The following is a 57,671-nucleotide window of genomic DNA, read 5'->3' as shown; positions in this document are numbered from 1 at the left end:
GAAAAATTGTATAAAAAGTCTCGCACGTATCTTTAAGTATAGACCTCCGCAATGTTCAAAGCTGTCAGTTAGTAAAACGAAGGGATAAATGTTCTACAATTAGTAAAAATACCTGTTCTAGTCTACGGGTGTAACATTTTCATTTTATGTAATGACTAAAGCTCCATTTCTCACTTTAAACACCGAGGAATTGGGCTTTTTAATATGGGTTTTTAATTCAATTGTTATTGTAACCGCAATAGTGTATTATACATAGTATAAACCATATAGTGTATATCATATAGTATATAAATTGAGGTGGGTGAATGAGTAATTTATTGAATTCATTAACGACAGAGCTTAGGAGAGGAACGCTGACATTAGCCGTTTTAAGTCAATTACGAACACCCCAGTATGGATATTCACTTGTTCAGTTAATGGAGGAATCTGGCATTAACATTGATCAAAGCACCTTATATCCATTGCTTCGCCGACTAGAAAAACAGGAGTTAGTAACGAGCAGTTGGGATACATCTGAAAGCAGACCCCGTAAGTATTATGTTTTAAGTGAATACGGTTTGGAAATCTTTTTACAGTTAAAAAAAGAATGGATTAAAAATTCGGAAGAACTTTATGGTTTATTAAAAGGGGAGAAGGAAGATGAATTTAATTGAGGTTTATATACAGGAAGTCACTGGCAGGCTGCCTGAAAAAAATCGTGATGATATTGCACTCGAGTTACGGTCGATCATTGAGGATATGCTGCCCGATGATTACAATGAGGAAGATGTAAATGTAATTCTTGAAAAATTAGGGAATCCAGCAGCGTTAGCTAGTGGATATCGAGATCAACCAATGCATCTAATTGGACCGCGCTATTTTGATGTATATGCCTCTTTATTAAAAATGATTTTGCCGATTGCTGCTACTATTTCTCTGATCTCGGTCATTGCAGAATATTTTATAGGGTATCCTGCAGAAGAAACAGTAATTAATGTGTTTTTAGATATTATTGGTTTTGGTATATGGAAAATTATTGAGGTAGGCATCCACACCTTTTTCTGGCTAACGCTTGTTTTCGCCATCATAGAAAGAACTGATAAAGGAAAAGACCAGCAGCCATTATCCACAAGCCTTAAAAAATGGACACCTGAAGATTTGAAAAACATTCCTTATATTCCTAAGAAAAAAGCGATAACGAAGCTCGAAGTATTTGGCTATTTAATGTGGACGGCGATTTGGGCAACCCTTTATTTTTATGCAAATCATCTTGTAGGTATATATGAAGGCGGCGGAGATGGACTCGAATTCGTGATCCCAGCTTTAAATCAAGATGTTTTACTTCATTATTGGCCAATTGTTCTCATTATCATTGCAATCGAAATTGGGTTATCTCTCTACAAATTAATAAAGAGGCAATGGACGAAGAAAATGGCAATCTTTACTACTGCTCTTGAGCTTATCGCAACAGTTGTATTCATTGTCATATTTAGCAATCCGAATTTAATGAATCAAGAATTTATTACGTATATGAGTGGTTTATTCAACACAACAGCTACGCAATTTGAAACATGGCTAGTGGGAAGCGTAATAATCATATTTATTTTATCTGCGGCATTCAATGTATTCGATGGATTTCGTAAGGCTAGAATCCGTTAATTCGTATTTGTTTATAAAAGAGTAGTGCTTGCTCAATACGTGTACACCGATTTTAGCAGTCTTTGATCTTCCATAATATCATCTAACTTAAATCGTATTAGTTATTCAAGAAAATGGCCCTTAGAAAAGCTCAACTTCTCAATTTAACGTGGGAAAATGGGCTTTTTTATATTAACTTAGAGTGCAAAAAAATTTCTAAAGTGAAAAGCATGTAGCCTATCCAAAGCCATTTTGTTTAACCCGAATTTTTTAAGGGTAAGCTCCTAGTAATCGGTCAGTTAATCTGGATGGGATAATACTATCAAAAAGGATGTACTTTTAAGTTGAAAGGTTTCATTAATGTATAACTAACCAGATTAGGGACAAAACAATAATAAATGATTGAATTGGAGGTCTTACGGTGGCAGATGATTTCGAATTGAAGCCAAATGAGTTAGAGGTAGAACCGATATTTGAAGGGCGTACGTATGAGCGTCATCAATTTAAGTTTTCTATAAACGAGAATGAATATACCGGACATTTTCATAAAGGAGAAATTCAGTGGTTAAATCCACATCCAAAACAGGATCTTGGAGAGGAACAATTAAAATCACTTGAAACTCAGATTTACCAACTTATGCAGGAGCATGGGATTGCGGACGAAACAGAAGATCTTGAAATTAAACCAATGTTTGATGATAAACCCCAAGAGGCACATATATTTAAACTAACTATTCAAGGTAATGAATATAAAGGGGTCTTCCATGAGGGGAAAATACAATGGCTTCATCCAACGCCAAAACGCAACTTTAAGGAAGAGCATGTAGAAAAGATAGAAGAAAAAATTCACGAGAAAATGCAGTCGGAAAAATTGAAATAACATATGGAAATACTCTAGAAAGGGTACTCTTTATGTCGGTTAGTCCGCAAATCATTCCTGTATTATCTTTGCCAACAAAATTAAAGGTAATCGACACTCTCGCTTAATAAATGTTTATGGTTGAGTATTAACCTTGATTAATATATACGTTTATTCATAAGAGATGTTGATATGAATGAATTATTATAGCGTAGCATATTTTTGATTGCTCGTTTTTATGAACTTAGATTTTTTTGTGGCTTTGAAATCAGACTTTACCACATTTAAAGAATGTAAAGGATCCTTACCGTTTGTTATGATGTTAGGTTTGCCAATAACGGCAATAATGCTTATTACAGGATGAGATGGAAAGTTAAAGAGTTTTTACCTAAAAAATGAATTATACGTCTGCTTCATAGGAAAGATCTAGGAATAGTGGTAACCCTTAAGGTTAGGGTTATTCCTGTTCACCTTTCATCGGCCCATGAGTATTTGAGTAAGAGGTTGGGCTCCTTTTTTTAGCTAGATAAAAATCGATGTAATACTCTATGTAAAGGTGGATCACCTTCCCAGGCTAATATTGATATTTATATCGTCAATCGCGCTGCATCACAGATACAGCGCTTGAAGTCGTGCGTAGACTTTCCCAAGCCAAGAGTTCGTAAAGTGCAGTGATGTGAGCTTTTGAACACTTAAAAGAATGCTCTGGTGGAACCCTTTCCTTAATTTCTATGAATATGAATTATTATTTAAAGAATGGAATTTTATTCTTCTATCTTCGCAATGTCCATCTATTTAGATGGACATATCATTCCAATTATGTACTGCTATTGTTTCATACTTCAATATTTGAGAGTGGGATTCTTGGTAAACTGCAAGGTTCATTTTCAGCAACCTGTCCACTGTTCCTTAAGACATACACATAATAAGCCGCTGTTCAAAATTAATTAATTGACTTGATCATGATAAAGTCTATTTGTTTTTCATCACCCATATAAAAAGAATGGGCTCCAGTATGAATAAACCCCATTTTTTTATAAAAAGTGATAGCATTTTCATTTTTCTCCCATACACCCAGCCAAATTTTCTTTTTATTACGCTCCATAGCAATTTCTATCGCTTTATTTAGTAGATACTTACCAAGCCCTTGTTTTTGAAATTTGTTCCTAATATAAATCCTCTCAATTTCAAGTGATTCATCACCCATTTCTTCAGTCTGAGCATCATCGGTATTGACCTTTAAATAACCGGATACTTCATTATTAAAATAAATAAAAAAGAATTGCGTAGAAATATTGGATAATTCACTTTCTAATTGTTTTAAGTTTAAAGCTCTTTCCAAATAGGCATTCATATTCTCAGGTGAATTCTGATCTTTAAACGTATCGTTGAATGTTTCTATACTTATTTCTTGAAGCCTTTCTAAATCTTCACAATTGCATTTTTTTATTTTTATAGTCATTTACATATGCCGCTCCTTTATATAATCAATAAATTCTTTTGTTTCCTTTTTTTACAAATTCCCAGTCCTTTTCTACATTCCATCTCACTCTTTGAAGAAGTTGGAAAAGGGTATCTATATCTCTTTCAGAAAAACCATTTAATGCAACAGTATTGGAATAGTCATTTTCTTTTTTTATAAAAGTATAAACGTTATTTCCTTTTTCTGTTGGATAGATTTTTTTTACCTTTTTGTTATTTACATCATTTTTCTTTTCGATAAATCCATTCATTTCAAGCTTTTTTATAGCACGGGCCGTGGTTGTACGATCTACTTTTATCATTTCAGCTAACTTTTCTTGAATGATCCCATGGTTTTCACATATTCGCACGAGATATAAATACTGCCCTTTTGTTAAATCATATTCCTTAAATTCTGTATTACTTATAGAATCTAATGCCCTTGCGATCATTCCAATTTCACGAAGGATTTCCTTCATATTGGCCTCCTTAGTTTTTTAAAAATGTTGCAAATACAACAAAATGCAATATATATAATTTAAACTTATTTCGTTGCATTTGCAACAAAAATATAATGGAGATGGAGTTAGGTATGAAGTAATTTCAACATTAGCATGATTAATATCAACCTTTGGGCATTTCTTTCGCTTGGTAGGACTGTTTATATGAGGACTTGATAGTGGAGAAAATATTTGAATGGAAGATGTGTGAATACAATAAGGTACAGCTCGATATTCATGCTACCGAAACATACATCATTAAAGTACCACAAACAAAATAGTATGAGATAATTCGGTATTAGCTTTTTAATAACTAAACGGTTATTGAAAATTGAATATATAGTTAAAAACCTGACATAAGTATACGTCAGGTTTTGAGTTTAAGATATTTTTCTTGTTTTTCCGCATCTTACACACTTATCAGTGAAGTAATTATATTTATGTTTCTTGTAAAACTTACAAAGTAAAGCTTTAATGCTCATATGATGTATAACTCCTTTAGGTGTATCTTGAATCTAAATTTAAGATTATCACAAGGAGTTTATCAGTTAATTACAATGAGATTACGAATCGTTTATATTAAGATGTTTGTTATATTACATGTCGGGGCGGAGATGGTCTTTATTAGTCTTTTCTCTTTATATGGAAAATCATTATCTTAATGATTGACCTCGAACAAATCAAGAAAATAATCCATTGTTTCTTGGATTTGTTCCTTTGACTCGGTATATGGGATATCCACGACAGGTAAACCAATATTCCAACACGTTTTACGCTTAATCCAGTCCCGTTTTTTTCTTTCTGCAAAACCTTTAGGACCACCAAAAAATTCGTTTCTAAGGGGGGAATAGTGTTGTTTACCATTGAACTCAATCGCAAACAGTGGATAATGATTTTTACATACAAGAAAATCTAAATAAAGACGTTTTTCACTTCCTAAACGATCTAGGCACATTTCTTTTACAAACTGAATTTTCTTTTCTTCGAGCAAGTCCGTAATAAGATTAGCTCCGTGTGATTCTTTACTCTTTCTTTTACATTTAGGACACGTTTCTCCATTTTTAACTTTGATAGGTTGTATGAACCATTCGTGTCCTCTCGTACATAAGTGCATACCTTTCGTTCGCATAGCCTTATATCGTCCAATAAATGCTATATCTTTTCTGTTTTTCTCAAGAAAATCTAAATATTTTTGGTGATTGGGTGATGTTTTTTCACTTTGCTCCGTTATATGGTTTCCAGTACTCCATACATAAGGCTTAAGGATTTTGTCACAGTCGATAATATAGGCTTTTATAAATTTATTCTTCCATCTTTTTTTTAGAGATTGAATAAAATTTATATAATTCTCAAATGGAGCTGCTGAAACAGTTTTTCTTTTGATTAAATGCACACAGCTATAGCGATCTTTTAAGAAATAGATTATCTCGCCATTAAATACAACAAGCTTGTCATTATTTTGTAAAGTGATCTTGTATCAACTCCACATAGATATTTTTACAAACAGAAGCTATAAATTGGTAAACTGTCTAACAAGTGATGTTTTTTTCATTCAGTGGTAGAACACAAAAGTATAATTCATTGGTTACAATCACCTAAGTTGATCAAGAATACTAGTTTTGCTAAGCAAAAATATAATTATATACATATAATTTTACTAATTAATTTGTCTATAATCAATGTAACATAGAGAATGGTAATACAATGGGGTGTGAATGCATGAAGATAGATTTTACGGTACCGAATTTTTGACAGGGTAATATACTAAAATAAAAGGAAGTTTACATAAGTGAATCGGATGATAACTTGGCAATGATATTAATGTAAACATTCTGATTATGAAATGGTGTACTAGCGAAACATTACTTAAATAAGAATAAAATCAAATTAAATATAAATCTAATTTTGCGATAACTTTCTTTTGTTGTTAGAATAAACATAGTGGAGATATATGGAAAGGGGATAAAGATTCAAATGTGGATGAACTTGTAATGATTAGAAATAGGATAAGATAAAATTTCACTCTCATTTATGAGGGTTATTTAACTGTCTGTAATCATTCAAGGACTGCGTTGTTTGGTATCAAAACCCTCTTAAAAGAATGGACATCGTTTGTTGTCTGGCTTTTTAGTGGGATAAATATATCTTCTATTGACCTTATTTATGCGTCCTTCATTTGGAGGAATATGATAATGAACCAATTAAAAGATAAAATTGCAATTATTACGGGTGTAAGCCGTTTAAAAGGGATCGGAGCAGCTATTTGTAAGGAGTTGGCTGAAACGGGTTATCACATCTTTTTTACTTATTGGACGGAATATGATAAAGAAATGCCTTGGAGTATTAAATTAGACGAGCCATCAAAATTAAAAGAAGAATTAATGCAAAGAGGGGTTAAGGTATCAAGTATGGAGTTAGATTTAACGGAAGAAGATGCACCAGAACGACTACTTATAAATGTCGTAGAAAAACTTGGCTATCCGGATATTTTAATTAATAATGCAGCATACTCAACGAACAATGATTTTTCTAATTTGACTGCCGAGGAATTAGATAAACATTACAAGGTAAATGTTCGTGCGACAACGCTATTAAGTAGTCTATTCGCTCAACGCTTCGATAAGAAATCTGGTGGAAGAATAGTCAATATTACTTCAGGTCAATTTCAAGGACCAATGCCTGGTGAGTTAGCATACGCAACAACAAAGGGAGCTGTTGATGCACTAACTATAACATTGGCAGCTGAACTCGCCCCATTAGGTATAACAGTTAATGCGATAAACCCAGGTCCTACAGACACTGGATGGATGACAAAGGAAATAAAAACCCAATTAAAACCGATGTTTCCATTTGGTAGAATAGGTGAACCGAAAGATGCTGCAAAAATCATTAAATTTCTTGTGAGTGATGAAGCAGATTGGATTACAGGTCAGGTTATTCATTCAGAAGGTGGGTTTAAAAGATAAACTATACAAAAAGGCTCTTTACCTAGGGCCTTTTTTTTATTAAATAGTAATCTAGATATAAATTTGCGAGCTATTGTACTTATATTTAAGTAACAGATCTATTACTACATTAAAGTATAAGATGAAACACATAATTGAAGGCGATTTCACATACTAGGTTCTTAGAGGATTTGAAGATAAATAAGGTGTAGATGAATGAAATTAAAAAAGAGTTGGGTTCCAGTACTCATACGATTATCTATCAATATTAGGGAAGATAATAAGAATCCTTACAAAGGAAAAGGGAGAGATATGTGAACAATGTATTTACGATAGACTGCGGGGAAGTCTTACTGAGAGAATTTAGAATAGAGGATGTGGATGCTATTTATGAACTTACTTCGCAACCTGAAGTGTATACATTTTTACCAGATTGGCGTTCAACAAGGGAGCAAAGATTAGATTGGGTTACAAATTATGAGATACCTAGTAATAAAGAGTTTCTAGCTGTTGTTCCTCATATAAATGAGGAATTTTTAAAGCTGGGAATTATATTAAAGGCAACTGGTCAATTTATTGGTTTTTGTAATACGGGAATTAAAGAGGAACTAAGTGAACCGAACAGAGAAATTGCTTATGCTATTTCAACACAATACAAAAATCGAGGCTTTACTACACAAGCGGTAAAGGGATTGATAAAATATCTGTTTGAAAATACGGATGTTAAACAATTAAATGCCGTAGTTCTTCCACACAATACAGCTTCAAATAAAGTGATTAAAAAATGTGGATTTAGCGTTATAGGAATAGTAGAAATGGATGGAAAGCAGTATTATCATTACAATCTACACAAAGATGAATGCTAAAGCATTAAATAATTAAATTATTAAACAAACGGAACCTGTTAAGGACGACCTCCTCGAAATAAATAAATTTTTTATTCAAACTAACGAATATAGGCTTGAAATAAAGTGAAGCTATTTATAAAAGATAGATGACCTATATTTCATTCTTATTGAACTACAGGGGTAGGTATGTTCAAGAAGGGAATGTTTTTAATAATTTACGAAAAGAGGAATTGCTATGCAAAATAAACTAAGAAAATCATCAGCAGATAAGGCTTTATTTGGAGTCTGTGGAGGCATTGCTGAGTATTTTGGTATATCTTCGTTAGGAGTAAGGCTAATATTTATCTTTTTACCGGCTAATTTACTCATATACATCATTCTTGCTAATACAATGCCTAATAGTCCTCGATCTTTGTAAAGAATATATTGTGTTGATCTATGCTTACTCAACTATTGGGTTTTGAGACATAGCCGTAAAATAGGAGGTCAAATTATAGTTTATAAGGTGAAAGCGATTGTTAGATTAAATGCATTAACAGACCCTCTTTTAACTAAAGAGTTAAACAATACAAAATAACGGTAAGGGGTGATGAAGTGGGATTTTATTATTTGTTATTACTCCTTATAGGTGTTGTACTTCTTATTACAGGTGCATTATGGAAAAATGTATCTTGGTCAGTTAAAATCGTAATATTTTTATTTGTTGCTGGTATTCAATGTATTATATTGGCGCTTCTTTTGCTAATGCCAGGTAGTTCAGATGTTATCGCTCAACTGTTGAAATTGAAAGAATAGAAGTTATGAAACTAACTGTGTGACTCTGTAAGTAACCATCGATATGAATATTAGTTTTCGGTTTGGCGAAAACGCGTACTAGCCATTTAGGGAGAATTCTGCCACTCTTTCAAAAAATATATTTACTAAGATAGTTGCGGAATTCAAAATCTAAATACAAAGCCAAGGTGCTAGATTGCGTTCCGTTATATATTGAAAGGCGGAAAATAACATGAATGAATTAGATTATAAAAGTTTTTATGAGAAGGTTGGCAAAACAAACGGGTGGGATTTCAGCAAATTACAAGTTATGTTAGAAGGGGTTTTGTGGGATTTTAATGAAGAAATAAGGAAAAAATCTAAATCCTCTGATGTACTACTTGATATTGGAACTGGTGGAGGAGAAAATTTATTAAGTATCGCACACTCATTCCTATTCTTGATTGGTATTGATTTATCTTCTGCAATGATAGAAATGGCTCAAACTAACCTAAAGGAGTCTAATAGTTCAAATGTTCGCTTTTTCCAAATGTCATCTGACGAATTACAATTTCCACTAGAGCTTTTTGATGTAGTTACTTGTCGGCATGCACCTTTTAGTTCAACAGAAGTTGCTAAAGTATTGAAAAAAGATGGATACTTTTTTACTCAACAAGTAGGGGAAGGGGATAAAATAAATTTAAAAGAGGCATTTAAACGAGGACAATTAAATGAAGAAAATGGAGCATTACTTTCAAAATATGTCCGAGAATTAAAACAGGCAGGCTTTTCTGAAGTTACTACTTTTGAATATGATGCTACTGACTATTATCAAAGACCGGAAGATCTTATCTTTCTACTTAAACATACCCCTACCATACCTAACTTTGGTAAAGAAACAGATGATATAGAAGTGTTGAATGATTTTATAAAAAATAATAACACACCAAAAGGCATTCGAACAAATTCTAAAAGGTTTCTTATAATAGCAAGGAAGTAAGGATATATTTGATAGTTTTATTTAACAGCGTTCGTAGGTATCTTTGAAGTATATTAATTCTTTATCAAATAAAGCAACATGGTTTAATCTATTCTTCTTAGCTGTGCTCGGGATTGTCACAGTTGCTATATTTGCGGGTTCAATATCCCTAATCAGAACCATTAATGTATATCACTTAGAGCTTTGTTTTTCTTTATATTATTGGTTCGTAAAACGAGGTAGAATAGCTCAATAACGAAAAAACTTAACAAACAAAAGAAGCTCTTCTAAATGGAAATGTCAAAATTATTAAGCAATTTTTCGATGGAAGCCTTAAAGGAGAAAAAATAGGTGTTATTTTCGTCATCAAATAAGAGTAAATAAGGTTCTTCCCCTTTAGGAATGATAACGATCACTTCATTAATGAGAGTGTTTACCCATTCATTTTCTAAATGAACAGATGGCTCTAAAGGGATTTTAATCATATAACCATTGTCTGGAATAGGTTTGAATTTCTTAACAACATTATTTATTGTTTGAATGAATTTTTCAGATTCTAATTGTGCAACCCGATTTATTGGGATTTTTTCTGTTATCTTATTATTATCAATATCAAGGATTTCAATATATTTACTACTAGTAGCATTCACCAACAAAAAGCTAAAAAAGGAAAATACAAAAATGAATAGTAGCACAGTTTTGCGTAGCAAAAGGTATCACCTCAGGTAATAGTATTACCTGAGATTATTTTATTATGAAAACATAGATAGATTTTGTTGCGCTCTATGGTTATGATTAAACCTGACTGACAATATAGAATTATTGAATATTTGATCAGTAGGATAAAAATAGAACTGAGTAGTTTGGCATTCTAATTAATGTAAATAACCGGTCAGAGCAGGTTTCTCCATTAAGGCATGATAAAGGCTAATAGGGGGGAGATTTATGGGATTTTGGGTGGTTGCTGCTCTTCTTATTTTAATAATTGTATCAGAAAATGGTATTAATAAAATCCTTGGTGTAAAAAAAGAAAAAATTTCTGAAACTCCCGGCAAACGTATTGATCGATGGGGAAGAGGGATAATCCTCATTGTTTGTATTAGTACTCTACCGTTTGTTATTACAAGAGAAACAAACGTTATGAAGTGGTATTGGATATTCTATTTTGTTCTATTATTTGGATTCCAAGCTATTCTGGAATGGAAGTTTTTGAAGGATTCAAAGCGATTTTTACTACACTTATTTATCTCCTATTATGCATATTGATTTTATACAATATTGGATATTTAACCCAACTACTTGACTGAAAAAGATTATTAAAATATTGGTTATTACGGAAAGTTTTAAATCTAAGCAGAGATAGAATTAACATATATAAAGTAAAAATCGAAATTAGCGCAAATTGTAGTTTATATCAATTCGTTGAGTGTCATCGCATTGTCATCGATATGTTCAGTAAAACATTACATTTCTACTGGCTGGATTAGGGTAGTGATTTAACAAGGAGTGATTTCGTGAACATTCTTTATTACATGGTATAAATTTATTCTTCCTAGTTGTATTGGGTTTTGTTACAATTGCTTTTCTTTCCAACCCATCAGCAGATTCATTGTCACCTTTAAATGTTGTTAATTCTACGGGGCGATTATTGTTAGAACTGGAAAAGTAGTTCGAGGATTTTTTGATAGGAGTAATAATATAAGACATCACATCCAATCGAGTTTGGATAAATTCCCCTTCAAAGGGGAATCAGGAAATACAACATTGACAATAGTCATTACCAATGAAAAGTTAACTGCTGGTACTCTTCGGCAATTATCAAAACAAATTCATACTTCAATGGCTAGAGCCAATTACCCATTTCACATTATAGATGATGGGGATATTTCATTTATGGTGTCAACAAATGAAGTTGAGAATCCACAGTTAAACGCAAATACAGTAGGACTTATTGCCTCAGAAGTTGCTTAGGATGCTGTTTTAAGCAGTGTTTAGAATTAAAGTTTGAAGGAAAGTAACAATTCCTTCCATAATGCATAAATACACATGCAAATAACGACAACTAAAAAACATCAAAGGTACTACAAATAGAGAGCCGATTTTAATTTTGCACCTTAAAAGGGAACGTATTTATCTCTAGTTACTCGATTTGCTTAAGGGGATTTTTAAAAAAAGGAAAGCCGAATCTATTTAGTGAACAGAAATGTTACTTGAAGATAGCTGAGCTAATTGACGGCTCTTTTTCTAATCGAACTATGACGCAGTTTAGTTTAATAAGGAAGATGCTGAATTTAATAGTAATAAGAAGGATTATTAATAATCAGAGTGATAAATTAAAAATGTTTCGGTAAGTGACAGATGACTAAGGATAACAAACCATACGTAGTTGTACTTGCTGTACTAAATTGATTGGATTTTCAATATAATCAATCTTCCGCAAATAAGCTATATAATTGAATAATTTGCTTAGTGCAAACTAGGATTTATTTATACAACGCGAGAAGGAGAGACAGTCAGATAACTACATTTATCTAATGCTACCCCAGAAAAGGAGTGAAAATATTTGAGAGGTTGTAAAGCAATGCTATTCGATTTAGATGATACCTTACTAGATAGGGATCAAGCAGTAGATAAACTATTTTCATTGATTTTGGCAAATTGTTATAAAGAAGTTGAATATCCTTCAAAAGGTAAAATGCTGAAGAGATTCAAAGAATATGATAAAAGTTGCTACGGTGATAATAATAAAACGAAGGTTTTGGAACCATTTTTTGATGAATTTCCCCCCAATGATAGGATACCAACCCATTCCATACAAGATTTTTGGAATACTAATTTTCCTTATTGCTTTTCTGTGAGTCAACAAACAGTAAATATTATCGATTCAATAAAGAGACATGTTAAAGTTGCAATTATAACAAACGGCACAACCCAGAGACAAAAAGCTAAAATAATTAATACGAATCTAAATCGTTATTTTGATACAATCATTATTTCCGAAGAAGTGGGATTTAGTAAACCCGACAAACGCATATTTGAATTGGCATTAAATAGGCTTGAAGTGCCAGCGGAATCTGCATTATTCATTGGTGATGATATGGAAAAGGATATTGGAGGTTGTCAAAATATAAATATAAATGGCATATGGTTCAATCCTCACATGATTAAAAATGATACAGTAATAAAACCATATGACGAGATTAATTCATTTGATAGACTACTAAATTATCTTACGTAATAAGCAACCCTATAGGTTTCGTATTACAACGAGTTAATCGAAATGGTGGACGTGAACAGAACTTAAAAGGCGTTGTGTAATTAAGCAAAGGATTTAATTAAAAAAAGTGGGATTTAAGTCTGAAAGGTGATGACTGGAAATGAGTTGGTATGCAAATAATCATATATGTGTTTATTCAATGCGCCTTTTTTACGTGGACAATAGGTAGATGGAACTTTAATTGTTTTAATGTAGAGGTTGTTCATATATCTGATCAAGCAGAATCCCTGGTTCATTCTAATGCAGTTGTAGATACATAAATATTTATATAAGGTTGTGAAGCAGTACAGATCGTTGGGAGTGAAATTTTGAAAAAACTAATGTTTTTTTCTATTATACAAATTGTATTTTTAATTGTAAGCGGATGTGATAATAACCCTTTAAAGCAAATTAAAGCAGATTATTTTGATATTGGTTTTGGGCAGAGTATGTACGAAGGGAAAAATAAAGTGAAAAAAGAAACCGCTCAATCACTTGTGAATGCTTACAATCAAATAGAATATGTTGGACAAACAAACAAAGAAATTAATTACGATAAGGCGATAACGATAACATTTATTTATAATGACCAAATTTCAGGGGTATTAGTGGTAGATGATCAGGGGGTTTTTCAACTAAGAGATGGAGATGCAAATTATCAAATTGAGTCCAATAATGATATCTATGAACAGGCAATAGAAATATATAACAATGTGAAGAAACAATATTAAATATACGGGCTAAGGAAGCTGTTTTAGAATATATAAATGATTGACAAACTTATAGGATAAGAGGGAAAGATACGATGATAATTGAAAGAGTTACATCGCTCGATCAATATGAATTGAATATACTCATAGATGACAGCTTATCTGAAGGATATAAATTTATAAAAAGATTAGTGGACGAATATGCGGCGGAGTATAACAAATTTGATAGACATGGTGAAGCACTTTATGTTGCGAAAATAGAAGATAAAGTTATTGGAATTGGAGGGCTCAATATTGATCCATATCTTAGTTTTCCTTATGTAGGCCGAGTGAGACATCTATATGTATTACGTCAGAAAAGAGGTACTGGTGTTGGAAAGAGACTTTTAAACACAATAATTGATGAAGCAAGGAAGCATTTTCGAACACTTAGGCTATCATCTACTAATAACCTTGCTGCCGAAAATTTGTATATAAAATGTGGCTTCTCTAAAGTGGAAGGAATTCATAAAGCAAGTCACATATTGGAAATATCAAAATCTCATTAGTAGGAATTAGTGGTGAATAAAAGGGTGCGATATAAGAATTTTACTTATTTATTTAAATAGCGATGCAGAGTACCCCAAATTAGTGCTAAATTAAACAAAAGGACCATTATGGAGGAGTATTTTGTGATGAGGTTGCACTAGTATCAAAAATTTAGGAGGTTAATGATGGCAATTGGCATCGGTTACTAAATTGTATTGATAGGTCTTGTTATGTTGTTAGTTGGGATCTTTAAGAAAGAAGAAATAACTTAAGTGGATTAAACGATAGAACATGAAGTAAGTAGGTATATAAGGATAGTATAAAACGTTGTATTAGTCCTTCTTAGCTTTTGCCAGAATGGTATCTTAAAGAAAAATGTCCTTACCTATATTGATGGGAGAGTAGCTATATGGAACGAAAGATACAAGACTTGTTAAATGAGATATACCCATTAGATTTTATTAAAGTTGAATCAGTTACAAATGAAATGTATCGATGTATTGCAAAGCAAGGTAATTTCTTCGCTAGAATAACTAACTATAAAACCTATGATGAACAATTAGAAGAAGTTTCTTATACAAACTATTTATATAATAAAGGATTTGGTGTATCGCCAACAATATTATCTTTAAATGGTAAATTAGTAGAAAAGATAATAATCGATACGGAACTTTTGACTGTTTTATATAAAGCGGCTCCTGGTATACACTTGCCTAAAACCAAATGGAATGCCAGTGTACTAAAAGAATTAGGCCGTCAAATTGGTAAATTACATCGTCTGTCAAAGGAATATGAAGACAATAAGGCAATTAAGTTTATCAATGATTGGCATGATAACGAAGAATATAATTTTCTTAAATATATTCCTAAAGAAGAAAGTACGATAAGAGAAATTGCACATGATGTTTTATCTACAATAACAAACCTACCAAAAAGTTATTCAACCTATGGTTTGTTACATGGTGATTTATGGTTAGAAAACATATTGGTTGATAGTGATTTGAAATTGACTATGATTGATTTTCAAGATTGTGAGAAACATTTTTTTATATTCGATTTAGCAGTTCCGATCTATAGTGCTTTAGAGTATACGTTTGCCGGGAACGGTAATATTGTTGATTATGGTCGTGCTATAACAAACGCAATAATCGAGGGGTATCGAAAGGAAAATGAATTATCTCCAGAGATGTTAGAGAAGCTTCCTTTATTTATTAAATTGAAGGAGTTATTTGAGTACAGCTTAATGCATATGTATTGGGACAAAGAGAAGTTAACGGAGGAACAATTTCGAATAATGAACCATTTCAGAATGAGGATCGAACATAAACACTCTATCCTTATTTAACAAATTTTTGTTGGAAACAATCGAAGAAGGGAAAATATGTGTGAGCTAGTTTTAATTGTTCTTGGTTTCCACATAATGCTTTTTTTAGAATGTTGTTTGTTAGTAAGGCGTTTTCTGAAATAACTTATAAGTTATTGTAAGGAGGACCTTAAGGATGTGAGCAAAGAAAGCTGTTAGCATCAGCTAACATTGCATTCAAGTTTCTACTGATCATCTCTTTAATTGAATTGATGTGAGCGTATTACTTAGAGTTCTTATTGAAATAAATTGAAATATTGTGTAATAAGTCGAACTCCTGGCTAAGAAAAGAGATAAGAATGTGATAAGAAGCTATGAGATCTTAACAAATACACGACCCACATTAGATGAATATATATATTTATGTTCAAGCGTTGGGTGGAAAGATTTTATGAATTTTGATGTTGCAGAAACTTCAATACGGAATTCTGCATATTCTGTTATTGTTAAAAATAATCATCGTATCATAGGAATGGGAAGAATTGTTGGGGATGGTGCTATTTATTTTTATATTCAAGACATAGTGGTTCATCCCGAATATCAAGGAAAAGGTATTGGCAAAGAAATTATGAAAGCTCTTACGAAATATTTGGAGGACAATACTCCAGATAAGGCATTTATAGGTTTGTTTGCCTCAAAAGGAAAAGCTGAGTTTTACGAAAAATATGATTTCAAAAATTACTCACCTAATATGACAGGAATGTTTAAAGTAAATTCTGAACATACAAGGGAATTTATTTGATTTGGCAATGAACTAAATTGGTGGTGTTCATAGATGAATGAACAGTAAAAACATTTAATTACCATTTTAGCACTTGTAAAGAATGAGAATGGCCATTGTTTAATGATCGTATTGTTATTAGGTCAATTTTTCTAAATAGTCAATCATAAATAAAAAAACCTAATTATTAAAGAAGGTAATGGTAATAGATTTAAATGAACAAACTTTTGGGTAATGTGTATAAATTCACAAGGAAATTCAGAGCATGGGAGGTGGTTATTCATTTGTTTAATAAATTTAATAATGACAAATGTAATTTGCTGAATGTCTACTTTTGGGCAATATCTTATTTAAAACCGTATAAGTTAAAATTATCCCTCGTCATAGTATGTGGTTTAGTCATTACAGGCTCTCAACTTATTATGCCGAAAATCATTCAATATTTTATTGATGAGTTTCTTACACAACCATACACGCATGAATTTATTTGGTTGATGCTTTTCATCGTTATTCTTGTTGTCTTGATCATTACTTTTTCAGCAATACGTAATATTGTCCAACGTTCACTTCAAGAAAAAGCTTCACGAGATATGCAATTTTCTATTTATTCACATTTAAGAAAATTAGGATTTGCTTATTTTGAAAAACATCCTGTGGGAGAAAATCTTGCTTTAATGAATACAGAGGTAGCCTCTTTGCAAAATTTATACAGGCAACTACTACCGTGGATGATTAATAACTTTATATTTTCCATTATTTCTATCACTCTTATGGTTTCTATTAGTTGGAAATTAAGCTTAATTATCGTACCAAGCTTACTTCTATATTACATATTTGGTCCTTATCTTGAGAGAAAAGCCTCCCAGTATGGCAAAAAAATGGGCGATGAACGTGTCCGTTTTAACCAAAAAGTATATGAAAGTATTACTTCGATTCATGATATACGTGCAAATGCGGCCGAGTCTTGGGATCTGGCAAATATAAAAAACAGACATAAACAGTTAAATAAAATGATGATCAAAACGTATTGGTTTGCTTTCTGGAGAGGTACCAATCGCCGCTTGTCCTATTATATAGGCGGGATCGCCATTATTTTTATTGGTTCGCATCTTACGTTAAATAGTGATATGTCGACAGGCGCTTTTGTAGCGTTTCTCCTATATTATTTTCAAACGATGCATATTCTTACTTCTGTTGTAACATCAATAACAGAGCAAAGAGTGTTGATGGATCAAGCAGAGAAATTATATCAGTTTATAAAAATCTCTCCTGAAGTCCAAGAAGAAGAACATACTATAGCCAGAAATAAGGTACAGGGAAATATCATCTTTGAAGATGTCTCTTTTCATTATGTAGACGGACCCAATGTCCTGAACAAATTTAATTTATCGATACAAGCTGGACAAAAGGTTGCCCTAGTTGGAGCGAGCGGGAATGGGAAATCCACGATATTAAAGTTATTGGGGCGCTTCTATGATCCCACAAATGGAAGAATTTTATTGGATCATCAACCTATTCAGCAATTAAGCTTTAAAGATCTAAGAGAAAGCCTTGGCTTTGTTTTTCAAGAGACCTATCTTTTCGGAGCCAGTGTTCAAGATAATATTTTGTTTGGGAAACCAGGTGCATCTAAAGATGAGGTAATAACTGCCGCAAAAGCAGCTTTTGCACATGATTTTATTACCAATTTACCACAAGGATACGATACACTACTTGGGGAACGGGGAGTAAAATTATCTGGTGGTCAAAAACAGCGAATTTCCATCGCTAGAATGTTTATAAAAAATCCACCGATTATATTACTTGATGAAGCAACGGCTTCTCTTGACACAATTAGTGAAAAAGAAGTACAAGCTGCTCTTCAACGACTGATGCAAGATCGGACGACGATAACAGTAGCACATCGTTTATCGACAATTCAAGACTATGACAACATCGCATTGATTGAAAATGGGAAAGTATTGCAAAGTGGGAGCTATGATGAATTAATGGAACAAAAAGGGGCCTTTTACCACTTATCACTTGGACAAAAGCAAGAGGGTGCTTAAATGAAAAGGAATTTGCAATGGTTAACAACCTATATACGTCCAAACAAGTGGTTACTTGTATTGGCAACAATATTGATGATTGCTGAATCCTATTCAAATCTATTAATTATAGGTTTGCAGCAACGTTTAATTGACGATGTACTGATCGCTAATAATTATGACCAATTGTACTTTGTCCTGCTTTACATGATTCTTGCTTTTATTTTGTACTCCCTCTTGTTTACGTTCGGGCCTCATACAATACATATAACGAAAGCAACCATTACGGAGCATATTGTACAGGATTTTATGCGCCATATGTATAAAATTCCTGCTCTGTCTCTGCAAAAGCAACGCACAGGTTCTTATGTTCACTATATTGTGAGTGATATTGATAGAGTGGGAGCTATGATTGCCGATGATATTCCAAGGGGCTTGCAACAATTAGCAGCTGCTCTTGTGTTATTCTGTATTGTCGGTTTTAGCAGCCCTACTATTCTATTTGTTAGTCTTCTTTGCTGTATTGTTTATGTGTGGTTAGGTCGCTATTTTTCCGTTAGATTAAAAAATCAAGCTAAGCAGGTGCAAAAAACTCGATCGGACTTAATCGTTCATATCGAAGAAGGCATATCATCAACGAGAGAAGTAATTGCTTACCATCGAATTGAATGGGAGACAAATATATATAATAGATTTTTCAAAAAGTATTTTGAGACAGTCATGAAGGAAGGAAGATTAGTTAACCTGCAACTAATAAGCAGTGAACCGATTCGATGGGGAATCACGGTATTTATCTTAGGATATGGCGGATATTTGGTACTACAAGGGCAAATGTCTATTGGTATATTTGTCATCTTATATCAATTTAGTAACCAACTAGTGACTACCTTTCAAAACTTATTTAATATGACCATGGACTTTTCAAGTAAAATGGCAAGCTTTGAGCGTGTTCGTGGTGTAATGGATGGACCAACATGGGAAAATGGATCAATGAAAATCGATGAAAAAATAGAAACACTCCAATTAAATCACATATGTTTTAAATATGATAAGGAGACTGATGATATTCTCCAAAGATTGAGCATGGATATACCTATAGGAAAAAAAGTAGCGATAGTTGGGACAAGTGGCAGTGGAAAGTCTACTATTGCACAGCTTCTTATTCGTTTTTTTGATCCATTAACAGGAGCGATCAATGTAAATGGACACACACTCTGTGACATTGATCGTTCAGATTGGGCCCGCCGAGTAGCCATTGTTTTTCAAGAGCCTTATCTATACCCTGATACAATACACAACAACATTTTAATGGGACTAGACAATTTTAGTAAGGATGAATTGGTTCATGTTTGTCAAATAGCTGCTATTCACGATTATATCCTTTCTTTGCCCGATGGATATGACACGGTCATTGGTGAAAGGGGAATTACTTTGTCAGGTGGACAAAGACAAAGAATTGCCATAGCAAGAGCCTTAATAAGAAAACCGGAAATATTAATCCTCGATGAGTCAACATCGGCTCTTGATTTGATAACGGAGAGAGAAATACAAGACAATATTGACCAATTTCGAAAAGGACAAACAACGATTATTATTGCGCATAGATTATCAACGATCAAGAATGCTGATTGTATTTTTGTATTAAATCAAGGTTTAGTCGTGGAAAAAGGAAAGCACGATGAGCTTATGCAAAAAGAAGAATTCTATTATAAATTGATTAATTCAGAAGAAGATATCTCGGTTAAAGTAAGCTCATAAAGTCCTGAGTATTGCGACAACTGAGAAAGTTATGATGGATTAGAAGAGAGTGGCAACATTAAAGGCATTTGAGACCCACCTCTTTCTATCTCCTGACCGTCCCATTAAAATGATGTTGTCTTAATTTTTGATGGAATTTTGTTCCAGAAAATCTTCTCATTGGCAATAATATTAAATGCAATTACTCTGTATATGTATCGTAACAGAGCAGAAAATTAAGATGTTAATTCTAGTTTGTAGTAAAGAATGTGAAACAATGTGCTTAAAGTAAGGGTGCCAAAGTACAATAACAAAGGTTGCTGCGACAGCCTTTTATTATCTTACTTTAACTAAAGGGGCAGGTTAGTAGGAAAGAGATTACCTTTTTATGTTAAACTGAATATATAATAGTGGTTTTAAAGAGGTGGAAATGATGAAACGTGCAGTAGGAATATTTCTTAGTTTTTCGGCAATATTAACATATCTAAAAATAGAAGCCCATTATTATCCTCTTGAAGAAAAAATAACATTAAATGGAGTTACAACAGTAATATATAACTATCCCTCGATGTATTGGGTAATTTGTGTCATTTTATTAATTACTTTTATTCTTGGAATATACCTTATTTTAGCAAAGAATAAGCAACCAAAAGAATATCCACTCTATGATATTTCAAAATAACAAATGAATATATACTACACAGGAATTGTGAATAATTACCCTTTAACTGAAGGCTGCTTAGAAGCTCTTTTTTCTTGTTTTAATTAAGGAGGGGGGTTAGTTGTACAAGAATAACGAATTAATTAAGGGGATTTATAAAATAATAAGGGGATAAATATAATGCGATCAAGTGTAAAAATAATGAAATCTGTTGTGGAATCAACGCCTACTTTTAGCACTTTCAAACAACTACGTCCACATTTAAGATAAGATGAATTCATAGGGAAAATTAGACGATTGCAAGATAATTCTTGTTTTAAATTAGCTGCAGTTATTGAAAATGATAAAGCAGTTATAAAGTGATGAAAATATAACGGCCTAAGGAAGGTGAAAAGGATTCTAATTTTTTCTGTAATTGCAATTTTTTCCTTAATTGTAGCAATGGTAGCAACAATTTTTGCTGGCAAAGGGAGATATCAACTTTATTGGGTTTCAGTGATTGGTATTTTTATTTTTAGTTATTTATATGGTTTTTCAATAGTTCAAATGACAGTTATTTTAACCTTAGTACCACTAACTATGGTTATTAGATATTCCTTTGGATGGATAATAAGCAGGAAACACTGAATTTTTTGTTTATGCACGCTAATGTTAATATATATGGGTAATTATTTATTTATTGTATCTGTTACTCCCGCTATTCAATAAATGGGCGCAATTGCTTAATAACCATCTCTTTTTTCTCCTCAACGAATGAGCGCTTTAGTAAAAATGTAGAGCTGATATTCAGCTCTCTTTTCTTATTCAATAAAAGGACAGTTTACTTGAATACGTAGCAAAGTTTTTTTGTAATATAAGGCAGAAGGAGTGAAAAGTTTGAAGAGAATATTTGTGTTAGTATTTTTGGTAATTTCGATTTTATCGGCTTGTAATTCATCAACATTGAGTTTTAGCAAAATTGAAAATGTACCTAATAATGTGCAAGACAAAGTTGATTCCGATTTAAAACTTCAATCCATCACTGATGGTGAAAAAGGTTATTATATTATTTTTCATTCAAGTGAAGATGTAGAAACTGATTTAGAAACACAAAGGGATACTGTAACAATAAAGCTTAATGAAATCGATCTACAAGAGGATGTTGTAAAGCAAAATACTTTTTATTTAACGACAGATCCAGAACACGATGTAATAGATGTACTAGTAAATGGTGAATCAGTGCCTTTTGATAACGTGACAGTTCAATGATCAACGGGGCGTTTCTGTATTAAGTTGAAGCGAAAGACCTAAATTCTACCTACCTAATTCTTGGTGGAGTTGCGATTGTTTTTCAAGGCTTAGTTTTAAGATATTTATTTGTTATACTTGAAGATTGTTGAGCTGCTTAGAAGCTCTTTTTTCAACTCTGAATTTATATTACTGCGAATTTCAATTTGAAATTAAAAAGTTTAAATGACCCTGAGTTTGCTATGCACAGTAAAAAAAGATCTAAGATACTGGTATCTAGTTAATTTGTTTGATAAGGAAGAAATGGAACAATTTTGGTGTTTGCTTCCATTTGGAATACCAATCACTGGTAAAACAAAGGTGTTTATTAAAATTACCTTTATGCTCTATAAAGACCTGAAAAAGTAATAAATATATCTTTCTTTATCAGTTATCTCTCAATCATATACGTGAATAGATATTTCAAATATCGGGTGCGTTTTTGAAGTAATTTGAGACGCTTTTTTACTAAAGGTGCAGGTTTGTTTAATAAACAATAGTAACTTTTTTAATAAATTTTGGCAGAACAATGTCTTCAAGAGGGGGAAGAATTTATGTCTGATAACGTAAGACCAAGACGGATAATCTTAGATTTAGCGGTTACTTTAGATGGCTTTATCGAAGGGGAAAACGGAGAAGTCGATTGGTGCATAATGGATGCTGAGATGAATTTTAACCAATTTTTAAATGATATTGATACTATTTTATATGGAAGAAAAAGTTACGATTTATGGGGGGATTTTACTCCACAAAACGACGCTAACGAGGCTGAAAAAGAAATGTGGGAAACAGTTCATAGTAAAGAAAAATATGTGTTTTCAAGAACACAAAAACGAACTGAGAATAAAGTAACTTTCATTAATGACAATATTATTGAAGAAGTAAATAAATTAAAAAATCAAAATGGCAAAGACATTTGGCTTTATGGTGGAGGAAGTCTTATTACAACTTTTATCGAACTAGGACTTGTTGATGAATTTAGATTATCTGTTCACCCTGTTATTTTGGGAGAAGGAAAACGTTTATTTATGGACATAAACAAGAGGATAAATCTACAAATGGTTGACACAAAAAAATACTCTACTGGCGTTGTTCAACTAATATATCGATTGAATTAAACATGGAGTACATTCCACATTTCTCATGCTGTTGAAAAAAACACCAGGTTTTAGTCATCACCATTTAATTGAGCAATAAATATATGAAGACTACATTAACTCCATCTAGCAAAAAAGCTGGAATATATTCTAAAGAAATCATGGTAATAATACCATCTGTATTAGAAGGTAAAGAAAATATATATTGCAATTACACTGTATATGTATCGTAACAGAGCAGAAAATTAAGATGTTAATTTTAGTTTGTAGTAAATATTGTGAAACAGTGTACTTAAAGTAAGGGTACAAGATTTTAATAACAAAGGTTGCTACGGTAGCCTTTTTTATCGTTCATTAACTACAGGGACAGATTTGTTGAAGAAAAGCTGTGAATGTAATTGTTAAGATAGTCCACTAATTAACGGGGATTAGAATAAAAGGAGGGGAAGTTAATGTTAAATCGTATCATTCAACAATTTGGATTGCAGGTACAATCAATAAACGAGGTTGAAGATTCACATAGTTCAACAGTATATAAATGTACTTTGTCTAGTGGTGAGAATGTTTTTCTGAAAATCCCTTATACAAAATTAAAGTACCAGCGAGAGTTAGAAGCCTATGAAATATTAAAAGGAAGAGTTTCTATTCCCGATATGTTGGAGTATTGGACTGGTGATGAGGACTGTCCTGGTGCTTTTTTATTATCTGAATTAAAAGGGAAACCGTTAACATCTAAGGGTTCACCAACCGTAGCTTTTCAAGTTGGGGTTCTTCAAGCGAAGATGCATACAATTCATCCGCCTGCCGAAAAAGTGTTAAACGGCATACGAAATGAATACACGAACTGGTCTCATTTTATTGAAAACCAATTTTATAGTTTTGCTAAGGATGTGGAGGACGTTTTGCCTCCACAATTATATAAACGAGCAATTGAAAAATTTGAGGAAATGAAACACCAATTACCCCCTCCTGATGGCCCAAGTTTTGTACATATGGATTTTCGTCCTGCGAATATAATTGTTGATAATAATAAAGTTTCTGGAATTATAGATTTTGAAAGTGTTCGGTTTGGTTCAACAGAAATGGATTTTACGAAACTGTATCGTGATTTTTTATGTTTGGATACTACTTTGTATGAGTCGTATCGTGAAGGATATAACAGTATCAGAACATTAATTGATTTAGAAGAGGTGTTACCTTTTTATCAATTTACAGATGCCTTCAATAGTATAGGTTGGTGCAAACGGCGTGGAATGGAGAAAAATGCTTTATTTCTTGAAGAAAATGTATCAATAATAAAAAATTTCATACTATAAATTTAAATTATAAAACATCGATTTTGCAAGGTTAAAACTTTACTTGATATCACTATTTTAAGGGGATAAATATGAATTTAAAAAATATCAACATTGAAGAGCGAATGAACTATTATAATGTGCCGGGTTTAAGTATTGCATTGATTGAGAACGGTCAAATTAGCGGAACAGTAAATTACGGTTCACTAGAGGTAGAAAGCGATAGAAAGGTAAATGAAAATTCTATTTTTAGTGCGTGTTCCATTAGCAAGTTCCTAACAGGAATGATTGCTATGAAGCTAATAGATGAAGGACTTCTTGATTTAGATGAGGATATAAATAAAAGACTTGTGTCGTGGAAAGTACCAGAAAATGAGTTAACTAAAAGTGAAAGCGTTACATTAAGAAGCTTGCTTAGTCATCAATCTGGAATTATAGATCCGGAAGGTAGTTTTTCCGAGCTAAATTCAAAAACAGGAATTCCTACGATGTTTGAATTATTAGAGGGGGAAACTCCTTACTGTAAGGTTTCTATTAAACTACAGTGTGAACCGGGGAGTGCATTTAACTATTCAGATGCAGGTTTTTGTGTTGTTCAGCAATTAATCGAAGATATTACTGAAAAACCGTTTTATCAAGTGGTGAATGAGTTAATATTTAAGCCATTAAGAATGGAAAATAGCCATTTAAGTACAACAATGTTAGAGGTGGATAAAAAAGAGTTCTCTTGTGGTCATAACAAAAACGGTGAATTGGTAGACGGAAAGTATCCGATATATCCTTACCCAGCTGCTTCGGGATTATGGACAACTTCTTTAGATTTAGCTAGATTAGTTCTTGAGTTACTGAATGCTCTAAAAGGAGAAAGTAAAATTGGCATATCAGAAAGTTTAGCAAAAGAAATGATAACACCGCAAATAGGTAAAAGTTGGACTGGACTAGGTGTGTTTCTTGAAAGCTCTGAAAGAGAATTAGAAATAACATCACTCGGTTGGGGAGTAGGCTTTCAATGTATGGTGGTAGCATTTCCATACTTAGAAAAAGGTGCAGTTATCATGACAAATGCAGAATTAGGTGTTCATCAGATGGAAGGAATGATAGGAGAGATATATAAATCTATTATGTCTTAAAAAGCGTTATTTTAACTATATAATTTTAATGGTATTCAATTGGTCAAAACAGTGGAATTTTTATGAATTTAAACATTATCATATGCTGTATCTAGATATAAACACCAATCATTTACTACTTTACTTTCTATTCTGAGTATCATTCAGACATTATAGAAAGGAAATAGAAGTTAAAAGAAATACAAGAAAAGCTATTAAAAGTTAGAAGTAGAAGATAACTGCTAGTTATTAAACTAACAGCTACGTTTAGCATTAAGGGAAGATATTTTTTCAAATAAGGCAGTTTATTTCAATTAGAAATACTAAATATAGTAAAAATACATAAAAGTATGGAGGTGAAGAATTATGAGTAAGCCATAAATTGAAAAATATGGACTGCATGCATTATCCAAAACCAAAGACAAGGTTTTACCTCTTGATAGACAACACGATAATTTCAAAGGATTTATTCCACTAGATGGTAACGTTGAGCTAGGCGAAAGTTTAGTAGTAAGTACCTTCAGAGAAGTTAGAGAGAAACTAGGTTTGAAGTTAGCTAACAGAGTTGTAGAGGTTCCCTGAAGCATGAGATGGTGAAAGAGTAAAAAAGGGAGTATTTATTACTGCGTCTTATTTACTCTACCAGCAGGAGAGAGGATTGCAGAGCTAATAATTGAATAAGGTTTTGGAGTAACCAAAAAGAATATATTATTATAATGAATACATTAGTTACAACTCTATTTCATTGAACTAACGAAGCAGAATACTTCAATAAAATATTTTGGTTACTTATAGTAAAATTTAATCTACGGAGAGATCGAAATGATGAATTTATTATTACTCTTTGGCTTAACTGTATTCCTATTAGTTAGCTTATTAAGCCCCAAAAACAAAATGGCCTCCACTAAAAAGATGTTATATCTTTTTAGTCTCATTTCAACTGTTGTTTCTGCTTTTATACCTAATATTGGTTATCAAATCGATAATAATGGGTATCATTACTTTGGTTTTCCCGCTGAGGGTTTTGTATATCGTGGGGGTTGGGTTTTTACCATTAGTTCTTTGGGATTATTATTTAATTTTTTTCTGTTCTATTAGCTCTTTAAACTTTTGTTATATCTATGTAGAGCATTTACGGTATCAGTAAAGAAGTAATGTTAGTTTATGTAGCGAATGGGGCGGATTAATGAAATCGCAAAAGGAATACAAGTAATATACTTGTTTCTTTTTGCGGAAATTTTACGTGTCCTTTCGTATGTCAAACTTATTCAGGTTTCTATTTAAGGTAATTGCACAATACTAAGAGGTAATGAAAAAGTTCTCAACCATTGAATTGGCAATGAGTATAATTATACAGACGGCATTTGACTTCTTGACAATCAGTTTATTGATTATGAGTTTGCTGAATAGTATTCACTTACTTCTATGGACGGACACGATGATCGAATAAATATGTACACTAATTGGAGCAGATTGCTTCATCGTGAATGAGACTGTAAAAAAGATAAAGCATAAGAGAGAGTATGTATATAAGCTCAGTGTGATATATTGAAGGCAATTTTGAAATCTATCTTATTGTAGAAAAGTTATAAAGAGTGCAACAAATAGAAAGGAAAATAAAATGGATTGGAATGACAATGGCAATGTAGACGTAGAAAAAGCTAAGTTCTTAACTAAAATTGGCTGTTTTATTTGGATTGTTTTAGGGATTTTATTTTTTTCGTACCAGCTTGGTTATATTTTTCATATTCTGAAGAAACCCGGTTAAAAGTCAGCTATTCACCTAATAATATAAACGCTATAGAGATTATAAGAAAAGATAATTTTCCCGATCCTACCATTAGAATTAATTACGATAATAAAAGTATTATGAAAACAAAAATACCAGCTGACATATCTGTGGAATGGAAAAATGATTATGAAGCTTTCGTCATCCTTACAATGCAAGGAAGGGAACCACAAGTTGTGAATATAGAGTTTGAGGAATTACCGCAATACAGTCCACCCCTTGACTAAAGGGTGCAGTTACAGAAGCTTTGTGCAAGGGCGCTTTAGTTTATGCCCCAGCCTCTTTGTATTTAAATGGCTTAACTTTTTTTTTCGTAAGGTACCGCAAGTTTGGATTTTTTTGATTTATATGTATCTAAACCATTAACAAATTGATTACCATGCACCTAATTTTATATAAAGGATGTTTCAAACCTTAATCATAAAGCCTATCTGAACTTTTTTCAATAAACTGGCCCGCGTTACTTTAAGAAATAGACATTTGGATCCCCGTGGAATAGGCAAAGTACAATACTATAAGCCTTCTAACCGTCATGCAAAGTAGCGGTAAGTGTAGCTGGTTTTTTGCCTTTATATTTTATACAAACCCATCAAGAAAATGGACGAAGTTTTTATTCTATTATAGGACGTTTTAATTAAACAAGCAGCTAAATGGATCTTCCCAGCCGAAGGTCCTTTTTCAGTGCCTATAACTGCTGTATGTAAACCAAACTTTAAAAAATTAATATTAAGATAATAAAAGTAGGAACGATTTTAATGGTTTGATCGTCATTAACTAAAGAGCCTTGTAAAAAATTTAACTTATTACGATGGAATGACTTTGAAAGGAGAAGTTATATGAAAAAACCACTGATAATCTTATTAAGTTTATTTCTTGTTGCTTGTGGCCTTATTATTGCAGAAACACCTGAAGAGGCTTTAGAAAAATTTGACTCTAAAGAAAATACTTTTAAAATCACTAAAGTTTTGAATACTGCATCTTATAATGAAAAACAGGGTTTTTACGTTTTCGAAGCTGAAGTAGAAAATAAAACAAAGTGGTTTGTAGCGAATATAGTGAATAATGACTTATATTGGTATGTAAAAGATTCAATAGACATCGGCGCACCAAATAGTGAAAATGAGGCATATTCAGCGGAAACCGATACTTTCACTGCAGGAATTAGTAATAAAGCAGAAGAGAAAAAAGATAATAGAATAATTGTTGATATTCCCCAAAATGATCACTATGTTTGGATAGAACGATTCAAGAATAAAAAATGAAGTATATAAAGAAGACATCATTCAGCAAGATATATCAGAGGTAATGTAGGAATCTATCTTAGCGATGAAAGGTTAGAAAGTTTAATCATTATTAGAGACGTTAATCTGCTACTTTTTACAATGCAGATAGAACTTCCTAAAGCATATACAAGGATAGTTTTTAAGTAGTTGATAAACTAAAGGGCGTTTTATTGGAACAATAGTAATGCATTTTCTCTTATGCCAAAGAGTAGGTTAAATTTTAAAAAAGATTATTAATATAATGAGGTGATAAAGATATGCCGGTAAAAGGTATTAATCATTTTTTATTTTCAGTTTCTAATTTAGAAAACTCTATTGATTTTTACAAAAATATATTTGAAGCCAATTTGTTAGTAAAAGGTAGAAGCACTGCCTATTTTGATTTAAATGGTATGTGGCTTGCTCTTAATGAAGAGAAAGATATACCTCGTAACGAAATAAGCCAATCTTACACACACATAGCATTTTCAATAGATGCAGCTGAATTTGATAACATGTGCGAGAAACTAAAAGATTTGAATGTAAACATCATATCAGGTCGTTCAAGAGATGATAGAGATAAGAAATCTATTTATTTTATCGACCCAGATGGTCATAAATTTGAGTTTCATACAGGTACATTACAAAATAGAATAGATTATTATAAGCGAGAAAAATCACATATGAATTTTTTCGATTAATGGATTTATTTTAAATTTATAAGAGTTACCAGAGGAGGATCAAGTACTAAGCAGAATAGTATGAGAATGATATCTGAACCTTTCAGAGAATATTATACATAATTAGGGTTGTTAGCAATTATATTGAGTTAAAGTGGATGAAATAATATGTATCCCTTCAATCCATAGAATACAAAGATCACCTTATGAAGGTGGTCTTTTTGGATATTCAGTAACTGAGCAATACCTATTTCCAATAAGGTAAAAGCAACTAGGGGTAATTTTAGCTGCTAAATATCACACCAAGTAAAGTGATGAGGGCAATTCAGAATTCTATTACAATTGTTGTTACTTACTTTATATAATACAGGGATAAAAAAATAACTAGATTTTCAGTTAAAATTGCCTCTAAGAGAGATATATTTTGGTAAGGTTTCATATATTTGTGTAAACGTTATCATTGACTGTTAAGGAGGGTACCAATTTCCAGTTTCACTAAAATGAGATTATAGGGGGGAGAAGTATATGAAATTATTAAATCAGAAATTCTTAACCATTTCAATAATACTCCTGATACTAGCTGGGTTGATGGTAGGTTGTAGCACTAATAAAGCCAATGAAAGTTCTGTAAAGGAGACAAAGAACGGGAAAACCAATTTGAGGATTGCCTGGTGGGGTTCTCAAGATCGACATGATAAAACTCAAGCAGCAATTAAGTTATTTGAAGAGAAAAATCCGGATATTAAGGTGACTGCTGAGTTTACAGGTTGGGAAGGTTATTGGGAAAAGTTAGCCACAGCTGCAGCTGGTAAAAATCTTCCTGATGTGATCCAAATGGATTATGCACGTATGGTGGAATATGTTGATCGTGATTTATTACTAGATTTAACTCCTTTTGTTGACTCTGGCGTCATCAATCTCGATGATGTAGGTGAATTATATATTAATGGTGGTTATTATGATGACAAACTGGTTGCGGTTAATATCGGAACGAATGCACCGGGCATCGCATATGATCCAGATATGCTTGAAGTAGCAGGGGTAAATCCATCTGCATTAGATCCGGGTTATACGTGGGATGATTATATCGATATCTCGAAAAAGTTAAAAGCAGGTCTTGGAGATAATAAATATGGCATTGGCGGAGCATACAATGGACTAATGTATCTTAATTATTATTTACGGCAGCATGGCAAAGAACTTTATAATGAGGAAGGCACTGGTCTTGGCTATGATGATGACCAATTAGCAATAGACTTTTATACTTATTGGGACAAGTTAGTAAAAGAAGAGATAGCGGCACCACCGAAAGTAACGACAACGATTAAAGGGTTGGAGGATGAATTAATTGTGCAGGAAAAGGCACCAAATATTTGGTTTCATAGTAACCAAGTTGTAGCACTTCAAGAATCCGCAGGGCGTGATTTGAAATTAGCTGTATTCCCTGACCTCCCAGGTGGAGAAAAAGGATTATATTTAAAACCAGGTCAATTTTTCTCGATATCTACGCAGTCTAAACAAACGGAAGCTGCAGCTAAATGGATTGATTTCGTTACAAATGATGTAGAAGCAAATGAAATTCTTGCGGCTGAACGAGGCGTGCCTATTTCATCTAAAGTTCGTGATCATTTAAAGCCATCATTAGGACCAGCAGCACTCGAAATGTTTGAATATGTCGAATTGGTAGAGAACTATTCGAGTGATATTTATCCTCCAGAACCTGTCGGAGCAGCTGAGGTAAGTGCATTGAGTGATCGTATCGCAGAGGAACTTAATTACGGAAAAATTACACCTGAAGAAGCGGCTAAAAAATTCCGTACGGAAGGGACTGCGATTTTAGAAAAAAACAAATAACAAAGATTGTTATTCGAGAGGTAGGTGCTGAGTCAATGAGAACAGAAACGTCTTCTGTTGTTTATAAACAAGTATTACCCGAAAAAAACAGTGCGAATTCAAGGAAAAAGAACCTGAAGAAGGAATTGATCGCATTTGCATTTATTTCTCCATGGTTACTTGGTTTCTTAGCATTTGTTATCGGTCCGATGATTGCTTCTCTATACCTATCATTTACAAATTATGATTTGTTATCGTCGCCAACTTGGGTTGGCCTCGATAACTATATCAATATGTTTGTAAATGATGATCGGTTTTGGACATCCCTTAAAGTTACGTTTACGTTTGTATTTATTTCTGTACCCTTAAAGCTTGCGTTCGCTTTATTTATTGCCATACTTTTTGTGAAAAATTATCGTGGCGTTGGTATTTACCGTACCGTTTATTATGTACCTTCGATCATCGGAGGCAGTGTTGCAGTTGCTGTCATGTGGAAGCAATTATTTGGTCTGGATGGGGCGATTAATGGCTTGCTTAGTTATATTGGGATAGAGGGAACAAACTATATTGCCGATCCCAATTTTGCCTTATCAACATTAATTATTCTCGTTGTCTGGCAATTTGGCTCACCAATGCTGATTTTCTTAGCAGGATTAAAACAAATTCCATCCGAATTATATGAAGCGGCAGCCGTGGATGGTGCGAGTAAAATTAGTCAGTTTTTTCGCATTACGATGCCAATGCTGACCCCGGTTATTTTCTTTAATCTCATTATGCAAATGGTAAGTGGATTTATGACTTTTACGCAAAGCTTTTTAATCACATCTGGCGGACCACTTGATAGTACATTATTCTATGCTGTGTATTTATACGAAAAAGGTTTTACTCATTTTCAGATGGGCTATGCCTCTGCGATGGCTTGGATTTTATTACTAATTGTCGCCGCATTTACAGCAATCGTATTCCGGTCCTCATCAGCGTGGGTGTACTATGAATCTGAGGGAGGCAAATAAATATGAAAATCAATATTCGTAGTTTTTGCTTTCATTTTTTTATCATCGGTTTTGGTTTAGTGATGGTTTATCCGATCCTCTGGACGATTGTTAGTTCGTTAAAACCGGAGGCAGAGATATTTAAAAATTCCGCTTCCTTAATACCTTCTGTTTTAGAATGGAAAAACTATTTGCTAGGATGGCAAGGTTTTGGCAATATCACATTTACCACATTTTTTAAAAACTCGGCATTTGTCACCATGTTAGTGTTGATAGGTACCTTATTTTCATCTGCATTAGTATCCTTTGGCTTTGCCCGCTTAAAATTCCGCTTTAAATCAATATTATTTGTTTGTCTTATCGCAACCCTTTTGCTGCCAAGTCAGGTGACATTAATTCCTCAATACATTTTGTTTCATAAACTGGGGTGGGTTAATACATACTATCCACTGATTGTTCCTGCATTTATCGGTGGTACCCCGTTTTTTATCTTTTTAATGATACAGTTTATTAAAGGAATTCCGCGAGAATTAGATGAGGCCGCAATCATTGATGGTTGTAGTACATTCGGTCTTTTCTGGCGGATTATTCTTCCTTTGACGAAGCCAGCATTAGCGACTGTTGCGATTTTTTCATTCTACTGGACATGGGATGACTTCATGACTCCTTTAATCTATTTAAATGACCCTAACCTATTTACTGTTTCGCTGGGGTTAAGGCTGTTCTCTGATCCCAACTCTGTAACAGCATGGGGGCCGTTATTTGCAATGTCCTTCTTATCCTTAGTGCCAACCTTTATGATCTTTTTATTTTTTCAAAAGTATCTAGTAGAAGGCATTTCTACAACTGGAATTAAGTGAAACCTTAATCAGTGGGGCTTGTTTCCCAACATCCCCACTGGTTATAGAATAACCCTAAACTTACTGTAAGCTTCTATTTTTTGGATAGTCACTGCTATTCCATCCTAATGAAATTTCATCAGTGGATGAATTGGATGGTTTTGTTAACCATACATAGGTTCCATTTAGCTTTTGAATGACTGTTCAGTAGTTTCTTTATTATTTTCATTTCTTAATAGATAAACGTACTTGTAGCTCTATAAAAAGTTTAATGTACATAACAATTATTTTTTTTCAATTCAACTGCTTACTGCCTTCTTCCCCCCATGGAATAAAAAAAGATATGAGAGGGACAGTTTGTAAAATATTGAACCTAAACTAAAGGAGGCATTCTTAATATTTTATATTAACAAAAATCTGAAAGTTGTAAAAATACTTTTGCGTTTTTCGCTTTTTTACATTTGAAAAACTTACCTTTATAAAAGAGCACTAATTGTCCAATATATTTTTTTATTAGTTCAGAGAGTTGGTCTGTGAATAAATCTTTTAAAAATCCACACACTATATTTTAGTATAAAACCATTAGGTTTAAAGTAAGTACAAGGAAGGAATAGTCTAAATGCCTGAAAAACCTAAAATGAGTTCTTCTGAACTAGGTGCACTTTGGATGACATACCATAAGAAATCAATGATTTTACTAATATTGGAGTACTTTATAGAGAAATCTGATGATCAAAAGGCTAAGGATCTTATGTCAGAATTAAGAGATCAACTTCATCCAAAAATCATTGAAATGAAAACGATGTTTGAAAATGAAGGGGCGGTAATTCCTGAAGGGTTTACCAAAAGGGATGTTAATCTAGATGCACCCAATCTATGGGACAATGGTTTTGATATTATGTTCTGTCGAATACTAAAACAAATCAGCATGGGGATGTACGTCCTGCATTTAACAATGTCATATCGTCAAGATATTATAAAACTTTACAGGGATATTACTGAAATAACAGAAATATTTTATGGTCGCTTCACACAGTATCTTTTAGAAGAGAACCTTTTTACTCGTCCACCCTACGTTAACATGCCTGAAACGATTGATTATATTACAGATATAGATTATACAAAAGGAAGCAATATACTTGGAGAAAAGCGAGCACTGAACACTGTAGAGTTCGGCTATATGTACCATACAATTGAGACAAATATTACAGGTATGCAATTGCTAGCAGGTTTCATTCAAACGACCAAAGATAAAGATGTGAAGAAATATTTTTCGAAAGGAAAAGAGCTTTCTAAGGAAATTATAAGTGAGACCTCAAGTATCCTTCTTGAGAATAATATTCAACCACCTACCACACCAGGGGGCACCGTTACAAGTTCAACAATTGCGCCTTTTTCTGATAAGCTGATGATGTTCTGTAATTACCTTTTAGGTGGGCTTTCTCTCGGGAGTGGTGGCTTCAGTGCTGGGTTTAGTTTACGTAATGATTTGCAGACCCATAATGCGATCGTTGCTAAAGACTTGTTTCAATACCAACGGAATGGGGTTATTCTCATGATGTCTAAAGGGTGGCTTGAAGAACCACCAAAAATGGATTTATAATAATTCATTAGGTGAGTTTTTATTCTGTTGAAAAATGGCAATAGAGCATTGCCCCTGATCAATTGCTATACACCAACGATCATGTTATTCGTACTATATTTTATTGCTATTTTTAACCATGTGGTTGATGTAAAGGTACTAAAAAAAGTGGGAGAGAGGTAAGAATCAATCTCACGTCATACAAATTATTCTTATCCGATCTTTATAAGAGATCGGCTTTTTTTCATAGAATTATATCTCTTGAATCACTTGTAGCTACTTAGTGATTTATTTACACTTCATTTAGCTACTTGAGAAAGTACAGATAGTTAGACCAAAATATGTAAAAGGGATTAATAAACAAAACAGCGAAATATAATAGTAAGAAGAAATGGTATTAGGGGGAAGCAAATGAATAGTGAAATACCCAATGCAAAAACAATCGAGAAAGAATTAATTAAATATTACGATTTAAAGGGTATAAATAAAGTAACATACTTAGGGAAAAGTGAGAATGTAACATTTTCTATTGAGACTGTTAATAAAGAAAAATACTTACTTAAACGTCATACGGATACTCATGCGAAAAGTGTTATTGAATCTGAAATGCTATGGATTGAAGCGTTAGAAGCAAATACTACCTTAAAAGTTCAAATGCCAGTAAGGAATATTAACAATCAATTTACAACAAAAGTAATTCACGAAAAAACAGGTAAACAATCTTACTGGACCTTGCAAGTTTGGATTGAAGGAGAAATATTGAATAGACAACCAACTGATAGTGAGCTAGAAAAATTAGCCCGATTAATGGTTACCCTTCATGGACATTCGGTTGCTTGGAATGCCCCCGAAATATTTGAAAGGCCTTACTACAATACTGAAAATCTTTTAAGTTCACTAAATCAATTAAAACAAAGTTTGCCATCAAATGTTATGTCTTTTGATCACTATAGAATATTAAAGGAGGCTACTGATAAAATAGCAACGGTGATTAATTCGCAGGATAAAAACTGTAATACATGGGGAATTATTCATTCAGATATTCATGAGAGTAACTATGTGTTTAACCAGGGGAAGCCTGCGATTATTGATTTTTCATCATGTGGTTTCGGATTTTACTTATTTGATATTGCTGAAACATTTTTGCATCTAATCCCAAACAACAGGAAGAAATTAATAACTTATTATCAAAAGGAAAGAAGTTTGCAAGGAGAGTATTGTGAGTTGTTAGAAGCGTTCTTCATATGGGCGATCATTCGAAATTTCGCATTTCTATCTAAAAATGTTAATGAACACAATGAGTTAGCTAGAACTATTCCAATGGTAGTGGATGAATTTTGTCGAAAGTTTCTAATAGAAGAACGATTCTTGTTTAACTAAAGGTACTTTACTAAAACTATAACAATATTTTTCTTTATTGCACCAAAAGCTTAGGTGCAAAACGAGCATATGTTATTTTAGATGAATCTTTTTATAAATATTTATGCTACGTTCAACATTCGCATTATAGTTTTTACTGGCACAATTAGTTTTGTGGCTAAGATTTTATAAGACTTCTTTAAAATGAGGTTCATTCGGAAGACTTTATTTTATTAATGTTAAAAAGCTTATTTTAGGCATTTATCATATCCAGTCAGTTATAAATGACTAATTAATGTTCAGAATACTCCTTTTAATTAATTGGATATATGATAATAGAGTAAAAAAACTACGACAATGAAAGGAGTCCAAAATGACTTGGATATACCTTGTTTTTATAATTATTTTGGCAGGATTCGGACTATGGGGATTGGTATCTAGGGCGAAATGGTTAGAAGAGCAATCTAAGAATAATAAGAAGTAAGAATTTTTTAATCAAAACCTTTTTAAAAGGGCAGCGTTTGAATCTAATGAATTACTTACCTAAAATATGATTAGCGAGGCTGTTGAAGTTGGTGGAAGGTTGTTAGATGATTCGGAAATTAGAATGGGTACTTACCAAGAAAGTAGGTAATTTTTAGAATATAATATGAACTCAGTGTCATTGTTACTATTTATGGAGTAGTTGAAGCAATTTTTCACCGAGTTCTTATTGTATTTTCTATTATTTTTCATAATAAATTCAATCGAAAATGTAACTTTAAAACCCAAATTGGATATCTTAACAGCTTTTTCTATTGCTTTAGGTGGCTCTTTCGAAATGGCATTTTAGAATATTATATAGGTAAGAAATCAACTTAGTTGAAAAGGTGAGGACCACATTGGCTTTTCTTCTCTCTACTCTCGAAAGATTTAATTATATTCCGAAATAACGTGTGAAAGTGTAAAAATGTAGGGCAGAATTTTTATTTTAACTTGAATGGCGGAATGCGAGTATGGGAGGGGAGTTTTCGGATTAGCAAAGGGAAAAGAGATGGGGAAGATTGTGCGATCATAATAATTAGCTCTGGTTAAAGTTAGTTGCTAATAATTGAATTTCAGGAATTTAATTGATACCCTTACTGTATCAAGTTTGAATGGAACCGTCCTTCGCGAAATATCTGAACATAAAAACAAGAACGGCAATCAATGCCTAGATTGCGAAATAGTTAGAGTTTTATTTCATTTATGGAAAAATTTGATTTCACGTATTAAATTAATATTGATTATTGAGTTGTAGGGGAAGTATCTTAGTAAGATAGTGAATGTAGAATGGAGGTTTGAATAGAAAATGGATTTACTTTTTATAAGCTTCGTTATTCTTAGTCTGGCGTTTTTATTCATTATTATTGGTCAATATAAGAAAATCCAGTTTCTGGAGAAGCAGAACAGGAAACTAAAAATGAATGGCAATAAGGATGAATGGATCGCCAAAGCAAGGGAGAAATTAGAGACAGTAGGCAATATTAAAACTGTAAAGTATGTAAGAGAAGAAACTGGGATGTCTCTTCTTGAAGCAAAACAATTTGTTGATTCGTTGGAAGGAAATAGATAAGACTTATGCCTATAAGGTACTTTAATGAAAGAAGACATTACTACGACTATGTAGCTTTTATTTTAATAAATAGGAGAGTGAATATGGAGAATAATGTATTTGAACAGATGGCCAAAAAATATGATACAGAAGAAAGAATTGAATTAGCTAAAGTGATAGTTAAGGAAGTAAGAACAGAATTACTAGATAGTAAATCAAAATCTTTAATTGACTATGGGAGTGGTACTGGTTTAATTAGTTTAGAATTATCAGATTTATTAAAGTCTATTTTATTGGTGGATTCATCCAAACAAATGTTGGAGGTTGCGAAAGCTAAAATTTCCCAAAAAGGAATCACCAACTCACAAGTACTTTGCTCAGATTTTACTGAAGAAACTCCTGAACTTAAGGCTGACATCGTTTTAATGTCACTAGTCCTTCTACATATTCCCGATACTCAAAAAATCTTACGAGAATTGTTCAACGTTTTAAATGATGGTGGTAGGCTAATTATTGTTGATTTTGACAAAAACGATAAAATATACCATCCGAAAGTTCATAATGGTTTTTCTCATGAAGAACTGAAAAAAGGATTATCCAAAGTTGGATTTCAATCCGTTGAAATTAAGACATTCCATCATGGAAATCGTATTTTTATAAAGCAAGATGCCTCAATGTTTATATCCAGTAGTGTAAAGTGAATTAATATATCTCTTTTCTTAGTTTACACAACCTCTAAAAAAAGAATTATTTATATTATCGGTATTGGCTTTCACTTTTTGTGAATTGTCTTTAATCTTGTTTTTTCGACGTATGAAGATGACCCATAGTGATTTCTAGTTTTATTATTTGAATGTTATTAATATTCAATAAGGAAGTCAAGTAAGAAAGAAAAAATAGACAGCTATAGACTAGATTGTATGCAATGCGATCTGTTCACTCATGGATAGGTCGCTTTTTACAGTGGAAATATAGTAGGGGATGCCGCTGACACATAGTTTAAGTAACGGAAAATAGGAATTTAAACTATTTACATTATAAAATATAAGCGCCTTTTTAGATTCTAGATGTAATTTTAAAATAGCGGATTTTATTTTTAGTTAAATAAAGGGCTATGGGACTTAAGAATAAGTGAAGAGGGAACAATAATAAGTACGATGAAGCCAAACGTGGAATCTAAAAAAGCGCCCGTTTAGGCGCTCTTTTAGACTTATCCTGCATGCATATTAGGATAAATCTAGTTTTTATGATTCGAAAATCGGAGTGAAGTCCACTCATTATTAATAAATATACGCTGCACCAACGATAATGAGTAGAATGAAAAGCACAACAATTAACGCGAAAGAATTACCGCCACTGTAGCCGCCACCGCCGCTATTATAGCCGCCGCCATAGCCACCACAACCACCGCCGAAGAATCCCATATATGCCACCACCTTTCTATAGGTTAATACAGTTTATGCTAATTGTGGTGAAACGAGCTAGGGAGAAGCGGACATACCAATAAATAGTTGTATTCATTAAATGAAGCGAATGCAAAGACAAACTAGAATTTTTATTTTAAAGGAAGATGCCGATACTAATTATGTACGAAAAATGGAAGTAATAAAAAGATGGCAGATGGATTTAGATTCATTCTAAAAGTCATTTAGTCCAGGATAATTATTGTAAGTCTCGGGAATGAGCAGCAAAATGCAAAATGGAAGATTATAAACTGAGGAGTTACTCTAGGAAGAATAGCATGCTTTCTATGAGGTAGATGTAATCGCACCCAAAAAAAGGTGATGAAAAGAGAAATGACTGTTAACGGATAGGCGTTAATAAGATCTAAAAACTTGAAAAATGTAAGAAGATCATAAACCACAGTTGAAGTTATGTTACTTTTGACCCGACAAACTAACCGGGAAACTTGTACATGTAACAACCTTTTAAATATTATAAAATATTTTAATCAGGCTTCCTAATAACGTTACCAAGAAGAAAAATATCCTCTAAAATAGCAGATTTTAAATGATCTGGTGAACGGTAATATTCATCAAATAAACGGCCCATTTCCCTAATAAATATTATAATTTCATCTGTCTCAGGCATTTGCACAACCTCCTACTAAATACATATTTATTATACAGGATTATATACCTATAAAAAAGTATAATGAACGCAAAAGTGAAAAAAGATTTGCATTTTTTCTGAGGAATCAAAACTTTTGTCAATTGAAGGAAAAGAACTAAAGTCGCTAGGTCTTGTGTTGCAGCACTATAAAAACCCTTCATTATAGTTTATTCTTAAATATCCGAATGTATACATATCCACTCAGTGAAATATAAACTGGCAGCCTATTTTTATTTTTTCGACAACCTGCCAGTTTGTATTTCAAGTTATTTTTAAGAAGGATTATTATTTCATTACTTCATCCCATTGAAGTTTAGCTTCTTTTTTCAAACTTTCAATGTGTAAAGTTAAGGTACCTAAAAAAGTAGGTAAATCATGATGTTTCATTGCTTCATATAAAAGCCAATGATCCTTATGTCTTTTTATCGTACTCTTTAGTGAAGTTGAGTGGACAATCCGAGATAAAGAAACATGTGTATTTAACGAGGAATATATTTCTTTGATTTTTTTATTTGCTGACCACTCAATCAAAGTTGTATGGAATTCCATATCTAATTTGCTATACATCTCAAAAGGAAAAGGGCTGACTTTTAGTAAGGCATCCATTTCTTGCACAATCTGACCCCATTCTTCCACTTTGTCAGCGGATACACTATCCATTATTTGTTGTGCAGCCCATACTTCTATCATTAAACGAGCATCGAGTAATTCTATGAACTCGGTAAAATTTAATTCGGTTACATACGTACCTTTACGAGGGATGATTTCAATTAGTCCATCGTGGACAAGTTGATTAATTGCGTCTTTTACTGGGGAACGACTTACACCAAATTCATCCGCTAATTTATGAATATCTAATTTGTTACCAGGTGTATATTCTCGGCCAATAATTTTACCGCGAAGTACTTCGTAAACCTGCTGTGTTAAAAGGGAAGTTTCAATTCTAGCCACGTTGATATAACTCCTTTGTATTTAGAATAGTACATTCATGTTACTTACGTAATAAGATAGACAATTGTAGCATGAGACATGTCACACTTAATTTAAGTAATGCTTTTTTATATGAATATTAATAATTATATATTTATTAGAGAGAAAAGAAAACCGAATAAATTCAAATTTAATAGATGAAAAAATTATTTTAAAAAAGGATTGACGACTAACCGAAAAGATTGTATTCTTAAAATGTAATATGTAACATTTCACATATCAGTATTAAGAAAGCGCTGCTATGGTATTTATTTTAATTATAGAAAAAGTACCACTTTCTATATGAATTTGTTTATCACTTACTAAATTAATTTTAAAAAATGACAAACAGTGAAAGGATTATAATCAATTCTAGTTAATTGTTAGTTTAGTATAAAGACAATCCTAAAGCATATTATTTAGAATGAAATTAATATACAGGTGTTTTGCAATCAAATGATACGTTAGTCCTGATTGTCATGAAACCGCATACTGTTTTCGTGTCCGGACTGAAAGCGGAGTCATGACGCAGACAACTTAGGTATAAAGATTGTTAAAACATGTTAACTCATTTCAATGTAATAAACTTGCGATATATTGTAAAGGAAGATGAAATGATGAAAAGAGAATTGGTAATTGGGCTTGATATAGGGACAACGAGTGTCAAAGCGGTTATTTTTGATATGAACGGTAAATTAATTGCTGAAGCAGAAAAAATGATTACTACTTATTATCCCTATCCAGAATGGGCTGAGCAAAATCCGTTGGAAATCGAACGTTCTTCTGTACTTGCGATCAGAGATGTGACGAAAAAAGGGAATGTACAAGAGGATGAATTACTCACTATCGGTATTTCTTGTGCGATGCATTCACTTATTTGTACGAATGAAAACTACGAGCCTTTATCAGAAATGATCATTTGGTCTGACGGGAGAAGTAGCGAGCAAGCTGAAAAGATCATGCGAAGAAATGGAAAAGAAATCTTTTTGAAAACGGGTACACCCATTCATCCAATGACGCCTTTTGTGAAATTACTATGGATGCGTGAAAATCAATTTGGAGCATATCAAAATGCGGCCTATTTTATGACAATGAAAGAATTTTTATTGCAAAAATGGTTTGGCGAACGGGTGATTGATTATGCAATGGCTTCCTCTACAGGGTTAATGAATATAAAAACTTTAGACTGGGACGATGAGGTATTAGAAATTGCCGGAATCAAGAGAACTCAACTTTCGAAAATAGCTCCTCCGACGGAAGTATTAATAAATATCCGAGCAGATATCGCTAAAGAAATGGGGATTTCTACCTCAGTACCGTTCGTTCTTGGTTCAGCTGATGGACAACTCGCAAATCTTGGAAGTGGAGCCATTTCTCCAGGTGAAGTGAATGTTTCTGTAGGAACGAGTGGAGCGATTAGGCAATTTATAAAAGGAACGAATGTGAATGAACGATTGGAAACATTTACGTATGCGTTTACGGATGATACCTCGATTGTAGGTGGGCCGACAAACAACGGTGGAATCGCTTTACAATGGTTTAAAGAGTTAATTGAGTTCGAAGGAACGCATGATGAACTCGTTGCTGGAGCAGAGCAAGTGGAAGTTGGCGCTGATGGGATTATTTTTCTTCCATATGTAAATGGAGAAAGAGCCCCATTATGGAATCAACGAGCAAAAGGTAATTTCTATGGATTAAGCATTGGACATAAAAAGGAATACCTAGTTCGAGCTGTCCTTGAGGGGATCACATTTAATATTTATCAGATTGGAAAATCGTTGGAAGCGGTAGCAGGTCCACCTAAAAAGATTAGTGTGAATGGTGGATTATCACAATCTCCACTATGGGTGCAAATAATGGCTGATGTATTTGGAAAAGACATTCATCTTTCCGATACTCATCATAATGCGGCATGGGGAGCGGCGTGGACCGCTTTAGTAGGGATTAAAAAAGTTGATTCTTTTGAAGCGATTAAGAACCATATGCCTATCGAGAAAGTCATTCAACCTAATATAGATAATCATCAAGAGTATAAGAAAATATATGAGAAGTATGAAAAGATCGCGAAAGATTTATCCATTTATTTTACGTAAGGATAATGAATACATGAATAATAAAAAAATTTATGAGGAGTGGACAAGATGAAAGCAGTGAGAATTCCAGAGGCAAATATAATAGAAATAATCGATGTACCAGAACCGCAACTTGAACAAGCGAATGAGGTAAAAATAAAAATAAAAAGAGTAGGGATTTGCGGCTCTGATATGCATATTTATCACGGTACGAATCCGCTTGCAACATACCCAAGAATTGTAGGGCATGAAGTAGCTGGGAAAATTGTTGAAATCGGTTCAAGTGTGAGCAAAGTAGCTGTTGGTGACCATGTAGTAATTGAGCCGATCAGTTACTGTGGGGAATGTTATGCATGTAAAAACGGAAGACCTAATGTGTGCAAAGAGGTTTCTGTGTTTGGTGTGCATGAAGATGGAGGAATGAGAGAGTTTGCCGTACTTTCAGAAAGACAAGTTCATAAGGTAGATTCTGAAATTGATTGGAATGAAGCAGTAATGGCTGAACCATATACGATTGGTGCTCAAGCTACATGGAGAGGCAATGTTCAAGAAGGACAAACTGTATTTATCCAAGGTGCTGGACCAATTGGTATTACTGTATTAAAAATGGCAAAACTTCGTGGAGCAACAGTTATTATTTCAGACTTCACAAACGAAAGATTGACATTTGCGAAAGAAAATGGAGCAGACTATACAATCAATCCATCTGAAGTGGATGTAGAAAGTAAAATTAATGAAATAACGAATGATGAAGGAGCAAATGTTGTTATTGATGCAGTAGGTTTACCACAAACATTTGAATTAAGTGTAAATGTTGCTTCTGTTGCAGGTAACGTAGTTTTACTAGGATTTAATGCAACACCGTCATCGATTGCTCAAATGCCAATTACGAAAAAGGAATTAACGATTACAGGCTCAAGACTACAAACAAATCAATTTGGTAAAGTCGTGGAACTTATAAATGAAAAGAAATTAACCCATAATGGATTAGTTACTCATACATTTCCATTAGATAAAGTAAAAGAGGCATTCGCATTTATTGAAGAAAATCCTCAATTAGTTCGAAAAGCAGTTATTGAATTTGATTAAATAAATGTGCAAAGATATTAAATGAATTTGATGTAACTCGTTGGTAAGCTTAATAGCCAAAAGGTTAAAGGAAGTGCATCGAAGAAAATACACACATAAGGGAGAATGAAAGCCATGCCATTAGTAATAGTAACTTTAGGCATTATAGTTTTGCTCGTTTTAATCATGAAATTTAATCTAAATACTTTTATTTCACTTGTAGTGGTTTCGTTTCTTATTGCATTTGCATTAGGGATGCCTATAAATGAAATCGTAAACACGGTTCAGGCTGGAATGGGTAATACATTAGGGGGAATTGCATTAGTCTTTGGACTAGGAGCAATCCTAGGTAAGTTAATTGCTGATGCAGGTGGAGCTCAGCGTATTGCCATGACATTGATAGATAAGTTTGGCGAAAAGAGAATTCAATGGGCAGTTGTTGCTGCTGGATTTATTCTTGGTATTGCATTGTTTTTTGAAGTAGGTCTTGTATTATTAATTCCGATCGTATATCAAATTTCTAAACAATTGAAAATCTCATTTTTGTGGTTGGGTTTACCAATGGCTACGGCATTATCCGTCACACATGCATTTTTGCCGCCACATCCAGGTCCTACAGTAATTGCTCAACAATATGGAGCAAACGTAGGGTTAGTATTACTATATGGCTTGATCATTGCTGTTCCAACAGTGATTATAGCTGGACCTTTATTTGCAATCGTAGCAAGAAAAATAGTACCATCCGCATTTAATAAAGAAACTGCTGGAAGTATTACATCTTTAGGTGATGCAAAGCAATTTAAATTAGAAGATACACCAGGATTTGGTATTAGTGCATTTACGGCATTATTCCCAGTTATTTTAATGGCTCTTTCAACAATTATTGCTTTAGTGGAAGATGCAAAAGGTATATCAGGTAATTGGTTCTTTGACCTCATTGCATTGATTGGTGCTCCGACTACAGTTATGTTGTTATCTGTACTACTTGCGTTAATCACAATGGGAACTGCAAGAAAAATTCCAATGAAACAGTTAATGAAATCAGCGGAAAGTTCAATTGCGGCAATCGGGATGATGTTATTAATTCTTGGTGCAGGAGGATCATTAAAGCAAGTATTGATTGATGGTGGGGTTGGTGATAGTGTTGCTCAACTATTCGAAGGTAGTACAATCTCTCCACTAATCTTGGCATGGCTTATCGCTGCTTTAATGAGAGTGGCTCAAGGTTCTGCAACAGTGGCTGCTTTAACTACGGCTGGATTGGTTATACCACTGATGGCGGGTACAGGTGTAAACGTAGAATTAATGGTGTTAGCAACAGGTGCAGGTAGTATTATTGCTTCGCATGTAAATGATACTGGTTTCTGGATCGTGAAAGAGTCATTTGGCTTAACGATGAAAGAAACATTTGGGACTTGGACAGTGCTTGAAACACTTATCTCTGTATGTGGTCTTGGATTTGTTTTAATTCTAAGTTTATTTGTTTAAGAATATGCTCAATAGGATCTAAGTTACCAATCTTACGGGAGGAGGTAGGACCATGGTCCAAGACAAATATGAAAAATTAACTTCCATTCTTCAAGAAATGGAAAAGGTAGTTGTGGCTTTTTCTGGAGGAGTTGACAGTACATTTTTATTAAAAGCTGCGATGGATACTTTAGGGACGGAAAATGTGTTAGCTGTGACAGCGGATTCTGAAACTTATCCAACGAGTGAATTGATAGAAGCAAAAGAATTGGCGCAATTAATTGGTGTTCAACATCAAGTGATCGAGACTTCAGAATTGGCTATCCCAGGATACACAGAAAATGATAAAAATCGTTGTTATTTTTGTAGAAGTAGTCTGTTTGATCATTTAATTCCTATTATGCAGGAAAAGGGCTTTGAAAATGTAGTGTATGGGGTAATTGCAGATGATTTAAGTGAATATCGGCCGGGTATGCAAGCAGCAAAAGAGCAAGGTGTGCGAGGTCCATTGCTTGAGGCTAATCTCTATAAGGAAGAAATCAGGGAGCTTTCACGTGAAAGGGATTTACCGACTTGGGATAAACCATCTTTTGCTTGCTTATCTTCTCGGATTGCATATGGGGAAAAAATTACAATAGAAAAGTTAACTAAAGTTGAAAAAGCAGAGGCTTTCTTAAAGTCACTTGATATTCGGCAAGTACGAGTAAGAACACATGAAGATGTTGCAAGGATAGAAGTGGAGCTAGGTGATATGCAGATCGTTTTGGATCATCGCGAACGAATATCTAAAAGACTGCAAGATTTTGGTTATAAATATATTACACTAGATTTAATTGGTTATAAGAGTGGTAGCATGAATAAGGTTTTAACATAAATGACTATAAGATGAAAAGGCTTTGGATAATTTCCGAAGCCTTTTTGGTTATAAGTAAATTTATTACTTTATGATCGCTCTATGTGGTCATATCTAAGCGATTAAATTTAATATTGCTGTAATGTACTCCTTTGGAGGGGAAGAAATACCCTGTTGTCGTTTCACTATGACACTTCCTGCTAGAGATAGTATCTGGCTCTGGAGGAAAATGAATTATTAGTATATCCTGTTAGTATAAGATAAGAGCTTAACTATATAGGAGTAGAAACTTCCAAATTAGGTTAGTTAGTATAAAAATGATATAAGGAGACTTGTTATGACAAATGAACCTTTGTATCAACAAATAATAAGTCATATTAAAGAACAAATTCAGTCAGGTTATTTGCGTTTGGGAGATCGAGTTCCATCTGAAAAAGAATTAATGGACCAATTTCATGTAAGTCAGATTACAACGAAGAATGCACTTAATAGACTAGCAGAAGAAGGAGTCGTTCGAAGAATAAAAGGGAAAGGCACTTTTATTGATGAGAGCGAATTGTTAAGCTCATGTAATATTCAAGTAAATAAATCGAAAGGTATTATCGGATTAATTTTACCGAGTATGAAAACTAGAATTGAACAAGAGTTTGTTAATTTTATAGAAGAATATGTGTCGAAAAAAGGATTTAACTTAATGGTGAAAATTACGCGGGAATCTCAGTTTCAGGAGACGGATGCGATAGAAATGTTTCAGGACGCAGGAGCAATAGGTCTTATCATATTTCCTACAGAAAAAGAATCATATAATGAGACGATTCTTCGCTTAACGCTTGATAAATTTCCGATCGTTTTAATAGACAGATATCTAGAAAATATTCGCTCCTATAGTGTATCTTCGGAAAATGTAAAAGGTACAATGGAAGCAATTTCATATTTATTAAATAAAGATCATAGACATATAGGATTAGTAACCCCACTTATTACGAACACAGTTACAAATGAAAGAGTAAAAGGATTCGAAGAAGCATTTTTGCAAAAGAATTTATTAGTGGACAAGAATTCATGGCTGCTCTTACCATTTAACGAGATTGGTAGAGATAAAACGCCATCACTTATAAAAGAGTTTCTGCAGGGCAAACCCGCTATTACCGCGATTTTTACAATGAATGCAGAATTGGCACAGTATACCTATGTAGCTATAAATGCTATAAAAAAGGAGAGTGATCGGGAGATAGAACTAATTACATTTGATCATCCTGGAATCTCGATACCCCATATTCGCCAGAATATTAAGGAATGCAGTAGACGAACGGTCGAATTGTTAATAGAACAGATATTTAATGAATACAAGCCTAAAAGAATCTTTATTCCTGTAACACTAGAACTTGATGATGGAGATGGGTGTATTTAAGTATTTAAATTAATTTACTAATTAGTTTTTATACTAAGTATACTTTGCGGTTTATTGCTGAATTAACATATTTTATACTAAATGTAGTATATAACTTTATTGTTCGCTGGAATAAAATTCAATTTATAGTCACGATGAGAGTAGGGTGAATCTATGATAATTTTTTCTTGAAGTTACAAAATGCAGAATCTCGATATATTACTTTTAAATAGTAAACGTTTGTAAGCGTTTACCTGTGCATTTTGAACCATCATCCTCATTACAAGAGGGTGAGTAATATTTAATAAATTTTATAATTACAATAGTAAAAGATAATCAAAGGAGAATGAAACCAATGACAAACAAAGAGATACCAAGAAAAGAATATCCAAGACCACATTTTGAAAGAGCAGACTGGATGAATTTGAATGGTGAGTGGAATTTTACTTTTGACAAAAATAATATAGGGGAAAAAGAGCGTTGGTATAATTCCACAAGTTTTGAACAGAAAATTAACGTTCCTTTTACATACGAAACAAAATCTAGTGGAATAGAAGAAGAGAAGTTTTATCCGAATATTTGGTATCAGAAGTTTGTTACAGTGCCTAAAGAATTTGGAGATAAAAGAATTGTTTTACATTTTCAAGCGGCTGACTATATTACAAAGCTTTGGGTGAATGGTAGATTTGTGGGGAAACATAAAGGTGGCCAGGTCGCGTTTTCTTTTGATATCACAAATTATCTTGATGAAAGCAATGGGCTAAATATTGTCGTTAAAAATGAAGATAGTTATAGTTGTTTCCAACCGAGAGGAAAACAAAGATGGACAAATGAAAATTTTGGTTGTTGGTATGTTCAAACGACAGGTATATGGCAAACTGTATGGCTGGAGTTTTTAAATGAGGAAAATCTCGAATCGGTAAAAATAACACCTGATATTGATACAGAATCAGTAGAATTCGACTATACATTTTCAGAAGGGATTATTCATTCCGATCTTACACTGCAAACAACGATTTCCTTCAATAATCAGCGGATTAAGGAAATCACCTTTAATATTGATCGTCAAAACCATCATATAAAAATGAATCTAGCGAGTGAAAATTTTCATTGGAAAATAATGCATTGGAGTCCAGGAGAACCTCATCTATATGACGTAGAATTTACGCTTTACAAAGAAAATGAAATACTTGATCAAGTACAATCATATTTTGGGATGAGAAAGATATCAATTGAAAATGGTAATGTTCTACTGAATAATGTTCCAATATATCAACGTTTGCTTTTGGATCAAGGGTATTGGAAGGATAGCCATTTAACCCCACCTTCAGAGGCGGCAATCATTGAAGATATTGATAAAACGCTGGAGATGGGATTTAACGGAGTTAGAAAACATATGAAGGTTGAAGATCAACGTTTCCTGTACTGGGCAGATAAAAAGGGGCTTCTCGTTTGGTCAGAAATGGCTGCAACATATGAGTATTCGGATGAGTCGGTGCAAAACTTTACTGAAGAATGGATAGAAGTCGTAAAACAACACTATAATCATCCATGTATCATTACTTGGACACCGTTTAATGAATCTTGGGGAGTAAAGAATATATACACAGATGTGAAGCAACAGAAATTTACTGAAGCTATCTACCATCTTACTAAATCGATTGATAGCATGAGACCGGTTATCGTAAATGATGGATGGGAGCATACAATATCGGATATTATTACGCTCCATGATTATGTCGAGTATGGCGACGAATTTTCTAAGCGCTATGCCGATAAAGAGAGAGTTATTAATAATGATATTGCCTTCAATAATTCCAAGCATGCTATGGCAAAAAACTATTCATACGATGGCCAACCAATTATTATAAGTGAGTATGGTGGTATCGCATTTAATAGTGAGGAAGGCTGGGGATATGGTAATCAGGTGGACAATGAAGAAGAATTCCTGCATCGCTATGAATCTATTACCCAAGCTATTAAGGATACAGCATATGTTAGTGGCTTTTGCTACACCCAAATCACAGATGTACAGCAAGAAATTAATGGACTACTCACAGAAGAAAGAAAACCAAAAGTAGATCTTGAAAAGATTAAACAAATTAATCAAAAATGACAATTTGTTTGATGGGTGGATAGAAATACTATTTGGTTTCTATAAGAGTATTTATAAACTTAGATGTCTAGCTATACAATGGGAATAGTCATGTGGAAATATAAAGCAAGGCTATTAAAAGGGTGGATGCGATGGGGTATATGGCGGAGTTAAGAAAGATGGTTGGTTCAAGACCGTTATTGATGTTAGGGGCAAATGTGATTGTCGTAAATAACAATAATCAAATGTTGCTCCAATTAAGAACAGACAATCAATGCTGGGGACTTCCTGGAGGTTCCCTAGAGTTAGGAGAAAAATTAGAATTTGCAGCGACGCGTGAATTAAAAGAGGAAACCGGAATAATTGCTGAAGAACTTCATCTATTTAAAATTTATTCGGGGGAAGAATTCTATTATAAGTACCCCCATGGTGATGAAGTTTATAATGTGACATCTACATATATTTGTAAGGAGTTTAGCGGCAATCTAATCGGAGAAATATCTGAAGTAAAAGAGTTGAAGTTTTATGAATTTAATGCAATTCCTATAAACATCAATCCGCCTGACAGACAGGCAATCATCGATTACATCCAGCAATATCAATAACTCAAACCTTTATAACTAATAAATATCCTAATAAGGTTAACGTTATATATATATTATCTCGAAAAAAGCAGATGGAAAAATCTCTTTTTTCGAGATAATATTTTTCTATTAAGATACTATCGATTAGACGCTTGAAAGGTCTGTCATTTCTAAGCAATCTACTTGTCCTCTATCGCTTAGAATAAGGAGTGTATTATTGTGTATGAGAATATCTACAGCGGCATTCTTTAACTTTCGCTTGTTTAATAAAGCTCCTGTCTCAAGACATAATTGATATACAACACGATCGGCAGTTCCAAATAGAATAGATTGATCCCTAGTTATCGCAGGGGAAGAAATTATCTCATTCGCATTGAAACTCCATATCTTAACTAAATTCTTATTAACCTCTTGATATTCGTAGCACGCGAACAGTCCGTTTTCATTCCCAATATAGATTCTGTTACCTTGAATAAATGGTTTCCGATAAATGGCACCCAACGTATCTAATGAAGCTAATAAATCTCCGCTATGTATATTTAAAATATATAAAGTCCCATTTGCTGAGCAAACGGCAACCGCATCATCTAAAATAAAGGCGCATGAATAACTATAAAGGTCTTTTCCGAAACCCCATTTGAGACGGCCGCTCTGTAAGTCCAAGCAATAAAAGGCGTCACTTGAACCGTGGAAAACAAGATTTTCCTTAATGAGTATATTGGAAGCCACATGCTTATCACTTTGAAACTTCCATACTTCTTCACCGGAGTTTTTATCAATGCAATACGTAAATTTCCCTTGGCCATGCATTTCCGTAAAGATCAGATGATTGCCTCTAATATTGATATTTGGGTTAAGGTTCCTGCTAGGGTCTGTACTATATTTCCAAAGGATATTTTGAGTATAAATGTCAATGCAGTATACGTTCCCATCAAATGATGTGATATATAGTTTATCGTGTTCGATAATGCCGGAGTCTCTGAGTAAATGTGGGATTTCTAGTATAATTTTGTTAGATTGATCATTTAGATCTATACTTAATAACTTACTCTCATAGAACCCTGACTTTTCATAACAAATAGATACGAATAATGAATCACCATAAATAAGTCCATTAGAAATAACGGGCATTCTAATTCTAGGAACTTTAAAATTCCATAATAATTTCTTCATATTATACTCCTTCCATTTTGAGCTAAAAGTAATGCCTGACCTTCATACTTAGTATCTCTATAAAAGTTAGACAGATAATAATAGCACTTGGAATAGCTTAAGGTTCAATTTCGGGAATATTATTTCTTATTTCAGCTAAAGACAACTCGCCTTTAAATAGTTCATTAATCCATAATGTTGCAGCCCCAAGAACATCAGCTTTTCTACCAAGTCTAGATTCTGTAATTTCTAATTTAGCTACATTAGTTATCAAAGCGTGATTATTAAAAGATTCGTTTAATGGACGCATTACAACATCGCCCCCGCGCAATATACCACCTGTAACAATCACTTTTTCTGGGTTAAAAACATTTACGAGTGTAGAAATACCGATACCTAAATAGCGCGCAGCGATTTCTAAAGTAGTTACAGCGAGCTGATCATTTTGTTCAGCCGCTAAATATAAATGATCTAGGGTAATCTTATCGGGGTTTTTCTCCATTTCTGTAATGCTGCTAGGAAACCCCATTTTAATTTTAACGATAATATGTTCAATAATGGACAATTCACTGGAGATAGTTTCTAAACATCCATAATTGCCGCAAGTACATCGTGAACCGTTATCATGAACAATCGTATGACCAATCTGACCTGCTCCAAAATCACTCCCATGAAATAACTTTCCATCGATCATTATACTTGCTCCAATTCCATAATCGATATTTAAGATAATAAAAGAATTCAACCCTTCACCTTTCCCAAACCAATATTCAGCTAAGGCTAATGAATTACAGTCATTATCCACTATAACAGGCAAATCTGTTTTCTCTTCCAGTATTTTTTTTATCGGTATGTTTCTCCAATTAAAATGAGGGGGATAGATAGAAATTCCATTTATAGGATCTACTATACCATGCATGCCAAGGCCTATACCGTTAATTTCTGTTATATTCGTATTTGATTCTTTAAGTAATTGAAATGTTAGTTTAGCAACATATTCCAAAGTGTGTTCAGGAGAAGTATCTTTAGGTAAATTATTCTCTGAGAAGTATACCATTTCACCTAACATATTAAATAATCCGATTCTAATCGATTCAGATCGAATCGTTATGCCAATTACTTTAAACGATTCTTTATTTAATTCAAACAATGTCGGAAATCTTCCTCTTTTAATACGCGATTCTCCAACATTTTTTATTAGGTGGTATTTTTCCAGTTCATTAACGATGTCGGTAACTCCAGGGATTGTTAACCCAGTGATCTTGGATAACTCAGATTTAGAAGCGGTTCCATTTTCCTTTAAGATTTTCATAATTATTTTTTGGTTTAAATGTTTCATTAAGTCCTTGCTAACTTTTCGAGAACTATTAATCATTTATTATTACTCCTTATAACATGGTCATATATATTTAGGTATTTTATAAACTAAGTTTATTATATATAAGGAATAGTATAATAACAATATTTCGAAATCACGGAAAAGAACACATATTGTTCGATATACCTTTGAAATAATAGCACTAATCCACAGGGTGGGGAATAAAGATAATTCAATCAATTCAAACGAGTGAAAAAATAGTTTGACTTTATTAAGGTCACCTTACTATAATGAAAATATGAATGAAAGCGTTGTCAAAAGAAGGGATACCTGTGAAGAAGCAAAAGATAAACTTATTTGTTTTTTAGTACGTGCTTTTATATTAGCATCAAAGCATTTTATATCCGGTTTAACTAGTGGGGCTGTTCAATCTTAAAAATAGAAATGGGGTGATATCCTATGAGGCGTCTTGATGGTCAAGTCACGATTGTAACCGGCGCAGGCCGAGGAATTGGAAAAGGAATTGCTGAGTGTTTTATTGATCAAGGTGCGACAGTTATCATTGCAACTAAAGAATATGAGGAAGGAAAACTTACGGAAAAAGAGTTACGAGATCAAGGAGGCAACGTAGCCTTTATTCAAACAGATATCACATCAGAAGAGAGTATCAAAAACATGATTCAAGAAACGATGCGCATGTTTGGAAAGATAAATACATTAGTAAATAATGCGGGCATTACTTTATTTAAACCACTTGAGGAAGCAACCATAAGCGATTGGGATAAATTAATTAACATCGACTTAAGGGGGCCGTTCTTATGTAGCAAATATGCTTTGCCTCATATGAAAAAGCAAAAGCAGGGGGCAATAATAAATATTTCTTCCAATCATGCCATCTCAACTCTTCCCAATTCGGAAATATATGCGGCCGCAAAAGGGGGGATTAATGCCATGACAAAAAGTATGGCTCTTAGTTTGGGGGAGCATGGAATTAGAGTGAACTCTATTTGTCCGGGGTTTACTGATACACCTCATTATAATCAATGGCTTTTAGAAAAAGAAAATAAAGACCTTATCAGTAAGGAAGTGAAGCAATTGCATGCACTAGGAAGGATTTGTACACCTAAGGATATTGGTAAACTGGCAGTTTATCTATCATCAGACGACTCTTTTATGATAACGGGTGAAAATATAGTGATAGATGGAGGGGTGTCCGCACGATTATACAATTCAGAAATATGCTAGAGGCAGTTGCCTTATATGGTTGAGTTGAAATTGAATGTTCGATATTTTTAAAAGGTCCTTATTAAGTGAAGGAAATAGTCTATTGGGTAACTCGTGAAAGATTGCAGACATAAAAACATATTCATCTATTAAAAAACGGGAGGAATAGAGTATGTTATCTCAAAATTTGAAAGAACAAAAGGAAGTTTTGAAATTAAATGAGGATTGGCATTTTTCACTGGACCCAGAAGATAATATGAAATGGCATCAGCATACAACTGAATTTCCGGATAATGTAATTAATGGAACAAGTTCTTGGGAGGAACAGGGATACGGTATGCGATCATCCCACCAACCAATCGGTACTTGGAAGAAGGATAGAGAATACGAAGGGGTGGGCTGGTATATGAAAGAAGTAAATATACCAGTAGCGTTTGATAACCATAAAATGTCCCTAATTTTAAGAGGGGTACGTTGGTTAACCGAATTATGGATAGATGGGAAGTTTGTAGGAAAAGGTGAAAGTCTCGTTAGTTCCCACCCATTCAATATCACTTCATTTGTTCAAGCAGGAAAGAAGCATCGATTTGTAATCCGTGTAGATAACAGGATGAATTACTCTCTACATGAAAGTCATATTCATTCATACCATACAGCTACTAATTGGGGAGGAATTACTGGAGGGATTGAAATAAAGGCAGAATTACCCTACTCCATGAAGGATGTCAAGGTTCAATCTGATACTGTTCAAAAGAGTGTCACTTTTGATGTGATGGTAGACCGAGAAGGATGCAAAGATCTAAGAAATTGGTCTCTCGTTGCAAAGGTGAATGATTCGAACGGTGGGCTAGTTGCTACTGAATATGCAAATCTGAAAGTTAATGACACAGAAAAAAATATCGTTAGAGAACAATCTATTACTCTCCAACTCGGAGACAATGCGAATCTTTGGTCTCCGCAAAATCCATATTTATATGAAGTAGAATTGATCTTAATGTATAAAGAGGAAGTATACGATAGAAAGTACATTAAATTTGGATTAAGAACAATTCAGACAAAGGGTCAACATATTATGTTGAATGGTAAGGCTACCTTTTTAGCGGGTTATGTAGATTGTTGTATTTTTCCACAAACGGGGTATCCGGTATGGGATGTTAGTCATTGTAGAAAACAGTTCAAAATTGTGAAAAGCTATGGGTTCAATCATGTTCGTTTGCATGGGTGGAATCCACCGGAACCATTTTGGGAGGCAGCGGATCAAGAAGGTATGCTAGTTCAAACGGAATTACCTCATTGGAGCAGACAATACATCTATAGAAATCAGGATGCAAATCAGGAAACACATGCATTTTTAAAACGGGAACTTAAGCGTATGATTGAAAATCTACATACTCATCCATCATTTGTCATGCTATCAATGGGGAATGAATTAATAGGTGCAGAAGGACATCCTCAATTAAATGAATTAGTTAAGTATGCAAGAGAACTAGATGATACCCGTTTGTATACAGATAATACGGGTTTTGGTGAAATACCTGCACATGATCGTGAAGGAGATTATTTTACTCCAACACTTAACTGGCATCCTCCTTATAATAGCGAGCATTCAGCCCTGCCCGATACATCGCTTGACTACGGAGAAGTCACAAGATTGGAGAATAAGCCATTAATTGCCCATGAGCATGGTCAATTTACTATGTATGTTCGCCCAGAAGAAGTTAAAAAATATGAAGGGATTATCAAACCGCATTGGTTGGAGTCAATAAACGAAACTCTTTCTGCTAAAAAGATGGAAGGTCGAGTAGATGCATTTATTGAAGCTACAGGTGCACATTTAGTTCGCTCGTTAAAGGAAACAATGGAAAAAGCAAGAAGAACAAAAGGGCTTTCAGGCATTCAGTTATTAGATATTCGCGATTTTCCAGGCCAGGGGCATGCTACTGTGGGGATATTAGATGTGTTTTGGGATGCTAAAAATATAATTGATCCAGTTGCATTCCGGCAATTTAATGAGCAAACAGTATTGTTAATGAGAACGAATAAGCGGACATACTTCAATGGTGAAATATTATCTGCGGATTTGGAAGTTTCTCATTTTGGTGAGGAAGCAACTTCCGCAGTACTATCTTGGAAATTAGAAGAAGAAAACCAACCAGTAGAAGAAGGGAAAGAACATATAACGATTGTTCCAGGTGATGGACTTTTAGAACTCTTAAAGGTACGTGTGCGAATTCCGAATGGAGTTGGCCGCAAGTTGAAATTAAGCGCTTCAATTATAATCAACGAGGTAATATCTACAAATGAATGGGATTTCTGGACTTTTCCACGACATAAGCTACCTGAAAATCAAGAGCGAATTTGGACGAATATTGATTCACTAAGCACTGTTCTTTATGGGGCTCGGAATGAAGAAACAATTGGCATTGATCATCTTAGTTTTAAAGAGGACAAAGAAGTGGATTTGGTTATTACAGATCAACTGTCAAGAGATGTTCTTCAATATTTAGTTGATGGTGGATCGGTCTGGTTAATGGCCCAGGAAGGTCGCCAGCATGATGAGATCCACACTAAATACTTGCCGATATTCTGGAACTATGTCTGGTTTCCTGAACAAAACGGTACGACGATGGGCATGATCATTCATCCCCATCCAGCGCTGAGTAACATACCACATGATGGGTTCTCTGACTGGCACTGGTACCATCTAGTTAATAATACAATAGCTCTTGGTATGGATCTTATTCCACAAGTAAAGCCGATTGTAGAAGTAATTGATAATTTCAATCGTGCCAAACATCTAGCATATGCATACGAAGTGAAGGTAGGAAGAGGAAAGCTTTTTGTTTCTTCATTTAATCTGGCAAACAGACAAACAATGAAGCGGCCTGAGGCTCATCATTTATTTTTTCAACTAATAGATTATATGAAAAGTAATCAGTTCCAGCCAGAAACTTCATTAACTATTGGTGAGTTACTAGGAATATTTAAAGTCCGATCTTTATTACACAGATGAGTAGCGCTCTAACAATTATTTGATTTACGGTTACTCAGGGAGTTCTTTTCTAGAAAGCTCCCTATCCGGATTTTAGGTGATTACTCATTTATCTTATTTTACTAGATTGGAAGTGAGAGAATGGATGTTATTAGTATTGGGGAATCTATGGTTTTATTTACACCGGAAACGAATGGTCAAATGAGGTATGCTAATCAATTCACTAGCAGGATTGCGGGAGCAGAAACAAACACATTGATTGGTCTTGCAAAGCTAGGTCATCGTGTAGGATGGATTAGTCAATTAGGGCAGGATGAGTTTGGTGCCTCTATTCTTTCTTTTGTTCGGGGGGAAGGGGTAGATGTTACTCAGGTGAAGAAAACGACAGGTGCCCCGACTGGAATCTTTTTCAAAGAGATGATAAATGAAAGCGATGTACAAATCTATTATTATCGGCAACATTCAGCCGCAAGTTTGATGGGGCCCAAAGATCTGAATGAGAATTATATAAAAAAATCAAAATACTTATATATTACAGGCATCACACCTGCTTTAAGTGAATCATGCCGTGAGATGATATTCCAATCAATTAAAATAGCGGAGCGTAATGGTGTGAAAATTGTATTAGACCCGAATATCCGGCGGAAATTATGGTCTGATGATTTAGCGAAAAAGGCAATAGTATCCATAGCCGAAAAGTCTAATATTGTTCTGCCTGGTATTGCTGAAGGGGA

Annotated in this window: 52 protein-coding genes and 1 pseudogene (1 of these 53 only partly in view); 44 read left to right on the top strand and 9 right to left on the bottom strand. The window is 33.5% G+C overall.

Annotation, left to right across the window (positions count from 1 at the left end):
• Window positions 1–305: 305 nt before the first annotated feature.
• The 3 genes from BLE01S_RS07620 to BLE01S_RS20970 all read left to right on the top strand — a co-directional run bounded on the left by BLE01S_RS07620 (window position 306) and on the right by BLE01S_RS20970 (window position 2,497).
• The gene (locus BLE01S_RS07620; protein WP_066139264.1) at window positions 306–653 is read left to right on the top strand and encodes a PadR family transcriptional regulator; all 348 of its coding nucleotides are present in this window, start codon (window positions 306–308) and stop codon (window positions 651–653) included.
• Window positions 640–1,638 carry a hypothetical protein gene (locus tag BLE01S_RS07615; protein ID WP_066139262.1) on the top strand — a complete coding sequence of 333 codons (999 nt, stop codon included), beginning with the start codon at window positions 640–642 and terminating at the stop codon, window positions 1,636–1,638. The genes BLE01S_RS07620 and BLE01S_RS07615 overlap by 14 nt, the downstream gene beginning before the upstream one ends.
• Window positions 1,639–2,038: 400 nt before the next feature.
• Window positions 2,039–2,497 carry a hypothetical protein gene (locus tag BLE01S_RS20970; RefSeq protein ID WP_066139259.1) on the top strand — a complete coding sequence of 153 codons (459 nt, stop codon included), beginning with the start codon at window positions 2,039–2,041 and terminating at the stop codon, window positions 2,495–2,497.
• Between the two features lie 922 nt (window positions 2,498–3,419).
• Here BLE01S_RS20970 and paiA read toward each other — a convergent pair.
• The 3 genes from paiA to BLE01S_RS21105 form a co-directional block, all read right to left on the bottom strand.
• Entirely contained in the window at window positions 3,420–3,938 is a 519-nt protein-coding gene (gene paiA / locus BLE01S_RS07605; protein WP_066139256.1) for a spermidine/spermine N(1)-acetyltransferase, read from the bottom strand.
• Window positions 3,939–3,963: 25 nt separating this feature from the next.
• Window positions 3,964–4,416, bottom strand: a complete 453-nt coding sequence (locus BLE01S_RS07600; protein ID WP_066139253.1) for a MarR family winged helix-turn-helix transcriptional regulator — start codon at window positions 4,414–4,416, stop codon at window positions 3,964–3,966.
• A gap of 679 nt (window positions 4,417–5,095) precedes the next feature.
• Window positions 5,096–5,566 (bottom strand): DUF2726 domain-containing protein, encoded by a 471-nt coding sequence (locus BLE01S_RS21105; protein WP_238456038.1) that lies wholly within the window; start codon window positions 5,564–5,566, stop codon window positions 5,096–5,098.
• A 1,060-nt stretch (window positions 5,567–6,626) separates the two neighbouring features.
• On the opposite strand from BLE01S_RS21105, the gene BLE01S_RS07590 reads away from it, so the two are divergent.
• From BLE01S_RS07590 to BLE01S_RS07570, 5 genes are all read left to right on the top strand, one after another.
• Entirely contained in the window at window positions 6,627–7,403 is a 777-nt protein-coding gene (locus BLE01S_RS07590) for an SDR family oxidoreductase (protein ID WP_066141021.1), read from the top strand.
• 293 nt (window positions 7,404–7,696) lie between these two features.
• The gene (locus BLE01S_RS07585) at window positions 7,697–8,248 is read left to right on the top strand and encodes a GNAT family N-acetyltransferase (protein WP_066139247.1); all 552 of its coding nucleotides are present in this window, start codon (window positions 7,697–7,699) and stop codon (window positions 8,246–8,248) included.
• A gap of 217 nt (window positions 8,249–8,465) precedes the next feature.
• Window positions 8,466–8,648, top strand: a complete 183-nt coding sequence (locus BLE01S_RS07580; protein WP_066139244.1) for a PspC domain-containing protein — start codon at window positions 8,466–8,468, stop codon at window positions 8,646–8,648.
• Window positions 8,649–8,824: 176 nt separating this feature from the next.
• Entirely contained in the window at window positions 8,825–9,025 is a 201-nt protein-coding gene (locus BLE01S_RS07575; RefSeq protein WP_066139240.1) for a hypothetical protein, read from the top strand.
• A 211-nt stretch (window positions 9,026–9,236) separates the two neighbouring features.
• On the top strand, window positions 9,237–9,983 hold the full coding sequence (locus BLE01S_RS07570; RefSeq protein ID WP_066139237.1) for a class I SAM-dependent methyltransferase: 747 nt from the start codon (window positions 9,237–9,239) through the stop codon (window positions 9,981–9,983).
• 266 nt (window positions 9,984–10,249) lie between these two features.
• Here BLE01S_RS07570 and BLE01S_RS07565 read toward each other — a convergent pair whose 3' ends face one another.
• The gene (locus BLE01S_RS07565; RefSeq protein WP_066139234.1) at window positions 10,250–10,672 is read right to left on the bottom strand and encodes a hypothetical protein; all 423 of its coding nucleotides are present in this window, start codon (window positions 10,670–10,672) and stop codon (window positions 10,250–10,252) included.
• A 235-nt stretch (window positions 10,673–10,907) separates the two neighbouring features.
• Between BLE01S_RS07565 and BLE01S_RS07560 the strand changes: the two genes are divergently transcribed.
• The 26 genes from BLE01S_RS07560 (at window position 10,908) to BLE01S_RS07435 (ending at window position 38,342) form a co-directional block, all read left to right on the top strand.
• Window positions 10,908–11,228: a DUF4181 domain-containing protein gene (locus tag BLE01S_RS07560; protein WP_066139231.1), complete on the top strand. Its 321-nt coding sequence runs from the start codon at window positions 10,908–10,910 to the stop codon at window positions 11,226–11,228.
• A 456-nt stretch (window positions 11,229–11,684) separates the two neighbouring features.
• The gene (locus tag BLE01S_RS07555; RefSeq protein WP_066139228.1) at window positions 11,685–11,933 is read left to right on the top strand and encodes a P1 family peptidase; all 249 of its coding nucleotides are present in this window, start codon (window positions 11,685–11,687) and stop codon (window positions 11,931–11,933) included.
• Between the two features lie 610 nt (window positions 11,934–12,543).
• Complete coding sequence (locus BLE01S_RS07550) at window positions 12,544–13,200, top strand: HAD family hydrolase (RefSeq protein ID WP_066141018.1); 657 nt, start codon at window positions 12,544–12,546, stop codon at window positions 13,198–13,200.
• Window positions 13,201–13,547: 347 nt separating this feature from the next.
• Window positions 13,548–13,949: a hypothetical protein gene (locus BLE01S_RS07545; protein ID WP_066139225.1), complete on the top strand. Its 402-nt coding sequence runs from the start codon at window positions 13,548–13,550 to the stop codon at window positions 13,947–13,949.
• Between the two features lie 74 nt (window positions 13,950–14,023).
• On the top strand, window positions 14,024–14,476 hold the full coding sequence (locus BLE01S_RS07540; RefSeq protein WP_066139223.1) for a GNAT family N-acetyltransferase: 453 nt from the start codon (window positions 14,024–14,026) through the stop codon (window positions 14,474–14,476).
• 389 nt (window positions 14,477–14,865) lie between these two features.
• Window positions 14,866–15,801 carry a phosphotransferase enzyme family protein gene (locus tag BLE01S_RS07535; protein WP_066139220.1) on the top strand — a complete coding sequence of 312 codons (936 nt, stop codon included), beginning with the start codon at window positions 14,866–14,868 and terminating at the stop codon, window positions 15,799–15,801.
• Window positions 15,802–16,123: 322 nt separating this feature from the next.
• Entirely contained in the window at window positions 16,124–16,561 is a 438-nt protein-coding gene (locus tag BLE01S_RS07530; RefSeq protein ID WP_066141016.1) for a GNAT family N-acetyltransferase, read from the top strand.
• A gap of 263 nt (window positions 16,562–16,824) precedes the next feature.
• Window positions 16,825–18,588: an ABC transporter ATP-binding protein gene (locus BLE01S_RS07525; protein ID WP_066139217.1), complete on the top strand. Its 1,764-nt coding sequence runs from the start codon at window positions 16,825–16,827 to the stop codon at window positions 18,586–18,588.
• Window positions 18,589–20,325: an ABC transporter ATP-binding protein gene (locus BLE01S_RS07520; protein ID WP_066139214.1), complete on the top strand. Its 1,737-nt coding sequence runs from the start codon at window positions 18,589–18,591 to the stop codon at window positions 20,323–20,325.
• A gap of 409 nt (window positions 20,326–20,734) precedes the next feature.
• Window positions 20,735–20,986 carry a hypothetical protein gene (locus BLE01S_RS07515; RefSeq protein ID WP_145981929.1) on the top strand — a complete coding sequence of 84 codons (252 nt, stop codon included), beginning with the start codon at window positions 20,735–20,737 and terminating at the stop codon, window positions 20,984–20,986.
• Window positions 20,987–21,841: 855 nt separating this feature from the next.
• Entirely contained in the window at window positions 21,842–22,213 is a 372-nt protein-coding gene (locus tag BLE01S_RS07505; RefSeq protein ID WP_066139204.1) for a hypothetical protein, read from the top strand.
• Window positions 22,214–22,785: 572 nt separating this feature from the next.
• Window positions 22,786–23,349: a dihydrofolate reductase family protein gene (locus tag BLE01S_RS07500; protein ID WP_066139201.1), complete on the top strand. Its 564-nt coding sequence runs from the start codon at window positions 22,786–22,788 to the stop codon at window positions 23,347–23,349.
• 431 nt (window positions 23,350–23,780) lie between these two features.
• Window positions 23,781–24,644, top strand: coding sequence for a phosphotransferase family protein (locus tag BLE01S_RS07495; RefSeq protein WP_066139199.1), 864 nt, complete (start codon window positions 23,781–23,783; stop codon window positions 24,642–24,644).
• Between the two features lie 71 nt (window positions 24,645–24,715).
• On the top strand, window positions 24,716–25,753 hold the full coding sequence (locus tag BLE01S_RS07490) for a serine hydrolase domain-containing protein (protein WP_066139196.1): 1,038 nt from the start codon (window positions 24,716–24,718) through the stop codon (window positions 25,751–25,753).
• 801 nt (window positions 25,754–26,554) lie between these two features.
• Entirely contained in the window at window positions 26,555–26,830 is a 276-nt protein-coding gene (locus tag BLE01S_RS07485; RefSeq protein WP_082788612.1) for a hypothetical protein, read from the top strand.
• Window positions 26,831–27,041: 211 nt separating this feature from the next.
• Window positions 27,042–27,182, top strand: a complete 141-nt coding sequence (locus BLE01S_RS20755) for a hypothetical protein (protein ID WP_157419486.1) — start codon at window positions 27,042–27,044, stop codon at window positions 27,180–27,182.
• Between the two features lie 171 nt (window positions 27,183–27,353).
• Window positions 27,354–27,500, top strand: a complete 147-nt coding sequence (locus BLE01S_RS21100) for a hypothetical protein (RefSeq protein WP_231955819.1) — start codon at window positions 27,354–27,356, stop codon at window positions 27,498–27,500.
• 857 nt (window positions 27,501–28,357) lie between these two features.
• On the top strand, window positions 28,358–28,783 hold the full coding sequence (locus tag BLE01S_RS07475; protein ID WP_066139193.1) for a hypothetical protein: 426 nt from the start codon (window positions 28,358–28,360) through the stop codon (window positions 28,781–28,783).
• 278 nt (window positions 28,784–29,061) lie between these two features.
• Window positions 29,062–29,484 (top strand): FosM family fosfomycin resistance protein, encoded by a 423-nt coding sequence (fosM, locus tag BLE01S_RS07470; protein ID WP_066139190.1) that lies wholly within the window; start codon window positions 29,062–29,064, stop codon window positions 29,482–29,484.
• A 504-nt stretch (window positions 29,485–29,988) separates the two neighbouring features.
• Window positions 29,989–31,317 carry an ABC transporter substrate-binding protein gene (locus tag BLE01S_RS07465; protein ID WP_066139188.1) on the top strand — a complete coding sequence of 443 codons (1,329 nt, stop codon included), beginning with the start codon at window positions 29,989–29,991 and terminating at the stop codon, window positions 31,315–31,317.
• Between the two features lie 35 nt (window positions 31,318–31,352).
• A complete protein-coding gene (locus tag BLE01S_RS07460) occupies window positions 31,353–32,309 on the top strand; it encodes a carbohydrate ABC transporter permease (protein WP_066139185.1) in 957 nt (318 codons plus the stop codon).
• Between the two features lie 2 nt (window positions 32,310–32,311).
• A complete protein-coding gene (locus BLE01S_RS07455) occupies window positions 32,312–33,148 on the top strand; it encodes a carbohydrate ABC transporter permease (protein WP_066139182.1) in 837 nt (278 codons plus the stop codon).
• A 598-nt stretch (window positions 33,149–33,746) separates the two neighbouring features.
• A complete protein-coding gene (locus tag BLE01S_RS07450; protein WP_066139179.1) occupies window positions 33,747–34,730 on the top strand; it encodes a DUF3231 family protein in 984 nt (327 codons plus the stop codon).
• A gap of 390 nt (window positions 34,731–35,120) precedes the next feature.
• Complete coding sequence (locus BLE01S_RS07445; RefSeq protein ID WP_066139176.1) at window positions 35,121–36,089, top strand: phosphotransferase enzyme family protein; 969 nt, start codon at window positions 35,121–35,123, stop codon at window positions 36,087–36,089.
• Between the two features lie 1,309 nt (window positions 36,090–37,398).
• A complete protein-coding gene (locus BLE01S_RS20965) occupies window positions 37,399–37,662 on the top strand; it encodes a hypothetical protein (protein ID WP_066139172.1) in 264 nt (87 codons plus the stop codon).
• A gap of 83 nt (window positions 37,663–37,745) precedes the next feature.
• Window positions 37,746–38,342, top strand: coding sequence for a class I SAM-dependent methyltransferase (locus BLE01S_RS07435; RefSeq protein WP_066139168.1), 597 nt, complete (start codon window positions 37,746–37,748; stop codon window positions 38,340–38,342).
• 579 nt (window positions 38,343–38,921) lie between these two features.
• On the opposite strand, the pseudogene BLE01S_RS21095 reads toward BLE01S_RS07435, so the two are convergent.
• The 3 genes and pseudogenes from BLE01S_RS21095 to BLE01S_RS07430 form a co-directional block, all read right to left on the bottom strand.
• Window positions 38,922–39,008, bottom strand: a pseudogene (locus BLE01S_RS21095) (YjcZ family sporulation protein); the annotation flags it as partial.
• Between the two features lie 580 nt (window positions 39,009–39,588).
• A complete protein-coding gene (locus BLE01S_RS20960) occupies window positions 39,589–39,732 on the bottom strand; it encodes a hypothetical protein (RefSeq protein WP_169800020.1) in 144 nt (47 codons plus the stop codon).
• 306 nt (window positions 39,733–40,038) lie between these two features.
• A complete protein-coding gene (locus BLE01S_RS07430) occupies window positions 40,039–40,704 on the bottom strand; it encodes a GntR family transcriptional regulator (protein ID WP_066139166.1) in 666 nt (221 codons plus the stop codon).
• A 632-nt stretch (window positions 40,705–41,336) separates the two neighbouring features.
• On the opposite strand from BLE01S_RS07430, the gene BLE01S_RS07425 reads away from it, so the two are divergent.
• The 7 genes from BLE01S_RS07425 to BLE01S_RS07395 all read left to right on the top strand — a co-directional run bounded on the left by BLE01S_RS07425 (window position 41,337) and on the right by BLE01S_RS07395 (window position 50,272).
• The gene (locus tag BLE01S_RS07425; protein ID WP_338034312.1) at window positions 41,337–42,815 is read left to right on the top strand and encodes a gluconokinase; all 1,479 of its coding nucleotides are present in this window, start codon (window positions 41,337–41,339) and stop codon (window positions 42,813–42,815) included.
• A gap of 48 nt (window positions 42,816–42,863) precedes the next feature.
• A complete protein-coding gene (locus tag BLE01S_RS07420) occupies window positions 42,864–43,883 on the top strand; it encodes a zinc-binding alcohol dehydrogenase family protein (protein WP_066139159.1) in 1,020 nt (339 codons plus the stop codon).
• Window positions 43,884–43,997: 114 nt separating this feature from the next.
• Window positions 43,998–45,350, top strand: coding sequence for a gluconate:H+ symporter (locus tag BLE01S_RS07415; RefSeq protein WP_066139156.1), 1,353 nt, complete (start codon window positions 43,998–44,000; stop codon window positions 45,348–45,350).
• A gap of 52 nt (window positions 45,351–45,402) precedes the next feature.
• Window positions 45,403–46,203, top strand: coding sequence for an ATP-dependent sacrificial sulfur transferase LarE (gene larE / locus BLE01S_RS07410; RefSeq protein ID WP_066139153.1), 801 nt, complete (start codon window positions 45,403–45,405; stop codon window positions 46,201–46,203).
• Window positions 46,204–46,519: 316 nt separating this feature from the next.
• The gene (locus BLE01S_RS07405; protein ID WP_066139150.1) at window positions 46,520–47,593 is read left to right on the top strand and encodes a GntR family transcriptional regulator; all 1,074 of its coding nucleotides are present in this window, start codon (window positions 46,520–46,522) and stop codon (window positions 47,591–47,593) included.
• A 334-nt stretch (window positions 47,594–47,927) separates the two neighbouring features.
• Window positions 47,928–49,688: a glycoside hydrolase family 2 protein gene (locus BLE01S_RS07400; RefSeq protein WP_066139147.1), complete on the top strand. Its 1,761-nt coding sequence runs from the start codon at window positions 47,928–47,930 to the stop codon at window positions 49,686–49,688.
• Window positions 49,689–49,819: 131 nt separating this feature from the next.
• On the top strand, window positions 49,820–50,272 hold the full coding sequence (locus BLE01S_RS07395; protein ID WP_066139144.1) for an NUDIX hydrolase: 453 nt from the start codon (window positions 49,820–49,822) through the stop codon (window positions 50,270–50,272).
• Window positions 50,273–50,395: 123 nt separating this feature from the next.
• Here the strand turns inward: BLE01S_RS07395 and BLE01S_RS07390 are convergent, their stop codons facing one another.
• The gene (locus BLE01S_RS07390; RefSeq protein ID WP_066139141.1) at window positions 50,396–51,424 is read right to left on the bottom strand and encodes an outer membrane protein assembly factor BamB family protein; all 1,029 of its coding nucleotides are present in this window, start codon (window positions 51,422–51,424) and stop codon (window positions 50,396–50,398) included.
• Window positions 51,425–51,521: 97 nt separating this feature from the next.
• The gene (locus BLE01S_RS07385; RefSeq protein WP_066139137.1) at window positions 51,522–52,778 is read right to left on the bottom strand and encodes an ROK family transcriptional regulator; all 1,257 of its coding nucleotides are present in this window, start codon (window positions 52,776–52,778) and stop codon (window positions 51,522–51,524) included.
• 402 nt (window positions 52,779–53,180) lie between these two features.
• Here BLE01S_RS07385 and BLE01S_RS07380 point away from each other — a divergent pair, with 402 nt between their 5' ends.
• The 3 genes from BLE01S_RS07380 to BLE01S_RS07370 form a co-directional block, all read left to right on the top strand.
• Window positions 53,181–53,966, top strand: a complete 786-nt coding sequence (locus tag BLE01S_RS07380; RefSeq protein WP_066139133.1) for an SDR family NAD(P)-dependent oxidoreductase — start codon at window positions 53,181–53,183, stop codon at window positions 53,964–53,966.
• 151 nt (window positions 53,967–54,117) lie between these two features.
• Window positions 54,118–56,958 (top strand): glycoside hydrolase family 2 protein, encoded by a 2,841-nt coding sequence (locus tag BLE01S_RS07375; RefSeq protein WP_066139130.1) that lies wholly within the window; start codon window positions 54,118–54,120, stop codon window positions 56,956–56,958.
• 120 nt (window positions 56,959–57,078) lie between these two features.
• Window positions 57,079–57,671, top strand: the 5' portion of a protein-coding gene (locus BLE01S_RS07370; protein WP_066139127.1) for a sugar kinase. The gene runs 361 nt beyond the window's last position; 593 of the gene's 954 nt are visible here — the first part of the coding sequence; the start codon lies at window positions 57,079–57,081; its stop codon lies beyond the right edge, outside the window.

The organism is Lederbergia lenta NBRC 16444 (assembly GCF_001591545.1).
GTDB classification, from domain to species: domain Bacteria; phylum Bacillota; class Bacilli; order Bacillales; family Bacillaceae_C; genus Lederbergia; species Lederbergia lenta.
This window is presented reverse-complemented; position numbering and strand designations above follow the sequence as displayed.

Excerpts from the sequence above, each read along its gene's own strand:
- BLE01S_RS07620 (WP_066139264.1), top strand. The coding sequence starts at position 306 with ATGAGTAATTTATTGAATTCATTAACGACAGAGCTTAGGAGAGGAACG.
- BLE01S_RS07615 (WP_066139262.1), top strand. The coding sequence starts at position 640 with ATGAATTTAATTGAGGTTTATATACAGGAAGTCACTGGCAGGCTGCCT.
- paiA (WP_066139256.1), bottom strand. The coding sequence starts at position 3,938 with ATGACTATAAAAATAAAAAAATGCAATTGTGAAGATTTAGAAAGGCTT.
- BLE01S_RS07600 (WP_066139253.1), bottom strand. The coding sequence starts at position 4,416 with ATGAAGGAAATCCTTCGTGAAATTGGAATGATCGCAAGGGCATTAGAT.
- BLE01S_RS21105 (WP_238456038.1), bottom strand. The coding sequence starts at position 5,566 with ATGCGAACGAAAGGTATGCACTTATGTACGAGAGGACACGAATGGTTC.
- BLE01S_RS07580 (WP_066139244.1), top strand. The coding sequence starts at position 8,466 with ATGCAAAATAAACTAAGAAAATCATCAGCAGATAAGGCTTTATTTGGA.
- BLE01S_RS07570 (WP_066139237.1), top strand. The coding sequence starts at position 9,237 with ATGAATGAATTAGATTATAAAAGTTTTTATGAGAAGGTTGGCAAAACA.
- BLE01S_RS07560 (WP_066139231.1), top strand. The coding sequence starts at position 10,908 with ATGGGATTTTGGGTGGTTGCTGCTCTTCTTATTTTAATAATTGTATCA.
- BLE01S_RS07550 (WP_066141018.1), top strand. The coding sequence starts at position 12,544 with ATGCTATTCGATTTAGATGATACCTTACTAGATAGGGATCAAGCAGTA.
- BLE01S_RS07540 (WP_066139223.1), top strand. The coding sequence starts at position 14,024 with ATGATAATTGAAAGAGTTACATCGCTCGATCAATATGAATTGAATATA.
- BLE01S_RS07535 (WP_066139220.1), top strand. The coding sequence starts at position 14,866 with ATGGAACGAAAGATACAAGACTTGTTAAATGAGATATACCCATTAGAT.
- BLE01S_RS07520 (WP_066139214.1), top strand. The coding sequence starts at position 18,589 with ATGAAAAGGAATTTGCAATGGTTAACAACCTATATACGTCCAAACAAG.
- BLE01S_RS07515 (WP_145981929.1), top strand. The coding sequence starts at position 20,735 with ATGATGAAACGTGCAGTAGGAATATTTCTTAGTTTTTCGGCAATATTA.
- BLE01S_RS07500 (WP_066139201.1), top strand. The coding sequence starts at position 22,786 with ATGTCTGATAACGTAAGACCAAGACGGATAATCTTAGATTTAGCGGTT.
- BLE01S_RS07495 (WP_066139199.1), top strand. The coding sequence starts at position 23,781 with ATGTTAAATCGTATCATTCAACAATTTGGATTGCAGGTACAATCAATA.
- BLE01S_RS07490 (WP_066139196.1), top strand. The coding sequence starts at position 24,716 with ATGAATTTAAAAAATATCAACATTGAAGAGCGAATGAACTATTATAAT.
- BLE01S_RS07485 (WP_082788612.1), top strand. The coding sequence starts at position 26,555 with ATGATGAATTTATTATTACTCTTTGGCTTAACTGTATTCCTATTAGTT.
- BLE01S_RS20755 (WP_157419486.1), top strand. The coding sequence starts at position 27,042 with ATGAAAAAGTTCTCAACCATTGAATTGGCAATGAGTATAATTATACAG.
- BLE01S_RS21100 (WP_231955819.1), top strand. The coding sequence starts at position 27,354 with ATGGATTGGAATGACAATGGCAATGTAGACGTAGAAAAAGCTAAGTTC.
- BLE01S_RS07475 (WP_066139193.1), top strand. The coding sequence starts at position 28,358 with ATGAAAAAACCACTGATAATCTTATTAAGTTTATTTCTTGTTGCTTGT.
- fosM (WP_066139190.1), top strand. The coding sequence starts at position 29,062 with ATGCCGGTAAAAGGTATTAATCATTTTTTATTTTCAGTTTCTAATTTA.
- BLE01S_RS07465 (WP_066139188.1), top strand. The coding sequence starts at position 29,989 with ATGAAATTATTAAATCAGAAATTCTTAACCATTTCAATAATACTCCTG.
- BLE01S_RS07460 (WP_066139185.1), top strand. The coding sequence starts at position 31,353 with ATGAGAACAGAAACGTCTTCTGTTGTTTATAAACAAGTATTACCCGAA.
- BLE01S_RS07455 (WP_066139182.1), top strand. The coding sequence starts at position 32,312 with ATGAAAATCAATATTCGTAGTTTTTGCTTTCATTTTTTTATCATCGGT.
- BLE01S_RS07450 (WP_066139179.1), top strand. The coding sequence starts at position 33,747 with ATGCCTGAAAAACCTAAAATGAGTTCTTCTGAACTAGGTGCACTTTGG.
- BLE01S_RS07445 (WP_066139176.1), top strand. The coding sequence starts at position 35,121 with ATGAATAGTGAAATACCCAATGCAAAAACAATCGAGAAAGAATTAATT.
- BLE01S_RS20965 (WP_066139172.1), top strand. The coding sequence starts at position 37,399 with ATGGATTTACTTTTTATAAGCTTCGTTATTCTTAGTCTGGCGTTTTTA.
- BLE01S_RS07435 (WP_066139168.1), top strand. The coding sequence starts at position 37,746 with ATGGAGAATAATGTATTTGAACAGATGGCCAAAAAATATGATACAGAA.
- BLE01S_RS20960 (WP_169800020.1), bottom strand. The coding sequence starts at position 39,732 with ATGCCTGAGACAGATGAAATTATAATATTTATTAGGGAAATGGGCCGT.
- BLE01S_RS07425 (WP_338034312.1), top strand. The coding sequence starts at position 41,337 with ATGATGAAAAGAGAATTGGTAATTGGGCTTGATATAGGGACAACGAGT.
- BLE01S_RS07420 (WP_066139159.1), top strand. The coding sequence starts at position 42,864 with ATGAAAGCAGTGAGAATTCCAGAGGCAAATATAATAGAAATAATCGAT.
- BLE01S_RS07415 (WP_066139156.1), top strand. The coding sequence starts at position 43,998 with ATGCCATTAGTAATAGTAACTTTAGGCATTATAGTTTTGCTCGTTTTA.
- larE (WP_066139153.1), top strand. The coding sequence starts at position 45,403 with ATGGTCCAAGACAAATATGAAAAATTAACTTCCATTCTTCAAGAAATG.
- BLE01S_RS07405 (WP_066139150.1), top strand. The coding sequence starts at position 46,520 with ATGACAAATGAACCTTTGTATCAACAAATAATAAGTCATATTAAAGAA.
- BLE01S_RS07400 (WP_066139147.1), top strand. The coding sequence starts at position 47,928 with ATGACAAACAAAGAGATACCAAGAAAAGAATATCCAAGACCACATTTT.
- BLE01S_RS07395 (WP_066139144.1), top strand. The coding sequence starts at position 49,820 with ATGGGGTATATGGCGGAGTTAAGAAAGATGGTTGGTTCAAGACCGTTA.
- BLE01S_RS07390 (WP_066139141.1), bottom strand. The coding sequence starts at position 51,424 with ATGAAGAAATTATTATGGAATTTTAAAGTTCCTAGAATTAGAATGCCC.
- BLE01S_RS07385 (WP_066139137.1), bottom strand. The coding sequence starts at position 52,778 with ATGATTAATAGTTCTCGAAAAGTTAGCAAGGACTTAATGAAACATTTA.
- BLE01S_RS07380 (WP_066139133.1), top strand. The coding sequence starts at position 53,181 with ATGAGGCGTCTTGATGGTCAAGTCACGATTGTAACCGGCGCAGGCCGA.
- BLE01S_RS07375 (WP_066139130.1), top strand. The coding sequence starts at position 54,118 with ATGTTATCTCAAAATTTGAAAGAACAAAAGGAAGTTTTGAAATTAAAT.